Raw genomic sequence first — 56,539 nt, forward strand, 5'->3', positions numbered from 1 at the left:
AGCGGCAAAAAGTATCTGGATATGAGTGAATACCTTCAGTGGCAAGAAGAGCAAAAACAAATTAATGATCAAAGCAATATTGCGTATATCAGATAAGCTTATTGATAACTGAGGAATTTACACACTAATCTGGACTTGATCACCTCCGAAAAAATTGCCGTTTATCTAATCTGGTAACTCAACTATAAATTTTCAGGGTAGTTGATATGTTCCCGCAAACAATAAAAATAAGGGTTTCCTGACATTGCCACATCCGGCAGATCGGCCTCGAGAAAAACTAAATGTCTGGAAACCCTTTATTTACAAGCTTTTCAGTTTTTTATTTTTCAACCTTTGACATCAATACTACGCACTCCACATGCCTGGTCCAGGGGAACATGTCCACCGGCTGCACGGGCCCGAGCCGGTAACCAAGGCCCGCCAGTTGGCTCAAATCCCGGGCCAGGGTGGAGGGGTTGCAGGATACATAGACTAGGCGCGGCACGCCCGCTGCCGAAAGGGCCCTGAGCACCGCCGCATCACAGCCCTTCCTGGGGGGATCCACAATCGCGGCATCGATCGCCGTGTGCTTCTGGATCAGCTTGGGCAGCTCCTCCTCCGCCCTGCCAACGTGGAATTCCGCATTGGCAATGCCGTTGAGCTCCGCGTTGCGGCGGGCATCTTCCACCGCCGCGGACACGCTTTCCACCCCGATCACCTGCCCGGCCTGGGCCGCCACATACAGCCCGATGGTCCCCGCTCCGCAGTAGAGGTCCAAAACAGTTTCTGCACCTGTGAGCCGCAGGTTCTGCCGCACCAGATCATAGAGAACCCTCGTCTGCACGGGGTTCACCTGGAAAAAGGACAAGGGCGAGATGGCGTAGCGCAGATGACCCACCGCATCCAGCAGATGCTCTTCACCCCAGAGCACCTGGGTTTCCCGGCCCAGGATGACATTGGTCACGCGGGGGTTGATGTTGTGGACAACGCTGACCAGTTCCGGGATCTCCCGGGTCAGCCGGGCAATCAGCTCGGCGCTGTGGGGAAGCTCCCTGGTGCGGGTTACCAGGATCAGCATCAGCTTTCCTTGGGCGAAGCTCACCCTGATCACCGCGTGCCGCAGCACCCCGCTGTGGCGCACCTCGTCATAGGGCTCGATGCCCAGCTCCCCCGCGGCCCGTTTCACCGCCAGGGCCAGTTTAGTTATGAGGGGATGCTGAATCTCACAGGTGTGTAGATCCACAATGTCGTGGCTGCCCCGCTGGAAAAAGCCCATGACCAGCTGACCCCCCTGCCTGCCCAGGGGTAGCTGGGCTTTGTTGCGGTAGTGGTACGGGTCCGCCATGCCCAGGGTGGCAAGCACCTCCACCTCCAGACCACCCAAACGCTCCAGGGCATCCACCACCTGCTGGCGCTTCCAGCGCAGCTGAGCGGCGTAATCCATGTGCTGCAGCTGGCAGCCGCCACAGAGGAGAGCATGGGGACAGCTGGGGGCGCGCCGCTGAGGCGACGGCTCCACAACGCGCAAAAGCTCGCCATAGGCCAGGCGCTCCTTCACATGGACCAGGCGCAGCCGCACCTGATCGCCTGGTATAGCTTGGGGAACGAACACCACCCGGTTATCAATGCGGCCTACCCCCATGCCCTCGTGGGTGAGACCGGTGATGGCCACAACATGCTCAACTCCTACCCGCCAGTTACTCATTGCTCCTCCTCCAAAAAGCCCAGAACTGAGCGAACTCGGTCCCGGGCTTTCTGCCTATTCCTTCTTCATCCTCAGCATGGAGTAGGGTTTCACCCGCTCCATAGGTATACGCACTTTAAAGTTAGCATGGGCCGCCTGCAGCTCTTCCTCAGGTTCCACTTGGACAAGGCGGCTGACAACCGTCGTCACCAGCGGCCCCCGGGGCTGAAGTATCTCCACCTCCGCACCCAGGGGCAGGCGGTTGCGCACGCCCACCAGCGCTTCCTTTCTCTCCTCATCGTAGCTCTCCACCACACCCACTACCTCATGGGTTTGGATGTAAGCGCTGCTGGGGCGGTAAATTCCAGCATCGGTGGGTGCGAAAAACCCGGCCCAATAGGGTCTGTGGCTCACCTTATCCAGCTCCTCCAGAAGCTCCGGAGGCAGCTGGTAGTTTTCCGGGTTTTGGGCGTAGAGATCTAGAGCCTGCCTGTAGGCACGCACCACTGTAGCCACGTAGTAGGCGCTCTTCATGCGCCCTTCGATCTTCAGGCTGTCTACGCCCAGCTGCACCAGATCGGGGATGTACTCGATCAAGCGCAGGTCCTTAGAGTTGAAGATGTGGGTTCCCCCTTCATCCTCCTCGATGGGCATGTACTCTCCCGGCCGCTTTTCCTCCACGATGGCATAGCGCCAGCGGCAGCTCTGGGCGCACTCACCCCGGTTGGCATCCCGGCCGGTGAGGACGTTGCTCAACAGACAGCGGCCCGAGTAAGCCACACACATGGCGCCGTGCACAAAGACCTCAAGCTCACAACCGGTTTCCCGGCGGATGCGGGCAATTTCCTCCCTGCTCAGCTCCCTAGCCAAAACGAGGCGGGTTACACCCAGCTCGGCCCAAAACTTGGCGGCCTGGTAGTTCACGGTGTTGGCCTGGGTGCTCAAATGCAGGGGAAGTCCCGGCGCATACTGGCGCGCCAAGGCCAAAACGCCCACATCAGCGATGATCAAGGCATCCACCTGCAGTTCCGCCAGCTCCTCCAAGTAGGCGGGGAGCTGGTCCATTTCCTCGTTGCGGGGGTAGGTGTTCACCGTAACGTAGACCTTTACTCCCCGCTCCCGGGCCAGGGCCAGAACCTCCTTTAGCTCCTCCGGGCTGAAGTTGCCGGCCTTGGCCCTCATCCCAAAGCCCTTGCCTGCCAGATAGATGGCATCCGCTCCGTATTCCATGGCCACTACGGCCTTTTCCATATTCCCCGCCGGAGCAAGTAGTTCCGGAAGTTTCACCGGCGTTCCCTCCTAATAACCGTACATCCTCCTGGCCCGCAGATGCTCATCGTACGTTCTCGTAAACTCATGGGTGCCATCGCGCCTGCTTACGAAGAAATAGTAATCGGTGTCGGCGGGCTGCAGCACCGCCAGCATGGACGCGAGGCCCGGGCTGGCAATGGGCCCCGGCGGCAGGCCAGGATAGCGATAAGTGTTGTAGGGAGAATCGATCTCCAGATCCCGATAGAGCACCACCGGGCGATCCTCTTCGGTCACGTAGCGCACGGTGGGATCCGCCTGGAGCGGCATGTCCACCGCCAAACGGTTCAGGTAGACCGAAGCCACAAGGGGCCGTTCCTCAGCCACCATGATTTCCCGCTCCACAATGGAGGCCAGGGTAACCACTTCATGGAGGGAGAGGTGGCTTTCCTCCAGCAAAGGAAGTACTTCCTCCTCCACCACCTGCAAAAAGCGGGACACCATCTGCCCGATGATCTCCTCTTCCTTCTGCCCTTCCGAGAAGTAATAGGTATCGGGGAAGAGATAGCCCTCCAGGGAAGCTATGGGCAGATCGAATGGCAGCGCCTCCCCGAAGACCAGGTTGGCATTGAAGGCCAGCTCCATAAAGCGCTCCCTGTCCGCCAGGCCTTTCTCAGCCAGGAGCGCGGCAATCTGCTTGATCTCAAAACCTTCCGGGATCACCACCGGCACCAGCCGGACCCGTCCGGAGCGAATCTGTTCGATGATCTCCAAGGGCCGCATGTCCGCTCTGAGCAGGTAAGCTCCGGCTTGCAGCTCGTGCTGGGCACCTTCCAGCCTAACTAACAGCTCAAACAAGCTGGCGCTGGCGATGATCTCCTCCTGGGCTAGACGCTGCGCGATCTGCCTGGTGCCCATCCCCGGTTCAATGCGGACCACCTTGCCGGGGGCGTCCCCCTGGGAGTCTAGGGGCCTGTTGCTCACGACAAAGAAAGCCGCCAGAGCAGCGCAGACCAGAACCATCAAAAAGAACAGAAAACGGACCATGCCGCCTTCGGTCCGTTTTGATGTTGCTTGCACAGAATCGGGCATAGAAGCACCCCCACGACACCACTAATCGGGCTGGGGCCTGAAGCCTATTCCTCCGACTCCAAAAAGGCCACTACCCGTTCGAACTCCTGGTCATCCTCGATTTCCATGAGAACCTCTTCACCGGCGTCATCGATTTCCAGCCTGTAGATGAGTCCGCCCTCTTCGGGATCGTCCAGGGGGAACAAAACCGCGTAGGCCTGCCCTTCAAACTCAAAATCATAGATGGCACACTCGTGCTCGTTGCCGTCCTCGTCTTCCAGCACAACGATATCGCTGAATTCGTGTTCGTGTTCGTGATCATCGTGGCCGTGTTTGTGCGCCATAAGATCAACTCCTTCCTTTGAATGCTAGTTTGACCGCCTGCTATCCAAATATGCCTGTAAAATGACGGCGGCCGCCACCTTGTCGATCACTTTACGGCGCTTTGCTCGGCTCACATCTCCCTCTAAGAGGATCCGCTGGGCGGCCGCGGTAGAGAACCGTTCATCCCAATATTCTACTGGGAGGGCAAATTCCCTCTCCAATTCCGCGGCAAATGCATATATTTTCTCCGCCTCCGGCCCGAAGCTTCCATCGGTTCTGCGGGGCAGGCCCACCACGAATTTTTCCACATCGTACTCCTGCACAAAAGCCCGCAGGGCCGCAAAATCCTCCGCCAGACTCCTGCGCCGCACCACCGCCAGCCCCTGGGCCGTCCAACCCAGGGGATCGCTCACCGCCACCCCGATTGTTTTTTCCCCCACATCCAACCCCAGTACGCGCATGGCCCCACTCCCCTAAATCACTTTGATGGCAAATTCGGGGCAGCTGGCCCCGCAGTACCCGCAGTACACGCACTCCTCAGGCATGGCCACAACAGCCCTGCCGTTGTGCAGCGCCAGGGAGCCGTTGGGACAGGCGGAAACACAGGAGCCGCAGCCTGTACACCAGTACTCGATGTGCAGCCTTCGGGTGGCAGCTGCGGGGGCAGGCAGGTCCCGGCGGCCTTGGAAGAAGGCCACGTTGCTTTCCACCTCCGCCACGCTTTTCATGCCCACGGCGATGGAGTGAATCTCGTCTATCTGCAGCAGATAATCCAGGGAGGCTGCCCACTCGCCCAAAAGGTGTCCGCCGCCCAGGGGTTTCATGGCATAGATACCCTTGCCCTCCCGGGCAGCTTTCGCTATGGCCGCGAGCATATCTTCCCGGCCTCCCCCCTGGATACCGATACCCGTCCGGTTGATCAGGGGCGAGATCACATCGATTTCCGGGATGGCGGTGGCGGCCAGCACCGCCGGGACGTGATGGGTGGAAATGCCCACCGCCTGCACGATCCCGGCCTCCTTCGCCTCCAGCAGTACTTCCAAGGCTGGCCAGTGTCCCCGCAGGGTATGGCTGGATTCCTGCTCGTGCAGGAGAAAGATGGGAACCACTTCCTGCCCCAAGCCCCTTTGGGCCCGCTCCAGACTGGCCAGCATCCCCTCCCGGGTATAGGCATAGCTCTTGGTGGCCACCACCACCTGCCCACGGCCGGGAAAGCGTTCCAGCGCCAGGCGGATGTGGTCGTAGGTGTCGTAAATCTCCGCGGTGTCCACAAAATTGACGCCCAATTCCAAGGCCCTCAGCAGCACGGCACTGCCTTCCTCAGGCGAGAGATTGCGCTGGAGGGGGCCAATGGTCAGGGCGCCAAAGCAAAGCTGGGAAACCCGCAGGCCGGTTCGGCCCAGTTCTCGGTACCTCAATCTCCATCTCCTCAACTTCGACGTCGAAACAGCACACCTAAGGTGTTGGGGCCGCAGTGATTGGTGATGGTGCAGCCCGCTTCGGTTATGATGATCTCTTCAAAGTAGTCCTTTTCCTCCAGAAGAGATTTGACAGCCTGCACCAGTTCATCGCTGCAGCGCACATGGGTGATGAACGCCCGGCAGGGATCCAAATTACCATCCTGCTCCAATCTGTCCTGGACATAGAGCTTGACCGCCTTTTCGAAGTTGCCCCGGTACTTGCGCCCCACAATCATGGCGCCATCCCGCACTTCGATGCTGGGCTTCATGCGCAGGATCCTGGCGCCGTAGGCGGTGATGGAGGAACATCTACCTCCCCTGGCCAGATAATCCAATTGATCTATGATGAAGCTGGCGTCGATTCTGGGTACGAGCCGCTCCAACTCCGCGGCGATCTCTGCGGCGGACTTGCCCTGGGCGGCCAAGAGAGCCGCTTCGTAAACCAGGTGCCCACTGCCGGTGGAAAGATTCTGGGAATCCACCACTTTCACCCCGGGAAAGTCCTGGGAAGCTAATAATGCGTTATTATAACAGGAAGAAAAACCCGAACCTAAGCTGATGTGAACCACTTCATCTCCTTGGGCAGTCAGCTCTTGAAAATGCTTCTGGTACTCATACACGTTCACTGCCCCGGTCTGGCAGTGCCTGCCCGCCTCCACATGGGCAATCAGTTCGGCGGGGGTAAGGTCAACGCCGTCTTTGAAAACCTGATCATCCACGGTAATACTCAAGGGAATGATGACAATGCCGAATTTCTCCACTAGCTCCGGTGAAAGATCACACGTACTGTCCGCACTAATCCGCACCAACACCATACACTCCTTTGCCATGTCAGGAAACAGCTGGCCTGGGGCAACCCCCTCAAGCCTTTTTCAGATAGTGCTTCACCAATTCCTCCAGGATCACATCCCTGTCCACCTGCGCGATGAGAGAACGGGCATTCTTGTGGCTGGTGATGAACGTTGGATCGCCCGACATCAAGTAGCCCACAATCTGACCGAAGGGGTTGTAACCCTTATCCCGCAGCGCTTCATACACCTGCTGCAGGATAGCCCTGACTTCTGAACCATCCTCTTCCCAGGCTCTGTAGCTGAACAGCGCCGTCTTGTCGTGGGCATCATTCATGGTATCCCTCCCCTGCACGGTTTTCTCTAATCCTTATTCGGTACCTAGGAAGCAATTCCCTCCAGAAGCTCCCGCAGGTGCCTGCGGCCCTCTTCCAAGGCCTCAGCCAACTTCTCAGGGAGGCGTCCACCAGCCTGCGCCATATCGGGTCTGCCTCCGCCTCCGCCTCCGCAGATCTGGGCAGCCTTTTTCACCACATCTCCCGCATGTACGCCGGCCTTGGTCAAAGATTTGGACACCATGCTCAAAAACAGCACCTTGCCGCCGCTCTCGGCCCCCAGAAGGATCACCACCGGATCAAGGCGATCCCGGATGCGATCGCCTAACTGCCGCAGTTCCTCGTGATCCTCCGCCTGCACCTGGGCCACCACCAGGGAGGCAGTGCCCACCTGTTCCGCAGAGGCCAGTAGCTCATCGAGGGAGCCCAACAGGCTTTGACGCTTCAGCTCGGCCAGTTCCTTCTCCAGGGCACGGTTGGCTTCCAGCAGGCGCTCCACCTGTTCAGGCAGCTGCTCCACTTTAGCCTGCAGTTTGCCTTGGAGCTCCCGCAGCACCTGCTCTTGACCGTGGATGTGGGCCAAGGCTTCGCTACCCGCCACCGCTTCGATGCGCCGTACTCCCGCAGCAACGCTGCCCTCAGAGAGGATCTTGAACAGGCCGATCTCCCCAGTTGCCCGCACGTGGGTACCTCCGCAGAGTTCCAGGGAATAATCCCCCACCTGCACGACCCGCACCTCATCCCCGTACTTCTCGCCAAACAGCGCCACCGCGCCCCTGGCCTTGGCGCTCTCCAAGTCGGTGATGGTGGGCGCCACCGGCAGGTTGCGCAGAATCTGGCGGTTCACTTCCTCCTCAATTCGCTTGAGCTCTTCGCCGCTGAGGGCCTGGAAGTGGGTGAAGTCGAAGCGCAGCCGCTTCGGTCCCACATAGGAGCCTGCCTGGTTCACGTGATCGCCCAAAACGTCCTTGAGGGCTTTATGCAGCAGGTGGGTGGCGGTATGGTGGCGGGCCGTCTCCAGCCTCTGATCCACGGCCACCACTGCCTTGGCGGGGCTGGCTGCGGCCACATAGCCCTTTTCCACCACCCCCAGGTGGCTGACCAGCCCTTCCACGGGTTTTTGCACATCGGTGATGCGCACCACACCCGTTGCGGTTTCGATGGAACCCTGATCTCCGACCTGTCCGCCGCTTTCGGCGTAGAAGGGCGTGCGGTCCAGGATCAAGGCCACCTGGTCCCCCTCCTTGGCGCTGTCCACGCTGTGGCCATCCACCAAGATCCCCATGATTTTGGCGTCCGCGGCTAGGCAGTCATAGCCCACAAACTCCGTGGTCACGACCCCCGCCAGTTCTTTGTAGGCTTCCAGGCTGCTGTCCAGGTAGCCGTGGGCCGTGCGGGACTTTCTGGCCCGCTCCCGCTGGGCTTCCATGGCCCGGCGGAAGCCCGCCTCGTCCACCTGCAGGCCGTCCTGGGCTAGAATCTCCCGGGTGAGATCAAGGGGAAAGCCGAAGGTATCGTACAGCTGGAAGACATCTTCACCGGCGATCTGATCTTGGCCAGAGGATTTGGCCTTGTCCACCAGTTCCTGCAGGAGCCTGAGGCCCTGCTCCAACGTGGCGCCGAAGCGCTCTTCCTCCAGGCGGATTACGTTCTTCACGTACTCCTGGCGCTCCACAAGCTCGGGGTAGGCCCCCTTCATCTGGTCCACAACCCAGTCCACAACCTGCTCCACAAAGGGACCTTCAATGTGGAGGAGGCGCGCATGCCGCACAGCCCGCCGCAGCAGACGGCGCAGCACATAACCCCTGCCCTCATTGCTGGGCAGCACCCCATCGGCCACCAAGAAGGTCACCGCGCGCAGATGATCTACGATCACCCGCAGGGACATATCACTCTGGGGGCTCGCACCGTAGGCCACGCCAGCCAGTTCACCCACGGCGTCCACGATGGGACGGATGTTGTCCACCTCGAAAATGCTGTTCTTGCCCTGGAGCAGAGCAGCAACCCGCTCCAGGCCCATACCTGTATCAATGCTCTTCGCCTCGAGGGGTATATACTCGTCGCCTTCTTGATGGAATTGAATGAAAACCAGATTCCAAAACTCCAAGAAACGCTCGCAATCACAGCCGGGCCGGCAGTCCGGCTGACCGCAGCCAAACTCGGGCCCCCGATCCAGGTAAATCTCGGAGCACGGCCCGCAGGGGCCTGAACCTGTTTCCCAGAAGTTGTCCTCTTTGCCCAGGCGCACAATGCGCTCCGCGGGCAGGCCCACATCTTTGTGCCAGATCTCAAAGGCCTCGTCATCATCCAAATAGATAGAAACCCAGAGCCGTTCGGGAGGCAGCTGCAGATGCTCCACAACAAACTCCCAGGCCCAGGGAATCACCTCTTTTTTGAAATAGTCGCCGAAGGAGAAGTTCCCCAGCATTTCAAAGAAGGTGGCATGGCGGTCTGTCTTCCCCACACTGTCGATATCGCCTGTGCGGATACACTTCTGGCTGGTGGCAATGCGCGGCGCCACCGGCTTTTCCAAACCAAGGAAATAGCGCTTGAAGGGTACCATCCCCGCCACCGTGAGCAGCAGGGTGGGATCGCCGTGGGGAATCAAGGAAGCACTTGGCAGGATGCGGTGATCTTTACTCCGGAAAAACTCCAGGAACATGGTGCGGATCTGATCTACTGTATAGCTCTTCATAGTGTGCCGCAAGAAGCGGTTCCCCCCATTCTTAAGCAAAAACGGACTGTCTCGCTAACAACAATATTATCCAAGTGAGTTTCCCTTGTCAACTTAGAAGCTGGCCAAGAAGGGCCACCGGCAAAGCCTTTCCCCTGGCTGCTGCCGCCTGCGGAGCAATCCTCAAAGGCCAAGCTGCTTCCCCTCTTCCGCACCCAGCGTCCCAAGACCCAAAAACCAGGGAATCGAGAACGCTTTTCGCTTTTTCCTATGCCAGCTGCCGGCCTTATTTCATAACATGGTCCAAGCTGGAGGGAAGGAGGTGAAATGGATGCCCTTTACTGTTCAACAGCTCAATGATGACAACACCGTAGGTATTGCCCAACTCACCCTGGGAATCAACCCAGCCGCGGCAATCTTTACCGAGACAGATTGGTCCGGGGGTTCCACTGCCACCGGCATCATCAACCTGGAGAACACCAGCGCACTGGATGTGAACTACTTCGTCTCTGCCGACTGGTATGCTGCCGCTGGTGGCACTCCCCAGGATGCCCGCATTCTGGCGGAAAGGCTGGAGATCACGGTGACTGCTGACCCGGGTGGGGCCAATGAAGAGCTGTACAGCGGCTCCCTGGCGGGCTTGATCCAGCAGCCCCCAGCTGGACGCCTTCTGGCGGCGGCGGCCAATGAGGACGTGGAATTTGAACTCAGCCTGCCTGACGCCAATGCCACCGATCTCATTCAGGGTATGGCCATCGAGTTTGACCTGGTGTTTGTGGCGGTTGAGGTTTAGTGCCTGAGAACAGCGGAAGGTGGTCAACATCTTGCGACCACCTTCACTCCCTAGAAAGGATGCTGAGATGTGTTTACGGCCATTGCGACCAATGCTGGTAACGCCGTGCGCATCGGGCAGGTTCAGCCCGCTGAACCAGATGCCCCGTTTCTCCTGGCCGTCGTCCTGATTCTGCTGTTCATCCTGGCCGTCATCCTCCTGCCTCAACTAGTGTTATGAAAGGAGCGGTTCAATGGCTCAAATCCGCTGTCCCCAATGCGGCCAGGTGGAGAACTGGGACCTGGGCGGAAGTTTCCTCGTCACCTGCGACCGCTGCGGCCAGCAGTTTACCGTGGTGATCGCGCGGGGCAGGCCTCCCAGCCAGGAGGAAAATCGCGTAAACAGCCGCTAGGTATTGGCCCTGGCGGCTGTCCTTTCACTACCTACTTCACCTGGGGCCGGCGCAGGAGGAAAAAGTCCAGAAGGACGCGCCCAATGGCCGCCACAGGGACCGCGATGAGCAGGCCCAAAATCCCCATGAGATAGCCCCCCACCAGCACCGCGAAAATCACAACCAGGGGGTGCAGCCCCACCCGATCGCCGATCAGCCAGGGGGAGATCAAGCTGTTTTCAATCTGGTTGGCGGCAATAAAGAGGAGCAGTACCCAAAGGACCGTGAGGGGAGACTGGGAAAGGGCCAGGGCAGCGGCGGGCAGAAAGCCTAGCACCGGGCCGAAATAGGGTATGATGTCAAAAAGTCCGGCCAAAAGGCCGATGAACAGAGCATAGGGGATTTTGAGCAGGGCGAGGCCCCCGTAGATGAACAGACCCACGAACAGGCAAATCCACAGCTGTCCCCGGAAAAAGCCATTGAGAGCCACATTCACTTCCCTGAGCACATACTGGGCATCGCCGCGGTAGCGGGCGGGCACATAGCGCAGGGCCCGTTCCCGCATGGCCTGATGATCCCGGAGCAGGTAGAAGGCCAGAACCGGGGAGATGAGCAGGGAAACGATGTTGGCAAACAGGTCCAAGAGTATCTGCATCACTCTCCCCGCCAGACGTTCCAGAGCCTGCTGCACCCGGGCTAAGAGGTTATCCACCGCTTCCTGAATGGTGGTGGGCAGTTCAACGCGGCGAAAAATGCCCACCGCATCCTGCCCCAGCTCCTCCAGCTGGACAGCCTGGTGGGGCAGCTTGCGGGCCATCTCCTCCAGCTCCCGCAGCAGATTGGGCAAGGTGAGGTAGAACACTATACCCAAGGCCACCCCGCAGAAGGCATAGACCAGGAAGATGGCCGCAACCCGAGATGCCCCCCGGCTCTCCACCGCGACCACCAAGGGGTAGAGGATGTACGCCAGGAGGATCGCGAATAAGAAAGGGGTCAGTACAGTCCTGACCCGGTACAGAAAAAACAATATCCCCGCGAAAACCAGTGCCCACCAGATGCCCCTGGACACAGACCTCAATCCATCCAGTTATCCAGCTGCTGCTCCACTGTGCCCCGGGCCCTGCGGATCAGGCTGCGTCCGGTGGACCGCAGCTGCCTGGTCACATAGCCCTTGTTCATGGTATTGCCCACATAAATGCCTAAAGCCAGGCCCGCCAAGCCAATGAGCAGCATGTTTCGACCATTGGCCACCTCAATCACCTCGTTTAGCGTTCTACCGCTAGCCTGCCCAAATCAGGCGAAAAAAACACCGAGATGCCTCTCGGTGCCGGTGAGCTGTTTAGGCTGTGCTGGCTGTTCGCTTCCTGTAGTCGGCAATGGCCGCGCCCAGGGCCTCAGCTGCCAGATTGGAACAGTGCATTTTGACGGGGGGCAGGCCCTCCAGTGCTTCGGCCACATCGCGGTTGGTGATTTTTTCCGCCTCCTCCACCGTTTTCCCGATGGCCAGCTCCGTGATCATGCTGGAAGTGGCGATGGCGGCTCCACAGCCAAAGGTTTTGAACTTGATGTCGGTGATAATGTTGTTTTCCACCTTGATCCACATCTTCATGATATCCCCGCAGCGGGCGTTGCCCACCTCCCCGATGCCGTCGGCGTCGGGGATCTCCCCCACGTTGCGCGGGTTGGTGAAGTGCTCCATGACTTTATCTGAATACATGATCTTCCTCCTATCCTTGATAGAGCGGAGACATGGCCCGCAGCCGCTCCACTATGCCCGGAATTTCCTGAAGCACGAAATCCACATCTGCCTCGGTGTTTTCACGCCCCAGGGTCAGGCGCAGCGAACCGTGGGCAATCTCATGGGACAAACCCATGGCCAAGAGCACATGGGAGGGGTCTAGAGAACCGGACGTGCAGGCGGACCCGCTGGAAGCGGCAATTCCCCGCAGATCCAGGTTGAGCAGCAGCGACTCACCCTCAATGAACTCAAAACAGACGCTCACATTGTTGGGCAGCCGCCTTTCCAGGCTGCCGTTGACCCGGGTATGGGGAATCTGCAGGAGGCCCTCAATCAGCCGGTCCCTGAGCTTTTGCAGGCGCGCACTTTCCGCCTCGCGCTCTTCTTGGGCCAGCTCAAAGGCTTTGGCCAGGCCCACAATCCCCGCCACGTTTTCGGTCCCGGCCCGGCGCCTTTTTTCCTGTCCTCCGCCGTGAATGAGGGGATGCAGCCGCACTCCCTTGCGCACGTAGAGTGCACCCACCCCCTTGGGGCCGTAAAACTTGTGCGCCGAAATGGACAAAAGGTCGACGTTGAGGGCATCCACATTTAGGTCTAAAGCGCCTGCCGTCTGCACCGCATCGGTATGGAAGCGGACGCCGCGGGCGCGCACCAGCGCGCCTATTTCACTGATGGGCTGGATGGTGCCCACTTCGTTGTTGGCATGCATAATGGAGACTAAAATGGTGTCGGGGCGCAGGGCCGCCTCCACCTGGGCCGGATCCACCAGGCCGTATTCGTCCACCGGAAGGATGGTGACCTCAAAGCCCTGGGTCTCCAGCCAGAGGACGGTATCCAGCACAGCATGGTGCTCAATGGCGCTGGTGATGATGTGCTTCCCCTTGTTCTGGTCCGCCCAGGCCACACCCTTGATGGCCAGGTTGGCCCCTTCCGAACCGCCGGAGGTAAACACGATTTCGCTGGCGGATGCCCCCAAGAGGGCCGCCACCTTGTCCCGGGCGCTGTCTAAGGCCTTGCGGGCACTCCTGCCCCAGCTGTAGACGCTGGAGGGATTGCCAAACTCGGTGCTAAAGTAAGGCAGCATCGCTTCCCACACTTCAGGCCGGACCGGTGTTGTTGCCGCATGATCCATATAGATTCGCTTCATTGTCCTTCAGCCACCCCTAATCTAATGGCGTTTTGCCGCAGGTCTTCCAAAGTCGTACTATCCAAAACCCGTTCCATGCTGTCCTGCAGTTGCTTCCACAGACCCCGCAGTACGCACTGCTCGGGCTGGTCGCAGTAGGGACCTGTACCCGCATCGGTATCCAGGCAGTCCAGGGGAGTAATCGGCCCCTCCAATACCCGGATGATCTGCCCGATGGTGATCTGATCCGGGGGATGGGCCAGCTCATAACCGCCCTGAGCCCCCCGCTTGCTGGCCACCAGACCCGCCTTGCGCAGCGCGCCCATGAGCTGCTCCAGATAGGTTTCCGACACAAGCTGGCGCCTGGCCACCGTCTTAAGGGGAATGGGACCGCTGCCGTAGTTGAGGGCCAGGTCAAACATGGCCCGCACTCCGTATTCGCCCCGCGTGGATACGCGCATGCATCCGCCTCCCCTCATTTCCGACTAATTTTGTCGGAATTGAATCCATCCTGATCATAGCACAGGGCAAAAACGGCTGTCAACGCTGAAAAAGAAAAAAGCCCCTTAGGGCTCTTGGCGCTGGTGTGCTTCCTTGAGCTTGGCAAAATAAGCCAGGCGCTCTTTGATCACCTTTTCCCTGCCCTGCTCCGAAGGCTCGTAGACCCGGAAGCCTTTCATATTCTCCGGCAGGTACTCCTGGACCACGTAGTGATGGGGATAATCATGGGGGTACCTATAACCCCTGCCGTGTCCAAGCTTAGCCGCTCCGGCATAGTGGGTATCCCGCAGGTGCACAGGCACAGGCTCCGCACCAGTTTTCTCCACCGCCGCCAGGGCTGCGTCCACGGCCTTGATCACCGAGTTGCTCTTGGGTGCCGTGGCGATATAGATGATGGCCTGGGCGATGGGAATGCGAGCCTCGGGCATCCCCAGCCATTCCAGGGCAAACCCCGCCGCTTGGGCCATGAGCAGGGCGGTGGGATCGGCCATGCCCACATCTTCCGCGGCATGGACCAAGAGCCGGCGCACAACAAAGCGCGGGTCTTCCCCGGCGTAGACCATGCGGGCATACCAATAGAGGGCGGCATCGGGGTCGCTGCCCCGCAGCGATTTGATAAAGGCGGAGATCACATCATAGTGCTGGTCCCCCGCTTTATCATAGCGAACTCGCTGGGCCTGGGCCGCCTCTTCCGCCACGGCCAGATCCACCAACCGCACCCCCGCTTCGTTGGGCAGGGTGGTGAGCACAGCGAACTCCAGGTTGTTCAGAAGGACGCGGGCATCGCCGTTGGCAATGCGGGCCAGGTGCCTGAGGGCCTCCTGGGAAACCTGGCAGGGCACATCCCCCAGTCCCCGGGGATCTTCCAGAGCCCGCCGGGCCAAGGTGAGCAGGTGCTCCTCCTCCAGGGGCTGGAGCTGGTAGATCTGGGAGCGGCTGAGCAGAGCGGCGTTCACTTCGAAATAGGGGTTTTCCGTGGTGGCGCCGATCAGAATCAGATCGCCCTTCTCCACCGCGGGGAGCAGCACATCCTGCTGGGCCTTGTTCAGGCGCTGGATCTCGTCCACAAAGAGGATCGTCCTCTGCCCATGGAAGGCCCGGCGGTCCCGAGCCTCTTCCGCTAAACGCTTCAGCTCCGCGGCCCCCGTGGTGGTGGCACTGACATTGACAAACACTCCCTTGGTGGTTCGGGAGATCACATAGCCTAAGGTGGTCTTGCCGGAACCGGGGGGCCCGTAAAGGATCAAGGAGCGGAGAATGTCTTCGCTGATGGCCCGCCGCAAAAGCTTTCCGGGCCCTAAAATGTGCTCCTGGCCCACATATTCCTCCAGGGATTCAGGGCGCATGCGCACCGCCAGGGGCGCATGTTCATGCCTCAAGGGGCTCTGTTCAAACAAATCCATGGCTAACCCTCCCCGCAGATCTGCCTCACAATCCAACTGGCCATGACCAAACCCGCAGCTCCCGGCACAAAAGCTGTGCTCCCAGGTGTGGAACCGGCTCTTTTCCCCACTGTCCGTTCATCGGAGAACACCACGGCAACTCCCCGCTCAATTCCCCGCTTACGCAGGGCGCCCCGCACCGCCCTGGCCAAGGGGCAGGTGTGGGTCTGGGAGATATCCGCGACCTTAAGGCGCGTGGGGTCCACCTTGTTGCCTGCGCCCAGGGAAGAGATGAGGGGAATGCCCTGCTTAAGGCAGGCTTCGATCAAATCCACCTTGGACCGCACGCTGTCGATGGCATCGGCCACAAAAGTGAGGTCCTCCGGCAGCAGCTGCTGGTGGTTTTCCCGGCTGTAGTAGGCTTGGTGGGCGATCACGCGGCAGGCGGGGTTGATCTGGGCGATCCTTTCCGCCATCACCTCCACCTTTGGCCGGCCGATGGTGGCTTCCAGGGCCACAATCTGCCTGTTCAGATTGGAGATGGCCACCAGATCGTGGTCAATGAGGATGAGCGTCCCCACCCCCGAGCGGGCCAGGGCTTCTGCGGCATGTCCCCCCACACCGCCTAGGCCCACCACTGCCACCTTGGCCGCCTGCAGGCGCTGCAGGTTCTCGGCACCCAAAACCAGTTCCGTGCGTATGAATCTATGTTCCATGGTTTTCCTCCAAGAAAAAATACCCCGGAAGGGGTATCCAGATCCAACCCCCCGCCGTACCGCTAGTGCTGACCCGAATGAACCTGCCTCGGCAGGTGGGTACCCTCCGCACTAGTTCGAACGTCCCCGCTGGGGGGCATGTTCTAGCTACTGCGAGTCAGGTTCCCTGTGTGTTGGTGTTGGCTCATAACAAGGCCAGATTGATCGCGAGCACAGCAGGGGTGTGTTCTAGCCTGATCATAGCATAGACTCTGCCCGGATTCAAGTCCTCTGCTTGTACCGGTTTTTCCCGGTTCTACGCGGCTTTGGATAGACATACATCTTAGCAGAGGAGGGATTGAGACATGGATCAACTCTTGGGTAAAGTGCTGGCTATCGCCTTTGTGATCGAGGTTTTGACCAACACCGTCAAAACCCTGCTGCCGGATCTGAACCGCCGCTACCTGCCGTTTATCTCAGGCGTCCTCGGCGTCTGCCTGGCCTGGGTCAGCGGTGTGGGCGTACTGAGTACCCTGGAGATCCCAGTACGCCACGCTTTCCTTGATTACCTAGTCACCGGCATCGTCACATCCCGGGGCGCCAATATCGTCCATGACCTTGCCAAGACGCTCAGTTCCGCAAGTTGATCTTGAGCTCCTTGAGCTGGGCCTCGCTGATGGGGGCCGGAGCCTCAATCATCAGATCTGAAGCACTTACCGTTTTGGGGAAAGCGATCACATCGCGGATGGACTGCCGCTTGGCCAGGAGCATAACCAGGCGGTCCAGGCCAAAGGCGATCCCACCATGGGGAGGAGCTCCATACTCGAAGGCCTCCAGGAAATAGCCGAACTGTCTGCGAGCTTCCTCCATGGTGAAACCTAAAGCAGCAAACATCCGCTCCTGCAGGCGCCGGTTGGTGATGCGGATGCTGCCTCCGCCCAGTTCCACCCCGTTGAGCACCATATCGTAGGCCTTGGCCCGGACCCTTCCAGGATCTGTCTCTAAGAGGTGCTCATCTTCATCGAGGGGAGCGGTGAACGGATGGTGGGCGGCCACATAGCGCCCCGCCTCTTCATCGTAGACAAGCAGGGGCCAATCCACAACCCAAAGCAGGTTATAGGCATTCTCATCCATGAGCCCCAGCTCCCGGCCGAGCAGGAGCCTGAGCCTGCCCAAAACATCACAAACCAGATCATAGCCGCCAGCCACGATCAGTACAAGATCGCCAACTTCGGCAGCAAGTTCCTTGGTAATTGCTTCCACTTCTTCCTCTTTGAGGAACTTGGCGATGGGCGAGCGCACCTGCCCCTCCTCCACCGCCAGCCAGATCAAGCCCTTGGCGCCCCAGGCCTGAGCCTGCTCGCTGAGGCGGTCGATCTGCCTGCGGGTGAAGCTGGCCCCGCCCTTGACGTTAATCCCCCTGATTACTCCCTGAGCAGCTGCGGTTTCGGCAAAGACCCGGAACTCGCTGTTCTTGAGGGAAGCGGTCAGATCATGGATCTCCAGGCCAAAACGGGTATCGGGCTTGTCCGTGCCGAACCGGTCCATGGCCTCTCGATAGCTCAGGCGGGGTATGGGCGCTGGCAGGTCAATTCCCTTGACCTCCCGAAATACGTGGAGGATCATGGCCTCCATCATGTTCATCACAGCTTCCCGGTCCACGAAGGACATCTCCACGTCTATCTGGGTGAACTCCGGCTGCCGATCTGCCCGCAGGTCTTCATCCCTAAAGCAGCGGGCGATCTGGTAATAGCGGTCGAATCCCCCGATCATGAGCAGCTGTTTAAACAGCTGCGGCGACTGGGGCAGGGCGTAAAAGGAACCGGGGTGCACGCGGCTGGGTACCACATAGTCCCGGGCCCCTTCGGGAGTAGAGCGGATCAGCATGGGCGTCTCAACTTCCAGAAAGCCCTGGCTGTCTAGGAACGAGCGCACGGCAGCGGTGATGCGGTGGCGCATGGCCAAAGCTTCCTGCAGCTCTCTGCTGCGCAGATGCAGATAGCGGTACTTAAGGCGCAGCGACTCATCCACTTCCTCCGCCCGATCAATGGGGAAGGGCGGGGTTTTCGCCTCCGCCAGCACAACCAAGCTGCTTACCAGCACCTCCACCTCCCCGGTGGCCAAATTGGGGTTGACCTGGCCTTCCGGGCGAGCCACAACCTGGCCCTGCACGGCGATGACATACTCGCTGCGCAGTCCCTCTGCCTGCTGAAACTGCTCGGGACCCAAGGTCTCCGGGTCAAAGACCACCTGCACCAGGCCCGACCGGTCCCGGAGATCCACAAAGATCAGCTGACCCAAATCACGCCTCCGGTTCACCCACCCATTGAGGATTACTGTGCTCCCGGCATCCGACTTCCTCAGCTCACCGCAGTACTTGGTCCTTATCCAGTCCTTCATTTCCCACACTCTCCTAAGATCTTAGCTAGCTGTTTTAAGTCCTCCAGATCTATTTCTTGTTCCTGTCCATCCTGCATGTTGCGGAGCATGAGGCGCCCGCGACTGAGCTCCTCTTCGCCGAAGATCACAGCATAACGGCTGCCCAGGCGGTTGGCCGCCTTCATCTGTGCCCGGATGCTGCGGTCCAGGTAATCCAGCTCCACCCAGAGCCCCTGCCCCCGCAGGAAGTGGGCCACCTGGGCCGCCTTGAGTTTAGTGTCGCCGCCGAAGTGGATGAGATAGGCAGAGGGACCCTTGGGTTCAGGCTGGAGTTTGCCCTGGCCCTGCAGGGCCAGAAGCAGCCTTTCCACCCCCACCGCGAACCCCACAGCGGGAGTGGGTTTGCCCCCCAGCTCCTCCACCAGCCCATCGTAGCGCCCCCCGGCGCCGATGGCGTTCTGGGCACCCAGCTCCTGGCTGGTTACTTCAAAGACGGTCTTGGTGTAGTAGTCGAAGCCCCTGACCAAGCGGGGGTTCAGCCTGTACTCTACGCCTAGGGCATCCAGGTAGGCGAGCACCTGGGCGAAGTGTTCAGAGCACTCCCCGCAGAGATGCTTGGTGATCTCAGGCGCGCCCGCCAGCACCTCCTGGCAGCTTTCCACCTTGCAGTCCAAAAGCCGCAGGGGATTGCGGTGCAGCCTGTTTTGGCAGCTGCTGCAGAGCCTTTCCACGCGGGGCTGGAAATACTCCACCAGCTCCTGCCGGTAGCCGGGGCGGCAGTTGGGGCAGCCGATGGTGTTGATCTCCACCTCAAAACCGCTCAAGCCGCAGGATTTGTAAAGCTCCAGGGGCAGCAAAATGGCTTCCACATCCAGGAGGGGATCCCCGGAACCCAAGGCCTCCAAGCCAAACTGGGTGAACTGCCGGTAGCGCCCGGCTTGGGGGCGCTCATAGCGGAACATGGGTCCGAAGTAGTAGAGCTTCACAGGCAGGGAACCGCTGCCCAGGTTGTGTTCCAAAAAAGCGCGCACCGCGGGGGCGGTCCCCTCCGGGCGGAGGGTCAGGCTCCTCTCCCCCCGATCCTGGAAGGTGTACATCTCCTTCTCCACGATATCGGTGGCCTCGCCGATTCCCCGCTGAAACAGCTCCGTATGCTCAAACATGGGCGTGCGCAGTTCCTGGTACCCGTAGGCAGCACAGACTCTGCGGATCCGTTCCTCCAGCTCGTGCCACAGTTCGATTTGGCCGGGACCCACATCATTGGTACCCCTGGGCCTGGTGGTCAGTGTCATCTCTACTCCCCCCTCAAACGTTGGCAAAAGGCGAGTGATGTTAACCACCACTCGCCTGAGGTTCTATTCTTGCGGAGCAGCTTCGGCTGCCGCTTCCCCTGGTTTTTCTTCCACCAGTTCAGGCAGCTCCTCTGCCTCTCCTTCCGCAGCTTCGGTGGCAGCTTCCCCTTCAGCTTCCGGCTGCAGCAGGGCATTCTGCCGCTCTTGGAACTCCTCGATGAGTTTCTCGATGGCCTTGGCATCCTCCCAGCGCTCCAGGGCGGTCACGCTGTGATACAAGGTGAGCAGGGCGAAAATGTCGTTGGGAACAAGTTCGGCTGCCTTGATGTACTGCTCCACCGCTTGATCAATGTCTTCCGCTTCTTCGTAGAGCTTGCCCAGGCTGTAGAGGAGAGTGTAGTCAGTGGGCTCCTTCTCCGCAGCGACCCGGTACTGCTCTATGGCCCCTTCCAGGTCACCTAGACCGTGGTAGGCATCGCCCAAGAAAGAATGCAGATAGCCGTCTTCTGGATAGTCCTCCAGGGCCAGCTTGTAGTAGTGCACGGCGTCCTCGTAGTTGCCTTCCTGCATCTGCTTGAAGGCATTGAGCCGGTGCTCCATGAGGACGATCTCCGAAGAATCCCGCGCGCTCTGCAGCCAAGCCTCGATATCCTCCTGTCCCTTTGCCAGGCGGAGATCCTTTTCCAGCTCGGCACGGGCTTTTTCAAACTCCTCGCCTTCCGCCTCAACCCGGTCGGTGACAGTGATAATGTGGTATCCGTATGTGGAACGCACCGGTTCACTGATTTCACCCACCCCGAGGGCAAAGACGGCTTCTTCAAACTCGGGGACCGTTTTGCCGCGGTAGATGTAACCGAGCTCACCGCCGCTGGCGCTGCTGGCATCCTCCGATACCTCTTTAGCCAGCTCGGCGAAGTTTTCCGGAGTTACCTGGGAGTAAATCTCCCATGCCCGGGCCTCCGCAGCCTCCCAGTCTTCGTCAGAGGAGCCTGCGGGCTTAATCAGGATGTGGCTGGCCCGCACCCGCTCGTAGGCGGCGCGGATGTCTTCTTCGCTCACGGAAACATGGGCCACCAGCTGTTCCTGAAGTTTATCCACTTTGATCTGGTGTTCCAGCTGCGCTCTTAAGCTGGCTTCGCTCAGGCCCGCCCTTTGCAGCTGCTGCTGAAACTCTTCCTTGCCACCGAAGAGATCTATGAGCTCCTGCAGCTCCGCATCCACCTCTGCTCTGGAGGCGCTGATCTTGCGCTTGTTAATCTCCTGGTGCACCAAGACGCTGTCCACGAGGGCTTCCAGGGCCTCGTAGCGCAGAGCCTCGTAGATGCGCCCGGTGAGGGGCCCCTGCTGCTGTTCCAGCTGCTGGGCAAAGCGGAGCTGAGTCAAATACAGATCGTAGAGGGAAATGGCCTGGCCATTCACTTTGGCCACTGCCACCGCCGCTTCAGTCGGTATAGCCTGGGAACCGCCCAAAAATGAAACGATGGCTGCCCAGAGACCGCCGCCAACCATTGCCGCCAAGATGATGATGATCACAAGTTTTGTTTTGTTCCTGTTTCTGCGGAACATCGCCAACCAACCCTTTCCATTCGAGAGAGACCAACAAGGTAATTGTACTTTAAATGCGGGTTTCTGTCAAACGCACAAGTTCTGCTTAACCAGTCAATTGCTGTTAGGGCCGCTGCCGGAGAAGTGTTCCCGCAGCAGCTTAAGTTTGTCTGCCAAGTGTTCATTGATCTGTGCGCTGTAAGCAGCGGGGCATTTGGGGTTAACCTGCCGGCGGAGAGTGAGATCGGGGGCAACCAGTTTGCTTACACCTCCCCCACCCAGGGCCAGGATGCTCTGGCGTTCTTCCATCATCTGGATGTTGTAGATGGAGTGGGTGCCCGGCAGCGCATAGCCGATATTCTCCAGATCGCCTAAAATGTGCCGCTGGCGGTAGAGGTAATAGGGCTGCATTCCCCAGCTTAGGGCATAGTCCCGGGCTAAGTCCACCATGGCTTCCCCCTGCTCCTGGGCGATGTAGACCTGTTCCAGGTTTTTCCTCAGGGTGGAAGCCCGCTTCAGGGCTAAACTGTGCACCGTGAGGTTATCGGGCCCCAAGGCGGCGATCTCCTCCAGGGTGCCCCGCACTTGGGCGAGCTCCTCCCCGGGCAGGCCCAAAATGATGTCCATGTTGATGAGGGGAATGCCCACCTCCCGGGCCAGGGCAAAGGCCTCCCGCACCTGGGCCACCGTGTGCTTGCGCCCGATGGCCTGCAGCGTCGCATCGTGCATGGTCTGGGGGTTGATGCAGATGCGCTGGGCGCCCCCTTCCTTGAGCAGGCGCAGGGTGTCCCGGGACAGGGTTTCGGGCCGCCCCGCCTCCACCGTAAACTCCCTGGTTTCAGCGGTAAACAGGTTCTCCCTCATCAGGCTGAGCAGCCGCTCCAGCTCCGCCCCCTGCACAGTGGTGGGGGTCCCTCCCCCCAGGTAAACCGATTCCACCTGCAGCTGGAGCTCCTTGATCAGACCCCCCACCGCTTCGATTTCCCGGTGCAGAGCCTGCAAAAAACCCTTGAGGAGATGGCCATGGGTGGCCAGGGGATAGGCGGCAAAGGAACAGTAGCTGCAGCGGGTGGGACAGAACGGTATGCCCACATAGATGCTGATGGGGTTGTTGGGATTGGCGTGGAAATAAGGCCGCTGCTTGGCGGCAACTTCCAGCAGCAGCTGGGCCTTTTTCGGGCTGAGGGCGTAAACCTCAAGCAAAATGCCCCGGAGCTCCTCCGGGGGAAAGCCCCGGTCCAGCATGGCATGGACCATCTTCATGGGCCGCACACCTTCCAAAATCCCCCAGGGGCTTTCCGCGAGGCCGTAGACGCGCTCAAAGAGGCGCCTGATCCCCAGGCGCACCCGCTCTTTGATCCGGCGCTGGCGATCCACTGCGGTGTAACGGGGATCAAGGATCTCCCTATCCCTAAACTCCCACACTTCGCCATCTAGGCGCACCGAGATAAACAGGCCCTCCTCCTCCCAAGCATAATCGGCGGCCAGGACCCGTCCCCCGCCGAAGCTGGCCTGGGGAGCCAGGGATTTCACCGCGACTTCCATGGAGGGCGCTAGAAACTCATCCGCCTGGATAGCATAGCTTTCATGGCCAAAATAAAAAGGAACAGCTATTTTCCTTCACATCCCTAAAGTGAGCTCAAAAAGGGGTTATCCTCCAGCTCCCTGCCGATGGTGGTGCTGAAGCCGTGCCCCGGATAGACCTTGGTTTCCGGCGGGAGCTGGGCCAGGCGCCTTAGGCTCCCAAACAGAGCTTGTTCATCTGACCCGGGGAAATCCCAGCGGCCCACCGACTGCCTAAAGAGGGTGTCGCCGCTCACCAAGATCCCGTGTCCGTAGAGGCAGATCCCTCCAGGGGTATGCCCCGGCGTGTGGAGGACCTGCAGAGTACAGGAGCCAAAGGTGATCTCATCACCCTCCTGGAGCAGGCGGTCTGCTTCAAGGGGAGCTGCTTCCAGCCGCACCTGCTGGCCCAAGTTCAGCAGGGGATCCGTCAAGTACGGGGCGTCCGCGACATGGATGGCCAGGGGAGCCTTGGTTTGTTCCTTGAACCAGGCATTGCCGGCAATGTGGTCGCAGTGGCCGTGGGTGTTGATGATGGCCACGGTGCGCAGCTGTTGGCGCTCTAGAAACTCCAAAACCTTCTCCGACTCTGCCCCCGGATCAACCACCACCGCTTCCCCCCCATCATACAGCACATAGCAGTTGGTGGAAAAGGCGTTGAGCACAAAGCGTTCGATCTGCATCCCTATTCTCCTTCACTGCTGACAATCAACGTCACGGGGCCATCATTGATTAGGCTCACATCCATGTGAGCCTGGAACACTCCGGTGGCCACCGTGATGCCCTCGGCCTGGAGCTCAGCCACAAACTCCTGGTAAAGGGTTTCAGCCACATCGGGGGCAGCGGCCCCGCTAAAAGAAGGCCTGCGCCCGCGGCGGCAGTCGCCGTAGAGGGTAAACTGGGACACGGCCAGGATCTGGCCGCCCACCTCCTGCACATCCAAGTTCATCTTCCCCTGGTCATCGGGGAAGATGCGCAGTTTGGCAATTTTCTTGGCCAGGTAGCGGGCATCGGCACTGGTATCCCCGCTGCCTACGCCCAGGAAGACCAAAAGGCCGTGGGTAATGGCACCCACCACAGTCCCTTCCACCGTGACGCTGGCTTCCTGCACACGCTGTACTACTGCTCGCACGCAGACATCATCCTTTAGCTCTAAGTGGGATTGGCCCGATGCACACCCAGCACGCCGTTGACCTGCCTTAAGGCGCTCATCACATTGTCCAAGTGGTTCACATCATGGATCTCCAGGGTCAGCTGTACGATCACCGAATCGTTCTTGCTGGTCCTGGCGGTCACCGCATCCACATTGGTCTTGCGCTCGGAGAGGGCATGCATGATGTTGGTGAGGAAATTGGGCCGATCGATGCCCTCGATTTCGATTTCCACGGGATAGGCATCGTCTTTGGTCACATTCCAGACCACCTCAATCTGCCGCCCGGACTCTGGGCCCAGGTTGAGCACATTGGGGCAGTCCACCCGGTGCACGGAGATACCCCGCCCCCGGGTGATATAGCCGATAATGTCATCCCCCGGCACGGGGCTGCAGCACTTGGCAAAGCGCACCAGGAGATTATCTGCACCCTTGACTTCCACGCCCCGGGTGGTATGCCGGCGGCGCTTTTTGCCCACTTCCGGCAGCTTTCGCTTTTCTCCGGGCTCTTGACCGGTGAGCTTCTGCACAACCTGGAGGGCGTTAATCCTCCCCGAACCCACACTGGCGATGAGCTCGTCCGCGGTGCTCACCCCGTACTTGCGGGCCAGCTGCTGCAGGTTAGTTTCGCTCAGCACCGTTTTGGTATCGGCTCCCAGCTTCTTGCATTCCCGCTCCAGGAGCTCCCGGCCCCGGGTCAGGTTCTCTTCCCGCTGCTCTTCCCTGAGCCAAGCCCTGATTTTACTGCGGGCCTTGGAGGTCTTCACATAGTTCAACCAGTCCTGGGAGGGGCTGGCCGTTTTGCTGGTGAGGATCTCCACAAAATCTCCGTTCTTGAGCACGTAGTTGAGGGGCACGATGCGGCCGTTGACCTTGGCCCCAAAACAGCGCAGCCCCACATCGGTGTGCACGTCAAAGGCAAAATCAATGGGCGTGGCTCCGCTTGGGAGCGTCTTCACATCTCCCTTGGGTGTAAACACGAAAACCTCATCTTCGAAGAGGTCGATCTTCAAGGTATCCATGAACTCCTGGGGATCCTTCATCTCCCGCAGCCATTCCACCGCCTCCCGCAACCAGCCAATTTTGGCGGCCTCATCGCCGGGCTTGCGGGTTTGCCCTTCTTTATACATCCAGTGGGCGGCCACGCCCTTTTCAGCGATACGGTGCATCTCCCAGGTGCGGATCTGGATCTCATAGGGCTCGCCCCGGGGGCCCACCACCGTGGTATGCAGGGACTGATAGAGGTTGGATTTGGGCACCGCTATATAATCCTTAAAACGGCCGGGGATGGGCTTCCAGAGGGCATGGATCACGCCCAAAACTGCATAGCAGTCCCGCACGGTGTCCACAATGATGCGTATGGCCATGAGGTCGTAGATCTCATCCAGGCTCTTGTTCTGCTTCTGCATCTTCTGCCAGATGCTGTAAAGGTGCTTGGGCCGGCCTTGAATGTCGCAGGCCATGTCCATCTCGGCCAACCGCTCCATGATGATGTTCATGGCTTCCTGCAGATCAGCCTCGCGCTCCTGGCGCTTGCGGTCGATTTCCGCCACCAGCCGGTAGTATTCCTCGGGATGGAGATGGCGGAAGGCCAGGTCCTCCATTTCGAACTTGATCCGCCAGATCCCCATGCGGTGCGCCAGGGGGGCAAAAATGTCCAGGGTCTCCTGGGAGATGAGGATCTGCTTCTCCGGAGGCATGTGCCGCAGCGTCCGCATGTTGTGCAGGCGGTCCGCCAGTTTAATCAGGATCACCCGTACATCTTCCGCCATGGCGAAGATCATCTTGCGCATGTTCTCCGCCTGCTGCTCAAAGCGGCTGTGCACAGGCAGCTTCTCCAGCTTGGTTACGCCCTCCACCAGCATCAAGATGGTGGGGCCAAAAAGCCCTGACAGCTCCTCCCTGGTCACTGGAGTGTCCTCCAGCACGTCGTGGAGAAGACCTGCGGCAATGGTCTCCATATCCAGCTCCAAATCCGCCAGAATCAGGGCCACTTCATAGGGATGCTCGAAGTACGGGGCGCCGGACTCCCGGTACTGCCCTTCATGGGCGCGCTGAGAAAAGTGGTAAGCCTGCTCGATCAGCTCCACATTGGCTTTGGGATAGTAACCTAGAATGCGGTGGATAAGATACTCCAGCTGCACAGCGCGCCCCCTTCCCCCTAAGTGTTACTCATGGTACTGCACAAGCGAGACGATATCGTATTCACTCAGCCTTTCCCTACCGTTCAGATAGGCGAGCTCAATCAGGAAAGCCAAGCCCACTACTTGTCCACTGAGTTTCTTGATGAGCTCGATGGCCGCCGCGATGGTACCGCCGGTGGCCAGCAGATCATCCACAACCAGCACCCGGGTTCCCGGTGGAAAGGCATCGGCATGGATCTCCAAGCTGTCGGTGCCGTACTCCAAATCATACTCCACCGAGAGCACCTGCCCGGGCAGCTTGCCGGGTTTGCGGATCAGGGTGAAACCCAAACCCATCTCATAGGCTAAAGGAGCTCCCAAAATAAAGCCGCGGGATTCCACGCCAACGATCATGTCAACCTCGGTTCCCTTAAAGTGCTCAGCCAAACGCTTGACCGTTTCCCTGAGCGCCTCCCCATCCCTGAGCAGGGTGGTAATGTCTTTGAAACTGATACCAGGCTGCGGAAAATCTGGTATCACCCTAATTTTCTCTTTCAAGTCCATCCTGGAAGAATCCCCTTTCCAAACAACGCTTAAGGTACACTGCAGCCTGATCGCGTATCTTTGTTATCTTATTATACAAAACTGCTTGCTCCAAGTCTAGCTTGCGTTCGGGTTCCGGCAAGTAGAAGATGGCCTCCCCCTCCACCCGCCAGAGCCCCAACTCCGAGAAGATGCCCATGGCCGCGGGCAGCGCACCCAGAAGCCCCACCTTCTCCAACCTGTCCGCGGCATTCTGCCGGGAGATATGACCCTCTGCCGTGCGCAGAAGGCGGTAAACCCTGGCCAGGCCCGTCCGGTCTGGGTACTCCCTCTGCAGGTGCGCCTGGAGGCTGCGCACATCCCGGGGACCGTACACCGCCACGATCTCGCCCCCCTCTGCCACTAAGGCAGACCAAAGCCTGTGGGTTTCCTGGGTGAGCGGCGGCTCCCAAAACCACACCGAGGGCCAGCGCCCACCGGGGAGATCCAGCCCCGTGGAAACCAACCAGCTGAAGGAAGAGCGCTCCAGTTCAGCCCGGTCCGCCGGGGACAGCCACTCATGCTCAAAGCCGATAAACCCCCCGCCCCCGGGAACTCCGATGCGCAGCTGCCGGCAGACCTCCAAAGTGGAGACGGCCCGGTTAAGGAGAATCAAGGTAGGTTCGGCACCGGTGCGCCTCTGCCGCAGGGCCTTTAGCTTATCGTGGGTGCCCCGCAGATCCACCAAGCGGTGGGGGGCGATGGGGCCTGCGGCCCTGCCTGCCGCCTGCAGGGCGGCGCTTTGGTAAAGGGAGGGGCCGAGCCGCCAGGGATAATTCTCCACCAGCCAGCGGCGCACGTAGCTGTCGGCGCTGGGGGCTTCCTGCCAGGCCCGCACCTGCAGCTGCACGCTTCTGGTTCCCTGCCATGCGTTGATGGTGGGTACGAAGGCCAGGGCTATCCCTTCAGCCCGCCTTTCCAGCTCCCCCGCATCCTCCCCAAAGCCAAAGGCGATGGCCGGCACCTCGTTGGCTGTGGCATCATGCACCCACAGCTTCAAATGCTGGTTTTCCGCACCTACCCGCTGGGTGCGCAGCACAGCCACCTCCGTCTGGAGCAGCGGGCCGGGGTTCCCCAGTCCATGGGGCTCCAGCATGCTGAGCTGGTTGACCAGTTCCTCTGTGACTTCGCCCAACTGGGTGCGACCGTCAATGTACAGTTTGGGGAGGTAGTCTTCTGGGCTAAGCCTGGCTGCACAGATCTCTTCAAACAGTCCCTGGAACTCCCTGAGGTTCTCCCGGGGCAGAGTGAGACCCGCCGCCATGGCGTGACCGCCGAACTTGGTGAGCAGGTGGGCACAATCGCTGAGGGCGGCGAAAAGGTGCAGTCCAGCAATGCTGCGGGCCGAGGCCACCCCTTCTCCGTTCACCAGGCTGATGACCACCGTTGGCCTGTAGTACAGCTCCACCAGGCGGGATGCTACGATACCCACCACTCCCTGGTGCCAGTTTTCCCCCCACACCACCACGGCGGGGCGCCGCTGCAAACCGTATTTTTCCACAACCTCCACTGCTTCTTTGAGGATGGTCAGCTCCACCTGCTGCCGCCGGGCATTTTCCTCGCTCAGCTCCGCGGCCAGCCCTTGGGCTTCCTGCTCATCTTCGGTGAGGAGCAGGCGCACACCCCGGGTGGGGTCGCCCAGGCGTCCCCCGGCATTCAAGCGTGGACCCAGGCGAAAGCCCAGATCGTAGGCTGTGGGCTTGCTCACCTGCGCTGCTTCCATCAGCGCCCGTAGTCCCAGGTTGGCTGTGCCCTCCATGCGCTCCAGGCCGCGCTTGACGATGGTGCGGTTTTCGCCCTGCAGGGGCACGAGATCCGCCACGGTGCCCAGGGCGGCCAGATCCAGGTATTCCTCCCAAGCCGCAAGGCCCAGCCCCTGCACCAGCTTCAGGGCCACACCCACCCCGGCCAAGTCCTTGAAGGGATAGGCACAGCCTTCCCTTTTGGGGTTGAGCACAGCCACCGCGGGGGGCAGCCCAGGGCCAGGCTCATGGTGATCGGTGACGATCACATCCAGCCCCCGCCCCTGCGCCTCCTGGACTTCCCGGTGGGAGACGATCCCACAGTCCACGGAGATGAGCAGATCTGCTTCCCGGCTCAGGGCCGCCACCGCCTGGGAGTTGAGTCCATAGCCTTCTTCAAGGCGATCCGGCAGGTAGTAAGTGATGCTCTCTGGAGCGTGAGCCAACCGGCGCAGGGCCCGCACCAAAAGGGCTGTCGCAGTCTGCCCGTCCGCGTCGTAATCGCCGTAGACAACGATGCGTTCACCCTCGGTTAAGGCCCGGCGGATGCGCTCCACCGCCTCGGCCATTCCTGACATTAAAAAAGGATCCGGAAGCTCAGCCAGATCACACTGCAAAAACTGCCGCCCAGCTTCCACCGTGGTGATCCCGCGATTAATCAGGATTTGGGCCACCAGCGGCGAAATATTCAACCCGCCAGCCAGCTCTTGAGCAAGCTGGTGCTTCTGCGTGTGTAAAATCCACTTTCTCTTGTCCATAGGCAGTCCTCCACTGCCAGTAACTTCTACAGGGCCAGGGCAACTCCTGCCCCCGGCCCGGTTCCACCCCCCTTGACCGTCTTTTAGCATAATAGTATCATTAATAGAAAACGAATGGCGGTGGAACGGTGGACATAGTTGATCGGATCATCATCAGCGAAGAAGAAATCCAAAACCGGGTCAGGGAGCTGGGGGCAGCCATATCCAGGGATTACGCGGGCAAAACCATTACTCTTTTGTGCATCCTCAAGGGCGGGCTGATGTTCCTCTGCGATCTGGCCAAACACATCACCCAGCCCGTGACCTACGACTTCATGTCCGTCTCCAGCTACGGAGATGCCACCGAGACCTCGGGTGTGGTGCGGATCACCAAAGACCTGGAGGAGAGCATTGAGGGCAAGCACGTGCTCATTGTGGAGGACATCATTGATACGGGCCTAACCCTGAGCTACCTTCTGAAAAACCTGCACAGCAGGAATCCAGCCTCCCTGCGCATCTGCACTCTGCTCGACAAGCCTGCCAACCGCCGCGTGGAAATACCCATCGATTACGTGGGGTTCGAAGTGCCCAATGAGTTCTTGGTTGGCTATGGACTGGACTTCAAGCAGCTCTACAGAAACATCCCCTTCATCTTCGTCCCCAAAAGGGAACTTATCGCGGACTAATAGCAGAAACTGGCGCCAGCTTGTATGTAGCGGCGCCAGTTTTGCTTTTCTTGGCCACAGCACTGCTAAAGCAGCACTACCTCGTTGATCTTCAGTTTGAACTGGCAGCCCAAATAGGCGGCGGCCCGGCGGCACATGAGCATGCGGTCGAGGAAGATCTCAAAATAGTCCATGATGGGCGTGTATTCCGTTTCGATGGTAATGCACAAAGTAATCAGCCTCTGCTCCGCATCCACCTCCAGGAAGGATCTGTTCACCGCGTAGTTCACCCGGTCATGGAAATCGAAGGTGGAGATCTCGGGATTGCGCACCCTGGTGCGGTGCACATCTGATTTGTCCGCCAAAATCAACGCCGCGGCCACCGCATTCACCGGCTCGCCCACTTCCTCTTCATGGTTGCCCACGGCACTGAGGACCAGGGCAATTTCCTTCGGAGGCATACCCAGCTCCCGCAGGACCGGCTCCACCAAGAGAGCCCCTGCAGCGCCGTGGTTCACCCGCCCCACACAGTTGCCCACATCGTGGACATAGCCTGCAATGGCCGCCAGTTCCGCCTCCCGCTCGCTGCGGCCTAAGCGCAGGAGGATGTTGCGGGCGATGGAAGAGACCAGGGTAATGTGGCGAAAGCCGTGCTCGGTAAAGCCCATGGCGGCTAAATTGGCATCGGCCTGCTCCACATACGCCCTGATGGTTGGATGCCGTTCCAAATCCGCCAGCTTAACTGCCATGTTCCTGTCCCCCCATCCCTAATTCCACCAGATGCCTGTGGACAAAACTCACCAGCTGCTCCGGGGAAAAGCCATCGGTGCGCACAACAAGATCCGCGTGGGCCTTGGCGTGGGCCAACAGCCAGAGCTGCCGCCGGTAGCGGTTCACACCCCAGGTGACCTGTTTCCTGCGCCGCACCGTCTCATAGCTGCATTCTAAGACAATTAAGTAATCTGGATCCAGGCGCTGCCATAGACGCCTGCTCGCTGAGTGTTCCTGGGCAAAGGTGCGGACCTTATAACCCAAAGAACGCAGACCCTGGCCCAGGGTGGTCTTGCCTGAAGCACATACTCCCACGATGAGGATTAGAGGGTCCTGCTGCACCGGCCTCACCTCACAGGGGATAGGTTGCAGAGATGCGCCTGATCCCCAGTTTGTTTTCTGTGCCTGTTACCTTCATCACCGCCACCACCATATCATCCCGGGGTTTTCCCCCATCCAGCTCCAGGGCATAGCGCAGCACCGCCGCGGCCAGTTCCCGGGCGGAGAGGTCTTCGGCCATGAGATGGCACACCCAGTCCAGGGAAAACTGCCTGGGTCCATATCTGCCCGCGTGGGTCACCCCATCGGTAAAGCCCATGAGCACCGTGCCCACAGCCAGCGGTAGGTGGGTGAGGGACGGTTTGAGCAGGCGGCGGACGCCGATGGGCTCCACTGGCGAATCGAGGCTGCGGGCCTGGCCTCCCACTGCAGCCAGCACTGGAGTGTTGGAATTGCGGGAGACCACCAGGCACCCGTGGGCCAGATCCGCGGAGAGCAGCGTGGCTGTGGCGGAAACCTTGCCGTCCCGGAAAGCGTAGAGGTGATCGTTGATCACCCTCATCACCGCCCCATCCCTGGCACCATCTTCAATGAGCCGCGCCGCCTGATTGGCGATCATGTGGCTCATGCGCTTGGCGGCCCGGCCGTGGCCTTGGCCGTCGATGATCACCACAGAGATGCCGCCCCCGGGCCTTTCCACCACCTCCACCGAGTCGCCGCTCACCCCCACAGCGTATTTCCCTACCTTGGCCACATCCACCTGTACTTCCATACCTACCGCCTAATTCCACTCAAAGCCGTTCACGGCCCTGATCCAGTATTCTCGAATATCATCCTTAAACAGCGCGGAGTCCAGGTAATAGGTGAGGTAGACCACATGGCCGCCCCTTTGGAAGATCACGGAGCGGAGCATCACCCGCTTGCCGTTGGCGCCCGTCGCTTCGTAAGCGTAGAAATGGCATCTCAAGTTGTTGGAGGTGGTAATCTCCTGGTTAGCCAGGATAGTGACATCCTTGACCAGGGGCTTAAAGCGGGCCTCCAAGCTGCTGCGGACCGCCTCCACATCCGTCCCCGGTTGGGAGTTTACTTCCATGATGATGGTTCCATCCTGGAAGGTGATCAAAAGGCTGTCCATGCCGAAGATGGAGCGCTCGATGTAGTTCTGGCCTGTGGCGGGCACGATGACGCTGAAGGCGGGACTATCCACCACATACCACCAATAGCTGGGATGATCGTGCAGGTAGAAGGTGCCGGCCTGAACCACCTGCACCGAGAGGAAAAAGATGAGAATGAGTGCACCAAAAGTCAACGTCTTGCGCACGGCGATCCCCTTTCTAGCAGTATTGAGAAGAAAACCACCTCAGGGGTGGTTCTCCTTACTTGAGTACGTGACTTATCCCACTGCGGGAAAGCTTAATCTCCACTTTATCAGCCACTTTTAAAGTTACGTAGTCTTCCTTAAGCGCTGTGAGCTCGCCATGGATCCCACCAATGGTCACAACCTTGTCTCCCTTTTTCAGAGAATCAAGCATGGCCTTGCGCTCTTTTTGCTGCTTCTGCTGGGGGCGCCAGATCATGAAATAAAACATCACGCCCAGCAGCACCAGGGGCAGCAGCAAACCCACCAAGCCTCCTTGCGCTGGAGGAACGTCGGTCTGCAGAAACATGCGGTTCACCTCCCACTAAAGCAAAGTACCTCACTAGATTTCTACTTCCACTGCCAGGTTCCTCTATTTTTCTCCCCCAAAGCCGCTGAGGAATTCCCTGGCAAACTCGGGGAGGCTGTCCTCCGCGATGGCGGCCCGGATCTCCTGCATCAGGCGGGTGAGGAAATGGAGGTTGTGGATGGTGGTGAGCCTGATACCCAAAACCTCATTGGCCTTGATCAGGTGGCGGATATAAGCCCGGGAGAAGTTCCGGCAGGTATAACACTGGCAGCCTTCCTCAATGGGCGTAAAATCCCTGGCGTAGGGCAGATTGCGGATGGGCAGATTACCCCGGCGGGTGATCACCATCCCGTGCCGGGCCAGGCGGGTCGGCCAGACGCAGTCAAACATATCCACGCCCCTGAGCACCCCCTCCACCAGGCAGTCCGGGGAACCGACCCCCATCAGGTAGCGGGGCTTTTCCCGGGGCAGGATGGGAACCAGATCATCCAGGACCTCGTACATAAGCTCCTTGGGCTCGCCAACGCTCAGGCCACCGATACCGTAACCTGGAAAGTCCAGTTCCAGAAGCTCCAGCGCGCTTTCCCTGCGCAGATCCTTGTAGGTGCCGCCCTGGATGATGCCGAAGAGGGCCTGATCCTTTCTGGTGTGGGCCGCTTGACAGCGCTTGGCCCACCTGGTGGTGAGATCCTTGGATTCCCGTACATAGCTGCGATCCGCGGGGTAGGGCGCGCATTCATCAAAGGCCATGATGATATCGGCTCCCAGTTCCATCTGGATTTCCATGGATTTTTCCGGGCTGATGAAATGCTTGGAGCCATCCAGGTGGCTGCGGAACTCCACCCCTTCCTCGGAAATGGTGCGCAGCGGGCTCAAACTGAACACCTGAAAACCACCGCTGTCGGTGAGGATGGGGCGCCGCCAGCCCATGAACTCGTGCAGCCCCCCAGCCTGGGCCACCACATCGCTGCCTGGGCGCAGGTAGAGATGATAGGTATTGCTGAGGATGATCTCCACATCCAGTTCTTCCAGCTCATGGGGGGTCATGGTCTTCACCGTGGCCTGGGTACCCACGGGCATAAAGACCGGCGTTTCCACCACGCCGTGGGGCGTTTCCAGACGCCCAAGGCGCGCCCTGCTCCCCTTACATTCATGCGTTACTGTAAAGCGTACTGCCACAAAATTACTCCCTTCACAAAAGCAGCATGCTGTCCCCAAAACTAAAAAAGCGGTAGCGCTGGGCAATGGCATGGTTATAGGCACGGAAAATAGTTTCCCGGTCTGCGAAGGCGCAGACCAGCATGAGCAGGGTGGATTTGGGCAGATGGAAATTGGTAATCAGGGCATCTACCACCTTAAACCGATATCCGGGGTAGATAAAGATATCAGTCCAACCGGAACCAGCGTGCACCTTGCCCCCTTCATCGGCCAGGGTTTCCAGCACCCGTACGGAAGTTGTGCCCACGGCAATCACCCGGCCGCCCGCCCGCCTGCGGTCGTTGATCACGGCGACGCTCTGCGCGCTCAGTTCAAAGAACTCCTCGTGCATCACGTGCTCCTCAATCTGCGCCGCCTGCACAGGCCGGAAGGTCCCCAGCCCCACATGGAGCGTGAGGGGCACCACCGCCACACCCAGCTGCTCAACTTGCGCCAGCAGCTCAGGGGTGAAATGCAGACCAGCGGTGGGAGCCGCCACCGAACCGGAATGCTTGGCATAGACCGTCTGATACCGCTCGGGGTCGGCCAGTTTCTCGTGGATGTAGGGGGGCAGCGGGGTTTCCCCCAGCTCCTCCAGGATCGAGTCAAAATCCCCTGCATACTTGAACTGGACCAGACGCCCCCCACTGGGGGTGTTCTCCAAAACCTCACAGCTTAAGCTGGGCGAGAACTCGATTTCCGCGCCCACGCGGGCCTTTTTCCCGGGCCTAACCAAAACTTCCCATCTGCCTTCGCCGTAGGGGCGCAAAAGCAGGATTTCCACCGGCCCGGACCGCCGTTTGTTCTTCCCCCAAAGCCTGGCGGGGAGAACCCTGGAGTCGTTGATTACCAGCACATCCCAGGGACGCAGATAGTCCACAAGATCAGCAAACTGCCTATCGACAAGCTCTCCGGTATCTCTGTGCACCACCAAAAGCCGGGAGGCATCCCGTACCTCCAAGGGCTTTTGGGCAATGAGTTCCGGAGGCAGGTTAAAGTCAAAATCCTCTACTCTCATCGGTTAGTCTAGTATTCTCCTTTGACTGCTGCAATGGGAAAGCTCACGTTGTAGATGCTGCTGGGCAGCGTCTCCGCGGCCTGCCTGGTCCACCTGGTGGGGGTCAGGGCCGGCTTGAGGGGCTCCATCACCCGTTGAGCCACGGTGGCCTCCGCGAGCTGGCTTACCGTTTCTTCCACTTCCGGCGGGTCGGTCATGGTCAATCTGGTCTCGATGCGCAGAGGCACAACAGGCGCATTAGGCCTCTGGATGGCCAGATACCTGCCGGGCGCGATGCCCGCCAGTTTGGCTTCGGTCTGGAAGGAACGGGGCACTTCCCAAATGCGCACCTGAGCCAGCTGCGCTCCCCGCAGGGCAGCCAGTACCTCCCGCTCCAGCTCTGTGTACATCCCTTCACCCTTTTCGGTGATGGCTGCGGCGCTGCCCTCCAGGGCGGCCACGGTCACAACCGCTTCCCGGCCGCCGGTCCTGGCGGCAATGGTCTTAAGCGCGGCGGTTAAGTCAGCTCCCACCACATCCAGATCCATCACCAAGTCCCTGCCGCTGCGGTTCAGCCCTTCCACACCCACAACTTTGCGGTCGGCGCTGACCAGCAGCTCAACACTGGAATCCACATCAAGAGTGATGGTGAAGGCGGGCACAGCCGGCTGCGGCGGCACGAGGCGTTCGCTGATCATGGGCCAGCTGCCCACCAAGGCCAGAAACAACACCGCGGCGGCCGCCAGCTGCCAGACGCTGAGACGTTCTCTGCGGGGAGTATAGCGGATTTCCTGCCCCACTTGAACATGCTTGCGCAAAGGGACCTTGAGAAACTCTCCGCTGGGAGTCATGATAATCACTTTATTTTTCGGAGCGATCTCCACAACAATCCCTCTATGTCTCACCTTCGGTCCACCTCCTTTTCACTCCGGTCGATTCAGATATTCCTGCAGATGGTAGAAGTCGCCAATCAGAATCAAGGCCAGGGTAATTATGTACTTCCTCTGCCTCTCCAGGGTTTTGCGGCTCACCTTGACCCGGGCCTCCAGCTCCTTGAGGGGCAGGGATTTCTTCCGGGTCAAATAGGCCAAAAGCTCTGGATCGCTGATCAGCGTCCTGGCCACCTGGAGGGCCCGTTCCCGGGCGTCTTGATGCTTCGGCGATATTTTAACCAATTCCGAAAAGCGAATGCCGTAGTGGCTGAGCAGCTGGTCTAGGCGGAAGATCTCCTCCCGCCGCTGTTCCGTTTCTTCCTGGATCTGCAGTACGGTGTGGGCTTCTTTGGATTCGATCTTCTGCAGGATGCCATCTTCGTTGTCGTCGCTTTCAAAGGCGGAGATGGGGATCTCCTCGGACTTCTTACTCTGCCGCCGGAAGTAATCAACCATGCGCCGTTTGACCACTATCTCTGCAAAGCTGAGAAAGGACGCTCCCCCGGTGCTGTCGAAGGAATCAATGGCCTCGTTAAAGGCGATCATGGCTATGGATGCCTCATCATCGCGGCCCAGCACCAGGTACTTGCGGCAGCAGTTGGAAGCCACCCGGAGGTAAAACGGGCGGTAATCTTGCAGAATCTGCTCGCGGGCGTACATATCGCCTGCCTGGGCCCTGGCGACCAATTCTGTCAGTTGGCTTCGTTCATCTGGTTTGTGGGCGTGCGTCGTGGTCATGGCTGTACCTCCCTTGACAATTTTCGCTAACGGGCAACTAGGTATGAGGGTTCTACTCGTAACCCAACTCCCGCAGGGCCCCCGGCTTGTTGCGCCAGTCTTTTTTCACCTTCACCCAAAGCTCCAGGTGGACCTGGGTGCCCAGGAGGCGTTCCATCTGCAGCCTGGCGCTTGTGCCCACTTCTTTCAGCATTCTGCCGCCGCGACCGATCACGATGCCCTTCTGGCTTTCCCGCTCCACATAGATGGTTGCCCGAATCCTCATCAGGTTTTTCTCCGGATCCTCTTTGATCTCCTCCACATCCACCGCTATGGAGTGGGGAACCTCCTGCTCGGTGCGGAGAAAGAGCTCTTCCCGGATGAATTCCGCCACAATGAAGCGCTCCGGCTGATCCGAGAGCCAGTCATCTGGATAGTATTTAGGCCCTTCCGCCAGCCGTTCGACGATGAGCTCAATCAGCTCACCCAGGTTGGTGCCCTGCAGTGCGGACACCGCTAGGGCCGCGGCAAAGTCCCGCTTCTGCCCCGCCACGCGCAGAAAGGCCTCCTGCTCTCCAGGGGAGACCTGATCAGCTTTGTTGGCAACCAAGATGATGGGTTGTCTCACCGCGGCTAGTTCGCCTAGGATATGGTCGTCCGCTGCCGTCCAGCGCCCCGCTTCCACCAGCCAGAGAACCAAATCCACGTCTTCCAGGGCCTGAAAGGCGCTTTTCACCATGTACTCCCCCAGCTTGTGCAGGGGTTTGTGCAGTCCAGGAGTGTCCAAAAAGACAATCTGGGCATGCTCCAGGGTCAAAACGCCCCTGATGGTGTTGCGGGTGGTCTGCGGTTTGTCCGAGACAATGGCCACCTTCTGCCCCAAAAGCGCGTTCATGAGGGTGGATTTGCCCACGTTCGGGCGGCCCACCACGGCCACGAAGCCAGACTTGAAACGTTCAGTCATGGCTGCCCCCCGACTCCAAATCCTTTGAAGTGAACGAGGCCGGCAGCAGCTCCGCCAGGCTTGTCTTCAGCACATCGCCCCGGAGATTACCCAGATAGATGGGCATCTGAGGGTCAAAGAACTCCGCCATCACCTGCCGGCACACCCCGCAGGGGGTAACGGGTTCCTCCGTATCGGCCACCACCGCCAGGGCCTTGAACTCCCTAACCCCTTCCGAGACAGCCTTAAAGATGGCGGTGCGCTCCGCACAGTTCGTGGGGCTGAAGGCGGCGTTTTCGATATTGCAGCCAAGATAGATGCGCCCCTGGGCATCCAGGAGGGCCGCCCCCACCTTGAACTGCGAATAGGGTACATACGCCCGTTCCCGTGCCTGAACAGCCAGTTCCATCAGTTCCTTGTCCGTCATTGTGCACACCTCTCCTTAGTAGAATAGACGCAAAAAGATCAAGGCCAGGCCGCTCCCTAAAAGGGCACCGGCGGTAACTTCCCAAAGGTTGTGCATCTTGCCTTCGAGCCTGCTCTGGCCCACCAAGAGGGCCAGGGCAAAACCGGCCACAACCGGCAGACCTCTGCTCACTTCCCCGATGATCACCGCCAGGGCGAAAGCCACCGCGGTGTGCAGAGAAGGCCGGCCCCTCCGGCGCGCACTGGCCTGCCAGCCCAAAACGGTGAAGATCACCGCGCCTAGGATCAGGACCACCAGGTACTCCAGGGGAAGCTGACTCCGCCAGAGCAGCTCGTCCAAGCGCAGCAGGTAGTCGATGAACACCAGATAACCCACGGCAGCCGCGGTGCAGGCCGCCACCAGCACGGCTCCGGCGGCGATGTTTTTGATGGTGCCCGCGAGGGGGTGGTAATCCGGGGTAATCAGGTCCACCACTTCTTCCACGACCGTGTTGAACAGCTCGGCCACCAGCACCAGTCCGATGGTGAGCATCAGCCCCACCAGCTCTAGGCGGCCAACTCCCAGGGCCGCAGCGAAGATCACCACCAAAAGGCCCAAGAGCAGGTGGATGCGCATGTTCCGCTCCGAACGCACCACATGGACAATGCCCCGGAGCGCGTCGCTGAAGCTCATGAAGATGCTCCGCCTTTTCACGCCTAATCTCTCCCCAAGCCCAGCTCCCTCAAGACCCTCTCTTCCCAAGCCCGCATTTCCCGCTGCTCCTCGTCGGTTTGGTGGTCGTGGCCCAAAAGGTGAAAAAACCCGTGAATGGCCAAGAAAGCCACTTCGCGGGCCAGAGAATGACCGTACTCTTCCGCCTGGGCCCTGGCCCGTTCCAGGGAGATGACAATATCGCCCAGCATACGGGGGAGGCCCTCCAAGAACACAAAGTCCTCATCCCCCTCCTGGGGAAAGGACAGCACATCGGTGGGGGCAAAAATGCCCCGGTAATGGCCGTTGAGGGAGGCGATGGTGTCGTCGTCCACAAAGGAAACGCTCACTTCCACCGGTTCCGCCAGGCCCTTAAGGCGCGCCGCCAGGGCGAATCCCCCTTTGATCAGTTCTTCAAAGGAAGTGGTATCTTGCTGGGGCAGTTCGTTATTGAAGAGGACTTCCATTTTTGCCCTTCTTCCCCTCTATCTCTTCTTTAGTGATCTTCTCCGGATACTCCACACGGGTATGGAACATGCCCATGATGACCTTCACAAAGGCGTTGGCGATCCTGTCCATGTCCTGGAACGTAAGGTCACTTTCGTCCAGCTGCCCTGAGTTCAAGCGATCCTTAATAATCTTGCGCACCAACCCTTCAATCTTCCCCGGGGTAGGTTTGGTAAGGGAACGCACCGCCGCCTCCACCGCATCGGCTAGAGACACGATGGCCACTTCCTTACCCTGGGGTTTGGGACCGGGATAGCGGAAGTCCTTTTCTTCCACCGAACTGTCCTCGCTGGCCTCGGTGGCCCGGTGATAGAAGAAGCGCACCAGATCCGTACCGTGGTGCTGGGCGATGAACTGGGTGACCACATCGGGCAGCTTGTACTCGCTGGCCAGCTCCAAACCGTCCTTGACGTGGGAGGTGACAATTAGGGTGGACAGTGAAGGCGCCATCTTGTCGTGGGGATTGTCTTTGCCCACCTGGTTTTCCACGAAGAAATAGGGGCGCTTCAGTTTACCGATATCGTGGTAGTGGGAGCCGACCCGGGCCAGCAGACCATCGGCGCCCACCGCCTCCGCCGCCGCCTCGGCCAGATTACCCACGAGGATGCTGTGATGGTAAGTGCCGGGCGCCTCCAGCATCAACCTGCGCAGCAGGGGATGGTTGGGATTGGACAGCTCCAAAAGCCGAATGGGCGAAGTGATCTTAAAGGCGCTCTCCAGGTAGGGCAAGACTCCGATGGCCACAATGGAAGCCAGCACACCGCTGAGCAGGCCCAGGTAGCTGTGGATCAGAAGTCCACTGTCCTTGCCCACCAGCCCCAGGGCCACCATGAGCAAGACGTTCACACCACCCACGATCGAGCCGGCGCGCATCAGATCGCCCCGCTGGCTCACCTTGGACACGCTCAAAACCGCGGTAAGTCCACCCACAAGGGCCAGGATGCCCACTGCCCAGCTGAAGTCACTAATTACACCCAGCAGAACAGCGGTGACCACCGTGGCCATGGTGGCAACTTTGGGATCCAAAAGCAGCGTGAGCAGCAGGCCCACCAAAGCCGAGGGATTGAGGTACACCGCTTCCGGCCAGGCCAGCATGCTGAAGAGGCGGCCCAGGAGCAGTACCGTCACCACCACAGAGCCCACGAGGCCCATGTGGGCCGGGTTTTCCAATACCTGCAGGCGGTTCTGGCGCAGGTACACCCCCATGAGGGCCACCACGGCCAAAACCAGAAGGGTACGGCCTGCCGCGGCGCCGTAGTCGCGCCCCGTCTTCAAAAGCCCCACATCCCGCATGAGGCTGATGTGCTCAGGCCTCACCACATCACCTTTACGGATGATGATTTCGCCCTGGATGATCTGCACGGGCTGCACCGCCTGTTCAGCCTGGGCTACCGCTTCCTGCACCCTTTCCGTATCCAGCACCAGGTTGGGCCGGATGAGCTGCCTGCCCAGAACCACGGCAGCCTGCTCCAGATCATCCCTCAGACCGCTGCGCTTAACGCTCTCCTCAAAGGCATCCCTGGCATCCCTCAGGCCATCTTCGCTGATCCGCTCCTCCATGGCTGCCAGGACCAACTCGGCGGTGATCTGGGCAAAGCGATCAAACTCCGCCAAAGATAAAGAAACGACCGCTTCCAGATTCCGCTGGGGAATCTCGATCTGCCAATCCCGGATCAAGCGGCGGTCAATCTCTGAAATATTCAGTTGTTCAGGCTGTTCAGCATCTCCCGCATCTTCAGGGGCAATGCCCTGCCGCAGGAGGTTGAGCACCCCGGTGACATCCTCCTCAACCCCCAGGACCACCGCGGGGTTGATCTGGTAGAAACTGGGGTCATCGGCCGCTTCCCGCAGCGCCTGCCGCGCCGCTTCTTCCTTCAGCCGTTCCGTTTCGCCGGAGTTGATGGCGGTGATGGGAGCTACAATGTCCCGCTTGGCAACTTCGCCCACTTCGATCTGGACACCGGCAGGTAAGGCACCGATGAGTAGGATGGCCAGGATGGCCGCGGTGATGAGCCCACCTAAAAGCCACTTGCTGACGGCGGTCGCCTGCACAGCCTGCAGCCAGGCTTGCCCCCACCTGCCTTTGTTCTTCCGTTTCACGATAAGCCTCCTAGGATTGCAATTTGCCTACTTCTTGATCATGGGCTTCATAGGCTTGGATGATGCGCTGCACCAGGGGATGGCGAACCACATCCGTTTCATCCAAGAAGCAGAAGCTGATTCCTTCTACGCCCCTCAAGATCCCCTGCACCTCTATGAGGCCGCTGGTTTTCTCCTTGGGCAGATCCACCTGGGTAATATCTCCGGTGATCACCGCTTTGGAACCAAATCCTAGGCGAGTCAGGAACATCTTCATCTGCTCCGGGGTGCAGTTTTGGGCTTCGTCGAGGATGATGAAGCTGGCATCCAAGGTCCGCCCGCGCATGTAGGCCAGGGGAGCGATTTCAATGATCCCCTTCTCCCGGTACTTGGCAAAGGTTTCATGGCCTAAAATATCAAACAGGGCATCATACAGGGGGCGCAGGTAAGGGTCCACCTTGTCCTGCAGATCCCCAGGCAAAAACCCAAGGTGCTCGCCTGCTTCCACCGCGGGACGCGTCAAAACGAGCCGCTCCACTTCTTTCTTCTTCAGGCTGGCCACCGCTTGGGCCATGGCCAGGTACGTTTTGCCCGTACCTGCCGGGCCGATGCTGAACACGATGTCATGGGTGGCCATGGCGGAAATGTAGCGTCTCTGTCCTGCTGTCTTCGGGCGGATCCTGTGGCCCCGATGGGTTACCACCACAATCCCTGCATTGAGCTCCTGCAGGGGGGCAGACTCGCCGTTATCGCTCATCTTGATGGCGTAGTAGACGTCGTGATTGGTCAGGCTAGAGCCAAGCCCAGCCATGTTCTGGAGGGCGTTTTTGGCTTTGGCCACGGCTTCCTCGGGTCCACTGATGATCAGATCAAGCCCCCGGGCCACGATCTTCACACCGAAGGCCTCTTCCAAAAGCCTCAGGTGTTCGTCGCGCTTGCCGCTCAGAGCTTGAGCCTGATCATTATCTTCAAGGCGCAATATCTGACTCAATACATCAACCATCCTTTGTGTGTCTCTGTATGCACTTATTATAAGCAAAATGGCGCAAAAGTGCAAACTATTGCCCCGAAAAATGGCCGATGTCCTCCAGCACTTCTACCTGGAGGGTAACCCTGATCCCCTCCCCGTCCGTGACGTATTCCACCGCCTTGGTCTCCGCGACCACACTCTCCCTGTCTACGCCCTGGCGGATCAGGCTCTCCCAGGCCAGTTCATAGGCTGCTTTTTCCGCTTCCCACCGGGCAACGGGGACCAAAACCCACTCCACCTCCTCATAGTCCAGGCGTGACCAGCTCACAGGCGCCATGGCCCGGCCCAGGTAGAGCTGCCAGTTTCTGGTGGTGATCAGGTGATTTTCCCGGGGGTAGGAACGGCCCAGGGGAATGCTCAAGGGCCCCACGGTGAGGATATACTGCCTATGGCGCACTCCAGTCTTTTCTGGCTGCCAGCGCACCAAACTGGCCTCACCCACCGCCTGGTACCACACCCGGGCTTTCACGATCCCTTGGGCCGCCCCAAACTGCCTGCGCCCCTGTGGATCGTAGTACATACCGGAGATGAGCAGCTCATCCCGGCGGACAGTATCCCCTTCCCGCACCTGGGCGGTGCCCCGCAGGACCAAAAGTTCTGTCACTAAACCGTCTCGCTTGGCGTAGATATGGCCTGCCCCCTGGGCCGCAAGTTCCGGCGCCTCCCGCTCCCGCACATGGATCTCCACCTTGATGCCCTGATTCCTCAGCTGGACCCAGGTGAGCTGGGGCAGATCCTCCAGGAGCTGCTGTTCAATGCGGCGGGCATCCACCGCGCCCCTGGGCACGCCCGCCCGCAGCCCGGTCTTTTCCACCGCGGCTTTGATCACCTCCACCGCCAGGGTCTCATTGCCGAACACCTGGATGAACCAGACAAAACTGGAAAGATAGATCACCGCCAGGGCAGCCAGTCCCAGCCCCAGGGCCAAAAAGGCGCGCCGCCTGAATCTGCGCAGAAGAAAGGGCAAACCGTGGCGATCCAGGATGGACACGCTGACCCGGGGCCCGTTCATCCACTCCCTGATCAGGGGCCGCAGGCGGCGGAAATCCTGGGCTGCCATTCTGGCCAGTACCACATCGGATGTGAGGCGCTCCACCTTGAGCACGGCTACTCCGGCCTGCGCTGCACTGTTCAGCACCCGCTCGATACCGGCACCCCGCAGGCACACGGTTACATACCCCCGCCACCACAACCACAAAAACGGGCTCATCTCAGCACCACCTGGCGGATTCGCCCCCGGATTTTGATTTCCTGGGCTGAAAAGGCAGCAATTTCCAGCTCGGAGCCGCTCACCTCGATGAACCCCTCCACGGAACGGAGTTTGACCATGGCAGTGGTGTACTGCACCAGACCTTTATGGTTGCTGATCTGCACTTCCCCGTCCCCTAGGATGTGGATCTCGGCTTGGTCCAGAACCACATTGGGGGGCACATCCAGTGCCTGGGCGAATCTTCGCTTCAGATTGCGGCTCACAGCTGGCCCCATCATCTTCCTCCTTTCACCTAAAACTATGCAGCAAAAAAAAGGTTAGACCGAAGCGGTCTAACCTCGCTAGTTCTACGATGGAGTCAGCTCTCAGCGGCTGGGCCAGCGGCGCAGGGCCCGGGGCGGCCTGATGATTTCAGACATGATCACGGCCTCAGCCAACCTGGTAAGCCTCCTAGTCTTTCCAAAAGTTTCCACCGGTGCGCCCCAAGGGCTCTCGCTGGCACCCAGCCGTTCCCAGCCGTCCTCCTGTTCATCTTCCCAATAGTCGGCGGCTCCCCCTTCCGCCTCCTCTCCAGGCAGCAGCTGGCTCAAGGCCTCCCGCACTGGTTCCCACGCTTCCACCTCGACCTCAGTCAGCTCAGGCTCCTCCTGGGGCGGTTCATGGGGCAGCTGGGCCGGGCGTACCCTTTCGTGGGCGGTCCGCCTAGCCAGACTGGAGAGGACCAAGGCGATAACCGAGATGAGCAGGCCCAGCAGTTCACGCATGCCGCTCACCTACCGCTCCTTTTTCTCGCCAGAGTCCTCGGGCTCCCGGGGCGGAGCCTGGCCGCTGATGGCCTCCCGCATGCGCGTATCCGCTAAGATGTTCTGCATGGCGTAGTAATCCATCACGCCCAAGTTGCCTGAGCGCAGGGCCTCGGCCAGGGCCTTGGGAACCTCCGCCTCAGCCTCCACGACCTTGGCCCGCATCTCTTGGGTTGCGGCCCGCATCTCCTGCTCCCTGGCTTGAGCAGCGAAGCGGCGCTCAGCGGCCTTGGCCTGGGCGATGTTCTTATCTGCCTCCGCCTGGTCCATCTGCAGGCGGGCACCGATGTTGCGGCCCACATCCACGTCGGCGATGTCGATGGAGAGGATTTCAAAGGCAGTCCCTGCATCAAGGCCCTTGTCCAGCACCAATTTGGAGATGACGTCGGGGTTCTCCAGTACACCGGCATGGCTGGCACTAGAACCGACGGAGGTGACGATGCCCTCGCCCACGCGAGCGATGATGGTGGCCTCGCCCGCACCGCCCACCAGACGGTCGATGTTGGCCCGCACGGTCACCCTGGCCTTCACCTTGAGTTCGATTCCGTCCTTAGCCACGGCAGAGATCAGGGGGGTTTCAATCACCTTGGGATTGACGCTCATCTGCACAGCTTCCAGCACGTTGCGGCCTGCCAGGTCAATGGCGGCGGCCCGCTCGAAACTGATGGGGATGTCGGCCCGCGTCGCGGCGATCAAGGCATCCACCACATTGTCCACGTTGCCGCCGGCCAGGTAGTGGGCCTCCAGTTTATCAATGGTGGTCTCCACCCCACCCTTCTGCGCCTTGATGAAGGGCAGAATAATGCGATGAGGGGGAACGCGGCGCAGACGCATACCCACAAGGCTGATCAGGCTCACCTTTACTCCGGCCGCCACAGCGGAAATCCATAGACCGATGGGCACGAAGCTGAAGAAAAGCGCCAAGAAAATGATGATCAAAAGCGGCAGCAATCCGGCGAGAATCAAACCCATGTCGTTTCCTCCCTTTGCTTGTTAGTCTTCTTTAACTTCCCTAACGACCACCCGGGTTCCTTCCGTCAGCACAACTTCTACCCTGGTATGCGCTTTGACGAAGCCGCCATCGGAAACCACATCATAGCGCTGGCCGTCAATGACGCACGTTCCCGAGGGACGCAGCGGCGTGATGGCCACTCCCTGCTTGCCCACAAGGTGGCTCAGGTCAGCCGGTGCGCGATAGCCCGCCTGGGGCGATTCACTGTGGGAGAGCACCAGCCGCTTCCACAGGCGGGACTGGGACAGCCGCTTCCAAAGCAGGATCACGGCAGCTATAGTAACCACTAGAACGATGCTCAAGTTGATCAGCGCGGTCTGCAGATCACCAAAGGCCAGGATGATGCTGCCGAAAACGCCCAGGATACCCAGGATACCGGCAATACCAAAGCCGGGGATCACGAAGAGCTCCAAAAGGAGGAGCAAAAGGCCCACCAAGAAGAGCAAAATGGCCTCCCAGCCCAGGAGCCCCGCGACGTAGCGGCCGCCGAAGAAGAGGCCCAAACAGATCAGCCCAGCGGTCCCTGGCACTCCCCAACCCGGCGTGGTGATTTCAAAGATCAAACCGAGAAAGCCCAAAGTCAAAAGGAGAGAGCTGATGGTGGAGTTGGTGAGGAAACGGGCGATGTTTTCCGCCCAGTGGGGCTTTAGTTCCACCAACTCGTAAACGTCGTACCCGGAAAGCACCAGGGCCTCATGCACGCTTCCGGCCATGAGGTCCGCCATCCCGTAGTCCAGGGCATCCTGGGCGGACAGGGTTAAGATCTTCCCCGCCTCAGACAGACCCTCCACCACCACACTGGCATCCACCATGGCTGCGGCCAGACGCCGATCCCGACCCCAGCGCTCCGCGGCGGCCTCAAACTCCGCTCGCAGAGCAGAGACTGTTTTCTCCTCCATGGGCCTGGGCTCTGCCGCGCCCATGCTGCTGCCAGGTGCCATGGCGATCTTCGGCGCGGCCAGGGCGATGAGGGCACCGGCCGACCACGCCCGCTCGCTCACGTAAGCGATCACGGGCACCTTAGACCGGAAGATCAGATCCTTGATTTCCGTGGCCGCATCCACCCGGCCGCCAAAGGTGTTGATCTCCAGCAGAACCACACCGTCATTGCGTTCCGCGAGGGCCAAACCTCTGGCCACAAAGACAGCTAGGCCCGGTTCGATCTCCCCCTGGATGGGCAGGGAGTAGACAGTGGGAGCCGCGGCAGCCGCGCAGGTGCAGGCCAAGGCTAAACCTATGACCAAGAACGCCGTGAGAAGCTGCGACTTCTGCTTCATGGGCACTACTCCTTTCTGCAAAAAAAGCTCGATATCTTGGGGACATCGAGCTAGAACTGCGTTAACGGTATCTTCTTTTCCGAGCTGCCTCCGACTTCTTTTTCCGCCTTACGCTGGGCTTCTCGTAGTGTTCCCGCTTGCGATACTCGGATAGAACACCTGACAGCCGGATTTGTTTCTTAAAACGGCGCAACGCACTGTCGAGGGACTCGTTTTTGCCTACCTTAACTTCTGCCACTGGTATCCCTCCTTCCGTGCCGAATGCGTCTGCTCTAAACTACAGGATACGCCGTGGGCATAATATCAAGGTAATTATAATCGATTTGGCTGCCAGGGTCAACAATCAACCTGGAGGCCATTTGAGGGAACGACCGCCTAAAAGGTGGAAGTGGAGGTGGTCCACACTCTGCCCACCATCCCGTCCGATGTTCACCACTACCCTGTAGCCATCCCCCAGATCCTGCTGCTCCGCGAGTTCCTTGATGAGCAGCAGCAGCTCACCCATGAGGGCCTGATCCTCCGGCTGCAGCTGTGCCAAGCTGGGAATGTGCTTTTTGGGAATGACGAGGATGTGGGTTGGGGCCTGCGGGTTGATGTCCCGGAAGGCCACAGCCTGGTCCGTCTCCACCAAGAAGTCTGTGGACAGCTCACCCCTGGCGATTTTGCAAAAGAGGCAATCTGCCATGGAACTTACCTCCCCTCGCTTGTTATCCCCTGCACACCGTCCCGGTCTGCCGCCAGCACCCGCACCGGGACAAGCTCGCCCACCAGATCTTCCTGGGGCGCGGGGAAACTCACCCGCACGTAGTTGTCGGTATGGCCGATGGCTAGGCCTCCTTCCTGTTCCTCAACCAGCACTTCAACTACCCTGCCCAGCAGGGAACGGTGGAACTCCTCAGCTAAGGTGTGCCCTAATTCTATTAGACGTCTGCTGCGGCTTTCCTTTACCGCCGCGGGAATTTGTTCAGGAAAACGCGCCGCCCGGGTTCCGGCCCGCCGGGAATAATGGAAAACATGGATGCGGCTGAAGGCCACCTCCTTGGTGAGCTCCAGCGTCTGCTGGAAATCCTCCTCGGTTTCTCCGGGGAAGCCCACCATGATGTCGGTGGTGATTGCCACTTGGGGAACCTGGGCCCGCAGCTTTTCCACAATGGCACGAAACTCACCGCTGGTGTAACCCCGGCGCATGCGCTGCAGCACCCGGTCACTTCCGCTCTGCAGGGGAATGTGCACATGGCGGCAGACCACCGGATGGGAGCTGAAGAGCTCCAAGAGCTCAGATGTCATCTCGTGGGGATCCACCGAACTGATCCGCAGGCGCAGCAGGCCAGGATAAGAGGCGATCTCCCCGGCGATCTGGGCCAGGGTGAGGGGCGGATCCAAATCCGCGCCGTAGAGCCCCAGATGAATCCCCGTGAGCACGATTTCTCTGTACCCCTGCTCCACCAGCAGCCTCACCTGTTCCAGGACGCTGTCCCGGCTGCGGCTGCGGGAACGGCCCCGGGCCAAGGGCACCCGGCAGTAGGTACAGAACTGGTTGCAGCCGTCCTGGATCTTCAGCGCGGCGCGGGTACGACCATCAAAGGGCAAAGCGGGCAGATCCTCAAACTCGGTTACCTGGAAGATGTCTTCCACCAAGGTCTTCTTGCCACCTGCCGCCAAGCGCTCCAGCTCTTCCACGATGCGGTCGCGCCCGTCGGTGCCCACCACCAAGCTCACCCCTTCCAGTTCCGCCACTTCCTGGGGATCGGTCTGGGCCAAACAGCCCATGACCACCACCTGGGCCTGGGGGTTCAAGCGGTGGGCCCGGCGGATCATCTGGCGCGACTTTTTGTCACCCAGATTGGTCACGGTGCAGGTGTTGATCAAATACACATCGGCCTTTTCTTTGAAGTCAACCAAGGTGTAGCCAGCCTGTAGAAACTGGGTAACCACCGCATCTGTATCATATTGATTCACTTTGCAGCCTAGGGTGGCCACAGCGAGCCTCTTCGCTGCTTCGGTCATCCTAAATCTCCCCATCTATAACCTAAAATGCTCAAAAGGACCAAGCCGGCCGTTTCTGTGCGCAAAATGCGCGGGCCCAGGGTACAGACCACGGCCCCCGCGTCCTGAAGCGCGGCGATTTCCTCGGGGGAAAAGCCCCCTTCCGGCCCCACGATGGCTGATACCGCCTTGGGCTCGGCCTCGATCTGGGCCAGACCTTGCTCCCGTTCGGCCTCGTAGGCGGCCAAAACCAGGTGCCCGCGGCTGGCATTTTGGCGGACCCGCTCCACCACCTGGGCAAAGGTGTGCACCGGCGCCACTTGGGGCAAGCGGATGCGCCCGCACTGTTTGGCCGCCTCCCTGGCAATGCGCTCCCAGCGCCGCAGCCGGTTCTCCGCCTGCTTAGGCTCGAGCTGAACCACGGTATAGCGGGAAGTAAAGGGCACAATCTCCGCTGCACCCAGTTCTACGGCCTTTTGGACCACCAGGTCCATCTTTTCTCCCTTAGCTAGTCCCTGAAACAATACTAGATGAAGGGGTGACTCTTGTGAACCCTTTCTGGTTTCTTCCACCCGCCCCTTCACCTCACGGCCCACAACCTCCAGCCTCACCAGGTGCAGGAAGCCCTCGGGATCCACGCACTCAACGAGCTCCCCCGGACCAAGGCGCAGCACTTTGGTGATGTGGTGGGCATCACTGCCGCGAATGGTTATCTCCAGGCCCTGCCGCTGGTCCTGCTCGATGAAAAACCGCACCACCTCAATCACCCCTCTGGAATAGATAGGCAGTCCATTCGCCCTGCTGTTTGCGGCGGAGCAGGCGCAAACCCGCCTGGTTGGCCTGGGCAAGGATCTCCCCATCCCAGTCCGCAACTACCCCGGAGGCGATGAAAAAGCCCCGGGGTGCCAAGATTTTCTGTACCTGGGGGAGCATGGGGGCGATCACATGGGCCACGATATTGGCCAGGATCACCTGGGGCTGGCCCTGAAGATCCTCCAGCGTGCCCTGTTCGATGGGAAACTCGAGCTTGTTCAGGTCCCTGTTTTCCCGGGCCGCCCGCACGGCCACCGGGTCGATGTCCACTGCCTCCACCTGCGCGCCCAGTTTGGCGGCGATAATGGCCAGGATCCCTGAACCGGTGCCGATATCCCATACCGTGCGCCCCTCAAGACTAAGGTGCTGCAGAAACTCGATGCACATGGCCGTGGAAGGATGGGTGCCCGTTCCAAAGGCCATGCCGGGATCCAGGTAGACGACCACCTGCCCGGGCCCGGGCTCCCTTTCCAGGGGCTCCCAGGCCGGCTGGATCAAAACCTGCCCGATGCGCACCGGGCGGTAATACTGTTTCCAAGCTTGAGCCCAGTCCTCTTCCCGGACCTGCCCTTCCACAATGAGCACCGGTCCGGGGTCAAAACCGTAGTCCCGCAAATTCTGCAGCTCCCGCCGGAGTGCCTCCTGCTCTGCTTGGTCCAGTCTGTTGTCTGAGAAATAACAGAGGATGGCTGCCTGCTCTGAAGCTTTCTGCTCTGGGAAATAGTCTCCCCAGCCGCGCCGCTTGGCCTCGTCCACCAGAGCGCTGTCTTCCACGGCGAAGTGCTCTATGCCCCACCTGCTCAAAACAGCGTAGGCACCTTCCAATGCGGTGCGGTTAAGGATGATGCGCAGTTCCTGCCAGTCGGACATGGACCTACCCCTTTCTTCAGCTAAGACAGGGGCTGCCCCCCAGGGGCAGCCCCGTAGACAGCTCAACGCAGGGCATCTTTCATGCGCTCAAAGAAACCCTTGTTTTCATCGGGCGGGTTCTCTCCCCCCGCTTTGGCGAACTCCCGCAGCAGTTGTTTCTGCTTGGCCGTGAGCTTAGTTGGGGTGACCACCCGGATCTCCACCAGCTGATCGCCCCGGCCGGCACCCCGCAGGTGGGGAATGCCCTTGCCCCGCAGCCGCAGAACCCGTCCAGACTGCGTGCCTTCGGGAATGCGCATCTTCACAGGGCCCTCTAAGGTGGGCACCTCGATCTCGTCACCCAGAGCCGCCTGGACAAAGGAGATGGGAACTTCCAGAATCACATTCTGCCCCTGGCGCTTAAACAGCTCGTGGGGCTTGACCCGGATCACCACGAACAGATCGCCGGGCGGCCCTCCCCGCACGCCCGCTTCGCCTTTGCCCGCTAAGCGCAGGCTTTGGCCGTCGTTGATCCCCGGGGGAACCTTCACCTTGACTCTGCTCATCTTGCGCTGGGTACCGCTGCCGTAGCAAACGCTGCAGGGTGTATCAAAAGTCCGACCTTCACCCAAGCAGCGTCCGCAGGTCCGGGTGCTGGTGAAGTGGCCAAAGGGGGTCGCCTGCGTATAGGTCACCTGGCCTGTCCCGCGGCACTCGGGACACGTCACGATAGGGGTGCCCGGTTCGGCTCGATTACCACCGCAGTGTTCGCAGACCTCGGTGCGGGGAATGGTGATTTCCGTTTCGGTGCCGAAGGCCGCTTCCTCAAAGCTGATGGTGAGCTCGTAGCGGAGATCCGCTCCCCTTTGCGGCCTGTGGGACTGGCGGGGGCCAAAACCGCCGAAGAACTCGCTGAAGATATCGCCCAGATCCTCAAAGCCGAAACCGAATCCACCGAAGCCGCCTTGGCCAGCGTCCTCGAAGGCTGCGTGACCGAAGTTGTCGTATTGCGCCCTCTTTTCCGGATCCCCCAGCACGGAGTAGGCTTCGTTAATCTGCTTGAAGCGCTCCTCCGCGCCGGGCTCCTTGTTCACATCGGGATGATACTTCCTAGCCAGCTTGCGGTAGGCTTTTTTGATCTCCTCGTCGGTCGCGCCCCGGGGAACGCCTAAGATGTCGTAATAGTCCTCTTTAGCCAAGCGCTACACCGCCTTTTTAGCACTGACCTTACGTCTCCTCCGTATAGTCAGCGTCCACTACATCGTCGTCCTGCTTGCTCTGGTCCTGTCCCGGAGCACCGCTTTGGGTCCCTTGGGCCTGGGTCTGCTGATAGAGCCGTTGGGAAATGCGGTGCATAACCTCGTCCATGGCCCGCATCTTGGATTTGATCTCCTCCAGATCATCCTTCTCCATGGCGGCCCTCAACTCGTCCATGGCCTTTTCTGCCTGGGACTTCTCCTCTGGGGTTACCTTGTCGCCAAGTTCCTTGAGGGTCCGCTCGGTGGCCCAGAGCGCGTTGTCCGCATTGTTGCGCAGCTCAATGGCTTCCCGCTTCTTGCGGTCTTCTTCCGCATGTTCTTCCGCCTCTTTCACCAACCGGTCGATATCCTCCTTGGTTAGGCTGGTGGAAGAAGTGACGGTAATGGTCTGCTCCCGTCCGGTCCCCTTGTCTTTCGCCGTGACATTCACGATGCCGTTGCGGTCAATGTCGAAGGTGACTTCGATCTGGGGAACGCCGCGGGGAGCTGGGGGAATGCCCGTGAGCTGGAAGCGGCCCAGAGTCACGTTATCCGCCGCCAGGGGCCGCTCACCCTGGAGAACATGGATATCCACCGCCGGCTGATTGTCGCTGGCCGTGGTGAAGACCTTGGTCTCCCGGCAGGGTATGGGCGTGTTGCGCTTGATCAGCGTGGTCATCACGCCGCCCAGAGTCTCGATACCCAAGGACAGGGGAGTAACGTCCACCAAGACCAGGCCCTGGCCCGCCTCAAACTCGCCGGCCAGAACGCCAGCCTGGATCGCGGCGCCTAAAGCCACGCACTCGTCGGGGTTGATGCCTTTGTAAGCCTCTTTGCCCATGAACTTTTCAATGGCTTCCTGCACCGCGGGGATACGGGTGGAACCGCCCACCAGGATGACCCGGTCGATGTCCTGCGGGGTCAAACCGGCATCAGAGAGGGCCTGGCGCAGGGGCCCCATGGTCTTTTCCACCAGATCCGCGGTGAGCTCGTTGAACTTGGCCCGGGTTAAGGTCATGTCCAGATGCACAGGTCCCGCGGGCGTCGCGCTGATAAAGGGCAGGTTGATGCTGGTCTGAACCAGGCCCGACAGCTCAATCTTGGCCTTTTCCGCGGCCTCCTTCAGCCTCTGCATGGCCATTTTGTCTTGGGTTAAGTCGATACCCGTTTCCTTTTTGAACTCCCGGACCATCCAGTCTATGATTCGCTGATCGAAGTCATCTCCACCCAGGCGGTTGTTGCCGCTGGTGGCTTTGACACCAACATAACCTTCATCCAGTTCCAGGATGGACACGTCAAAGGTTCCGCCGCCCAGGTCGAAGACCAAAACGGTCTGCTCATGCTCCTTATCCAACCCGTAGGCCAGGGCGGCAGCCGTGGGCTCGTTGATGATGCGCAGAACTTCCAAACCGGCGATGGTACCGGCATCCTTCGTGGCCTGCCTCTGGGCGTCGGTGAAATAGGCGGGCACGGTAATGACCGCTTTTTCCACCTTCTCACCTAGATAGGCTTCGGCCTCTTCCTTCAGTTTGCGCAGGATCATGGCGGAAATCTCCTGCGGTGTCATGGACTTGCCATCTATGGTCACCCGGTAGTCGGTACCCATGTGGCGCTTGATGGAGGAGATGGTCCGGTCGGGATTGGTGACAGCCTGCCGCTTGGCCACCTGGCCCACCAGACGCTCACCATCTTTTGTAAACGCCACAACGGAAGGCGTTGTCCTGGAACCTTCTGCGTTGGGAATGATGACAGGTTCTCCGCCCTCCATAACTGCCACAACCGAGTTGGTCGTCCCCAAGTCTATACCGATCACTTTTGACATTGCTTCTCTTCCTCCTCACCCTGGCCTACCAGGACCTTAGTGTGTCTAAGTACTTTATCATGCAGCAGATAACCTGTTTGCACCTGGGCAAGCACCGACAGTTCCTCACCGCCTGTGCCTTCCATGGCCACCGCTTCATGCAGGTTGGGATCAAAGGGCTGCCCCACCGCTTCGATGGGCTGGAGCCCGTGATTGGCCAAGGCTTCCTGCAGGCCCCGGAAGACCATCTCCATGCCTTGGAAAAACGGGTCCTCGGCCTGCTCCTCCCGCTTAGCCTGCATGGCCCGTTCGAAATTATCCAAAACCGGCAGCAGATCTTTGATCAGCTCTTCATTAGCTGCCAAGCGGATGCCCTCCAGTTGTCTCTGCATGCGGCGCCTGTAGTTCTCAAAATCGGCCTTCAAGCGCAGCAGCTGCTGAGCAAGGCGTGCCCTTTCTTCCTCCAGCTGTGCCAGCTGCTCCTGGAATTCTTGGGACACGGCCTCAGCCTGTTCTTCCGCTGCTTCCTGCACCCCCGGCTCCACCTCCACTTGTTCCGGGACGGAATCCTGCTCTGCCTGTTCCAACTCCTTGGCATCTTCCCTCATTTCGTCCTTTTCCGTCACCCAGCTACCTCCTCCCTAAGAAAGTGACCCTTGCTGGCAAAGGTCGCTTTCCGCACTATCTGTGATGCCTGGTCAACAGCAAGCTGACGGTTTGTGCCATCAGGTCAACGGCTGCCACCATCTTGGCGTAGTCCATGCGGGTCGGCCCCAAGACCCCCAAGGTCCCCACCACATCATCGCCCACGTAGTAAGTGCACGTCACAATGCTGCAGGTCTGCATGGGCGCGTAAGTGTTTTCCTGCCCAATGATCACCTGCACGCCGCTGGATTTAGCGGCGCCGCTCAGAATATTCAACAGCATATCTTTCTGCTCCAGGGCCTCAAAGAGGGCTGCCGCCCGCTGCACATCCCGGAACTCCGGCTGCGTCAGGATGTTGGATGCACCTGTGGCATAAACCTGCTCTTCCTTTTCTTCCGCCAACCCCTGCAGCACCAGATCCACCAGTACCCTGCCGATTTCCCCGAAATCGCTGATGATCTCCTTGAGCACGGTCATGCCCAGCTGCCTGTAGGTGATCCCCTTCAGTTTCTTGTTCAGCGCCTCGGAAATTTCCGCCACTTCTTCGGGGGAATACTCCTGGGCGGTGCGGATCAGGCGGTTTTTGACGAGCATGGGGTGCAGAACGAGGGTAGCCAAAATGCTTGTGGGCTCCAGCAAAACCAGCTGGACGTGTTTGAACACCAGCTGTTCGCTGCTGGGGGCCACAACCAGCGACACCGATTCGGTGAGCAGCGCAAGCAGCTTGGCCGCCAGGTGCAGGGCCCGCTCGGGGCTGTGCTGGGCATCCAGGAGCTGTTTTTCGATCCTCTCCACCTCTGATTGGGGAAAAGTGTGCGGTTCCATGAGTGCATCCACGTAGAAGCGATAACCCTTATCAGAAGGGATCCGCCCCGCGGAAACATGGGGCTGCTCCAAATACCCTATTTCTTCCAAATCTGCCATTTCGTTGCGAATGGTTGCCGGAGAGACGCCCAAGTCATGTCTGCGCGCAATTGTCCGTGATCCCACGGGCTCGGCGGTCTCAACATAGCTGTCAATGATCGCCCGGAGCACCAACCGTTTGCGTTCATCCAACATGACCCTTTCACCCTCCCCCTTTAGCACTCATTAAGAGAGAGTGCTAACAGATCTCAACCATAAAATATCACTTCGCACCCTGTTTGTCAAGGGGACCGGCTCAGCGCAGAAACGCCGCAGAAACCCGGTTTTCCAGGAATAAGCCCAGCTCTGTAACCCGCAGGCGGCCGTCCTTCTCCTCCGCCAGCCCCTGCTGGAGCAGCTGCTCAACGGCCTCCCCGTAAACCTCCCGCAAGCTGACCTGAAAGCGCCGGCGGAACTCCGCTTCAGAAACACCCTCCAAAAGGCGCATACCCACCATCATGGTTTCATCCATCTCCTGATCCCTGCCAACCTCTTCCCAGGTCAGGTAAGGGGGCTTTCCTTCTGCCCAGGAGCGGATGTATCCTTCCACATCGGGGGCGTTCTGGTAGCGGCAGCCGCCAAGATACCCGGTGGCACCGCTGCCCAGGCCGATGAAGGGCAGGTTATGCCAGTAGAGCAGATTGTGCCGGCACCTGTGGCCGGGCAGGCAGAAGTTTGAGATCTCGTAGTGTTCATAGCCCGCTCCCTGCAGCACCTCCCGGGCCAACTGGTACATATCCGCCTGTTCGTCCTCCCCCGGCAGCTCCACCAGGCCCTGCTCATGCCAGGAAGCCAGCGGCGTCCCCGGTTCCAGGATCAGGGCGTAGCAGGAAAGATGGGTAGGCTCCAGGGCCAGGGCTGCTTCCAGGGTGGCCCGCCAGTGGGCCAGGTCCTGGCCGGGCAGGCCAAACATCAGGTCTAGATTGATCTCCCGGATGCCAGCTGAGCGCAGGCTGCGTACACTGGCCCCGATGTCTTCCGCCCGGTGCAGCCTGCCGATTGCCGTCAGGAGCTCATTTTGAAAGGCCTGGGCCCCCAGACTTACCCGGTTTACCCCGGCCCCGGCCAGGAGCTCAGCTCCCTGGGGAGTAACTGACTGGGGATTGGCCTCAATGGTGACCTCGGGATCGGATGTAAAGGGAAGCTCCGCCAGGAGAAAGGCGATCAGCTGGGCCAGCTTTTCCGGGGGAATCAGGGTGGGCGTGCCCCCGCCAAAGAACAGACTGTCCAGGGGCCCGTTGGCCCAAAGCTTCCTGTAGTAGAGGGCTTCACGGCGCAGAGAAACAAGATAGCTGTCGACAAGGCCGGGAAAATCCGCCTCACCGACAACTATCGAATGGAAGTCGCAGTAATGGCATTTGCGTGCACAAAACGGGATGTGGACATAGACACCCATATAACCACCTAATCTACCTTGAGGATGGCCATGAACGCTTCCTGGGGCACTTCCACATTCCCCAGGCTTTTCATGCGCTTCTTGCCCTCCTTTTGCTTTTCCAGGAGCTTGCGCTTGCGGCTCACATCACCGCCGTAGCACTTGGCCAAAACGTCCTTACGTAGAGCCCGCACCGTCTCCCGGGCGATGATCTTGCTGCCGATGGCCGCTTGAATGGGCACCTCAAACTGCTGGCGGGGGATAACCTCTTTGAGCTTCTCCGCCAGCGCCCGGCCCCTGGCCATGGCCTTATCCCGGTGAACGATGATGGACAGGGCATCCACGGGATTCCCGTTGAGCAGGATGTCCAGTTTGACCACATCGGACTGTCGGTAGCCGATGAACTCGTAATCCAGGGACGCATAGCCCTTGGTGCGGGACTTCA

At 59.7% G+C, this 56,539-nt stretch carries 61 protein-coding genes and 1 other RNA gene (1 of these 62 cut by a window edge); 5 read left to right on the plus strand and 57 right to left on the minus strand.

The annotated features are described in order from the left end of the window. Positions 1–319: 319 nt before the first annotated feature. The 9 genes from rlmD to alaS are packed head-to-tail and all read right to left on the minus strand — an operon-like array spanning position 320 to position 9,584. Entirely contained in the window at positions 320–1,684 is a 1,365-nt protein-coding gene (gene rlmD, locus ACE4YL_RS04525; RefSeq protein ID WP_461357692.1) for a 23S rRNA (uracil(1939)-C(5))-methyltransferase RlmD, read from the minus strand. A 54-nt stretch (positions 1,685–1,738) separates the two neighbouring features. Continuing rightward, positions 1,739–2,950, minus strand: coding sequence for a peptidase U32 family protein (locus tag ACE4YL_RS04530; RefSeq protein ID WP_461357691.1), 1,212 nt, complete (start codon positions 2,948–2,950; stop codon positions 1,739–1,741). A gap of 12 nt (positions 2,951–2,962) precedes the next feature. Then, on the minus strand, positions 2,963–4,003 hold the full coding sequence (mltG, locus tag ACE4YL_RS04535) for an endolytic transglycosylase MltG (protein ID WP_461357690.1): 1,041 nt from the start codon (positions 4,001–4,003) through the stop codon (positions 2,963–2,965). Positions 4,004–4,047: 44 nt separating this feature from the next. Next, the gene (locus ACE4YL_RS04540) at positions 4,048–4,326 is read right to left on the minus strand and encodes a DUF1292 domain-containing protein (protein ID WP_461357689.1); all 279 of its coding nucleotides are present in this window, start codon (positions 4,324–4,326) and stop codon (positions 4,048–4,050) included. Between the two features lie 24 nt (positions 4,327–4,350). Continuing rightward, on the minus strand, positions 4,351–4,767 hold the full coding sequence (ruvX, locus tag ACE4YL_RS04545) for a Holliday junction resolvase RuvX (RefSeq protein ID WP_461357688.1): 417 nt from the start codon (positions 4,765–4,767) through the stop codon (positions 4,351–4,353). A 12-nt stretch (positions 4,768–4,779) separates the two neighbouring features. Continuing rightward, positions 4,780–5,724 (minus strand): aldo/keto reductase, encoded by a 945-nt coding sequence (locus ACE4YL_RS04550; RefSeq protein ID WP_461360459.1) that lies wholly within the window; start codon positions 5,722–5,724, stop codon positions 4,780–4,782. An 11-nt stretch (positions 5,725–5,735) separates the two neighbouring features. Further along, a complete protein-coding gene (locus ACE4YL_RS04555; protein WP_461360466.1) occupies positions 5,736–6,581 on the minus strand; it encodes a DegV family protein in 846 nt (281 codons plus the stop codon). A 46-nt stretch (positions 6,582–6,627) separates the two neighbouring features. Then, on the minus strand, positions 6,628–6,891 hold the full coding sequence (locus ACE4YL_RS04560; protein ID WP_461358420.1) for an IreB family regulatory phosphoprotein: 264 nt from the start codon (positions 6,889–6,891) through the stop codon (positions 6,628–6,630). Between the two features lie 44 nt (positions 6,892–6,935). Beyond that, positions 6,936–9,584: an alanine--tRNA ligase gene (alaS, locus tag ACE4YL_RS04565; protein ID WP_461358422.1), complete on the minus strand. Its 2,649-nt coding sequence runs from the start codon at positions 9,582–9,584 to the stop codon at positions 6,936–6,938. Positions 9,585–9,894: 310 nt separating this feature from the next. Between alaS and ACE4YL_RS04570 the strand changes: the two genes are divergently transcribed. The 3 genes from ACE4YL_RS04570 to ACE4YL_RS04580 all read left to right on the plus strand — a co-directional run bounded on the left by ACE4YL_RS04570 (position 9,895) and on the right by ACE4YL_RS04580 (position 10,747). Then, complete coding sequence (locus ACE4YL_RS04570) at positions 9,895–10,356, plus strand: hypothetical protein (protein WP_461358419.1); 462 nt, start codon at positions 9,895–9,897, stop codon at positions 10,354–10,356. A 69-nt stretch (positions 10,357–10,425) separates the two neighbouring features. Then, positions 10,426–10,575 carry a hypothetical protein gene (locus tag ACE4YL_RS04575; protein ID WP_461358418.1) on the plus strand — a complete coding sequence of 50 codons (150 nt, stop codon included), beginning with the start codon at positions 10,426–10,428 and terminating at the stop codon, positions 10,573–10,575. 13 nt (positions 10,576–10,588) lie between these two features. After that, positions 10,589–10,747, plus strand: a complete 159-nt coding sequence (locus ACE4YL_RS04580) for a hypothetical protein (RefSeq protein ID WP_461358417.1) — start codon at positions 10,589–10,591, stop codon at positions 10,745–10,747. 31 nt (positions 10,748–10,778) lie between these two features. Here the strand turns inward: ACE4YL_RS04580 and ACE4YL_RS04585 are convergent, their stop codons facing one another. The 8 genes from ACE4YL_RS04585 to ssrS form a co-directional block, all read right to left on the minus strand. Next, complete coding sequence (locus ACE4YL_RS04585; protein ID WP_461358416.1) at positions 10,779–11,795, minus strand: AI-2E family transporter; 1,017 nt, start codon at positions 11,793–11,795, stop codon at positions 10,779–10,781. Between the two features lie 5 nt (positions 11,796–11,800). After that, the gene (locus ACE4YL_RS04590) at positions 11,801–11,977 is read right to left on the minus strand and encodes a hypothetical protein (RefSeq protein WP_461358415.1); all 177 of its coding nucleotides are present in this window, start codon (positions 11,975–11,977) and stop codon (positions 11,801–11,803) included. 88 nt (positions 11,978–12,065) lie between these two features. Further along, entirely contained in the window at positions 12,066–12,443 is a 378-nt protein-coding gene (gene nifU / locus ACE4YL_RS04595; protein ID WP_461358414.1) for a Fe-S cluster assembly scaffold protein NifU, read from the minus strand. 10 nt (positions 12,444–12,453) lie between these two features. Then, positions 12,454–13,611 carry a cysteine desulfurase NifS gene (gene nifS, locus ACE4YL_RS04600; protein WP_461360461.1) on the minus strand — a complete coding sequence of 386 codons (1,158 nt, stop codon included), beginning with the start codon at positions 13,609–13,611 and terminating at the stop codon, positions 12,454–12,456. Further along, positions 13,608–14,051 (minus strand): RrF2 family transcriptional regulator, encoded by a 444-nt coding sequence (locus tag ACE4YL_RS04605; protein ID WP_461358412.1) that lies wholly within the window; start codon positions 14,049–14,051, stop codon positions 13,608–13,610. Before ACE4YL_RS04605 ends, nifS begins: the two co-directional genes overlap by 4 nt. Positions 14,052–14,156: 105 nt before the next feature. After that, a complete protein-coding gene (locus tag ACE4YL_RS04610) occupies positions 14,157–15,494 on the minus strand; it encodes a replication-associated recombination protein A (RefSeq protein WP_461358411.1) in 1,338 nt (445 codons plus the stop codon). A gap of 2 nt (positions 15,495–15,496) precedes the next feature. Continuing rightward, entirely contained in the window at positions 15,497–16,189 is a 693-nt protein-coding gene (locus tag ACE4YL_RS04615) for a tRNA threonylcarbamoyladenosine dehydratase (protein WP_461358410.1), read from the minus strand. Positions 16,190–16,233: 44 nt separating this feature from the next. After that, a non-coding RNA gene (gene ssrS / locus ACE4YL_RS04620) (6S RNA) lies at positions 16,234–16,414 on the minus strand. A gap of 119 nt (positions 16,415–16,533) precedes the next feature. On the opposite strand from ssrS, the gene ACE4YL_RS04625 reads away from it, so the two are divergent. Further along, positions 16,534–16,815 carry a hypothetical protein gene (locus ACE4YL_RS04625; RefSeq protein WP_461358409.1) on the plus strand — a complete coding sequence of 94 codons (282 nt, stop codon included), beginning with the start codon at positions 16,534–16,536 and terminating at the stop codon, positions 16,813–16,815. Here the strand turns inward: ACE4YL_RS04625 and aspS are convergent. From aspS to recJ, 9 genes are all read right to left on the minus strand, one after another. Further along, positions 16,799–18,568 carry an aspartate--tRNA ligase gene (gene aspS, locus ACE4YL_RS04630; protein WP_461360462.1) on the minus strand — a complete coding sequence of 590 codons (1,770 nt, stop codon included), beginning with the start codon at positions 18,566–18,568 and terminating at the stop codon, positions 16,799–16,801. The two genes, ACE4YL_RS04625 and aspS, sit on opposite strands and share 17 nt — an antisense overlap. Beyond that, positions 18,565–19,839, minus strand: coding sequence for a histidine--tRNA ligase (gene hisS, locus ACE4YL_RS04635; RefSeq protein WP_461358407.1), 1,275 nt, complete (start codon positions 19,837–19,839; stop codon positions 18,565–18,567). Before hisS ends, aspS begins: the two co-directional genes overlap by 4 nt. 63 nt (positions 19,840–19,902) lie before the next feature. Then, positions 19,903–21,405, minus strand: coding sequence for a peptidylprolyl isomerase (locus ACE4YL_RS04640; protein WP_461358406.1), 1,503 nt, complete (start codon positions 21,403–21,405; stop codon positions 19,903–19,905). Positions 21,406–21,498: 93 nt separating this feature from the next. Next, positions 21,499–22,929 (minus strand): coproporphyrinogen dehydrogenase HemZ, encoded by a 1,431-nt coding sequence (gene hemZ, locus ACE4YL_RS04645; RefSeq protein ID WP_461358405.1) that lies wholly within the window; start codon positions 22,927–22,929, stop codon positions 21,499–21,501. Between the two features lie 83 nt (positions 22,930–23,012). Continuing rightward, a complete protein-coding gene (locus tag ACE4YL_RS04650; protein ID WP_461358404.1) occupies positions 23,013–23,630 on the minus strand; it encodes an MBL fold metallo-hydrolase in 618 nt (205 codons plus the stop codon). A gap of 2 nt (positions 23,631–23,632) precedes the next feature. Further along, positions 23,633–24,079 (minus strand): D-aminoacyl-tRNA deacylase, encoded by a 447-nt coding sequence (gene dtd, locus ACE4YL_RS04655; protein WP_461358403.1) that lies wholly within the window; start codon positions 24,077–24,079, stop codon positions 23,633–23,635. A gap of 20 nt (positions 24,080–24,099) precedes the next feature. Then, positions 24,100–26,241 carry a RelA/SpoT family protein gene (locus ACE4YL_RS04660; protein WP_461358402.1) on the minus strand — a complete coding sequence of 714 codons (2,142 nt, stop codon included), beginning with the start codon at positions 26,239–26,241 and terminating at the stop codon, positions 24,100–24,102. Positions 26,242–26,265: 24 nt separating this feature from the next. Next, positions 26,266–26,784, minus strand: coding sequence for an adenine phosphoribosyltransferase (locus ACE4YL_RS04665; RefSeq protein ID WP_461358401.1), 519 nt, complete (start codon positions 26,782–26,784; stop codon positions 26,266–26,268). After that, positions 26,762–29,302 carry a single-stranded-DNA-specific exonuclease RecJ gene (recJ, locus tag ACE4YL_RS04670; protein WP_461358400.1) on the minus strand — a complete coding sequence of 847 codons (2,541 nt, stop codon included), beginning with the start codon at positions 29,300–29,302 and terminating at the stop codon, positions 26,762–26,764. The genes ACE4YL_RS04665 and recJ overlap by 23 nt, the downstream gene beginning before the upstream one ends. A 128-nt stretch (positions 29,303–29,430) precedes the next feature. Between recJ and hpt the strand changes: the two genes are divergently transcribed. After that, positions 29,431–29,967 carry a hypoxanthine phosphoribosyltransferase gene (gene hpt, locus ACE4YL_RS04675; protein WP_461358399.1) on the plus strand — a complete coding sequence of 179 codons (537 nt, stop codon included), beginning with the start codon at positions 29,431–29,433 and terminating at the stop codon, positions 29,965–29,967. Positions 29,968–30,032: 65 nt separating this feature from the next. Here the strand turns inward: hpt and ACE4YL_RS04680 are convergent, their stop codons facing one another. The 31 genes from ACE4YL_RS04680 to lepA all read right to left on the minus strand — a co-directional run. Further along, a complete protein-coding gene (locus tag ACE4YL_RS04680; RefSeq protein ID WP_461358398.1) occupies positions 30,033–30,695 on the minus strand; it encodes an HD domain-containing protein in 663 nt (220 codons plus the stop codon). Next, a complete protein-coding gene (locus ACE4YL_RS04685; protein ID WP_461358397.1) occupies positions 30,685–31,059 on the minus strand; it encodes a hypothetical protein in 375 nt (124 codons plus the stop codon). The genes ACE4YL_RS04680 and ACE4YL_RS04685 overlap by 11 nt, the downstream gene beginning before the upstream one ends. 10 nt (positions 31,060–31,069) lie before the next feature. Then, on the minus strand, positions 31,070–31,768 hold the full coding sequence (locus ACE4YL_RS04690; RefSeq protein ID WP_461358396.1) for a PP2C family protein-serine/threonine phosphatase: 699 nt from the start codon (positions 31,766–31,768) through the stop codon (positions 31,070–31,072). 9 nt (positions 31,769–31,777) lie between these two features. Next, complete coding sequence (locus ACE4YL_RS04695) at positions 31,778–32,317, minus strand: hypothetical protein (RefSeq protein WP_461358395.1); 540 nt, start codon at positions 32,315–32,317, stop codon at positions 31,778–31,780. Between the two features lie 55 nt (positions 32,318–32,372). Beyond that, positions 32,373–32,663 (minus strand): preprotein translocase subunit YajC, encoded by a 291-nt coding sequence (gene yajC, locus ACE4YL_RS04700; protein WP_461358394.1) that lies wholly within the window; start codon positions 32,661–32,663, stop codon positions 32,373–32,375. 63 nt (positions 32,664–32,726) lie between these two features. Then, on the minus strand, positions 32,727–33,842 hold the full coding sequence (gene tgt, locus ACE4YL_RS04705) for a tRNA guanosine(34) transglycosylase Tgt (protein WP_461358393.1): 1,116 nt from the start codon (positions 33,840–33,842) through the stop codon (positions 32,727–32,729). Between the two features lie 13 nt (positions 33,843–33,855). Continuing rightward, positions 33,856–34,878, minus strand: a complete 1,023-nt coding sequence (queA, locus tag ACE4YL_RS04710; protein ID WP_461358392.1) for a tRNA preQ1(34) S-adenosylmethionine ribosyltransferase-isomerase QueA — start codon at positions 34,876–34,878, stop codon at positions 33,856–33,858. Positions 34,879–34,886: 8 nt separating this feature from the next. After that, a complete protein-coding gene (locus tag ACE4YL_RS04715) occupies positions 34,887–35,762 on the minus strand; it encodes an anti-sigma factor domain-containing protein (RefSeq protein WP_461358391.1) in 876 nt (291 codons plus the stop codon). 18 nt (positions 35,763–35,780) lie between these two features. Further along, positions 35,781–36,527 (minus strand): RNA polymerase sigma factor SigI, encoded by a 747-nt coding sequence (gene sigI / locus ACE4YL_RS04720; RefSeq protein ID WP_461358390.1) that lies wholly within the window; start codon positions 36,525–36,527, stop codon positions 35,781–35,783. 52 nt (positions 36,528–36,579) lie between these two features. After that, a complete protein-coding gene (era, locus tag ACE4YL_RS04725; protein ID WP_461358389.1) occupies positions 36,580–37,470 on the minus strand; it encodes a GTPase Era in 891 nt (296 codons plus the stop codon). Further along, positions 37,463–37,876 (minus strand): cytidine deaminase, encoded by a 414-nt coding sequence (locus ACE4YL_RS04730; RefSeq protein ID WP_461358388.1) that lies wholly within the window; start codon positions 37,874–37,876, stop codon positions 37,463–37,465. The genes era and ACE4YL_RS04730 overlap by 8 nt, the downstream gene beginning before the upstream one ends. 15 nt (positions 37,877–37,891) lie before the next feature. Then, positions 37,892–38,569, minus strand: a complete 678-nt coding sequence (locus ACE4YL_RS04735; RefSeq protein ID WP_461360464.1) for a diacylglycerol kinase — start codon at positions 38,567–38,569, stop codon at positions 37,892–37,894. Positions 38,570–38,571: 2 nt separating this feature from the next. Beyond that, positions 38,572–39,033 carry an rRNA maturation RNase YbeY gene (ybeY, locus tag ACE4YL_RS04740; RefSeq protein ID WP_461358386.1) on the minus strand — a complete coding sequence of 154 codons (462 nt, stop codon included), beginning with the start codon at positions 39,031–39,033 and terminating at the stop codon, positions 38,572–38,574. Continuing rightward, entirely contained in the window at positions 39,014–41,173 is a 2,160-nt protein-coding gene (locus ACE4YL_RS04745) for an HD family phosphohydrolase (protein ID WP_461369308.1), read from the minus strand. Before ACE4YL_RS04745 ends, ybeY begins: the two co-directional genes overlap by 20 nt. Positions 41,174–41,183: 10 nt before the next feature. Beyond that, a complete protein-coding gene (locus tag ACE4YL_RS04750) occupies positions 41,184–42,155 on the minus strand; it encodes a PhoH family protein (RefSeq protein ID WP_461359676.1) in 972 nt (323 codons plus the stop codon). A 55-nt stretch (positions 42,156–42,210) separates the two neighbouring features. After that, complete coding sequence (gene yqfD, locus ACE4YL_RS04755) at positions 42,211–43,392, minus strand: sporulation protein YqfD (protein WP_461359675.1); 1,182 nt, start codon at positions 43,390–43,392, stop codon at positions 42,211–42,213. Then, entirely contained in the window at positions 43,389–43,667 is a 279-nt protein-coding gene (locus ACE4YL_RS04760) for a YabP/YqfC family sporulation protein (RefSeq protein ID WP_461359674.1), read from the minus strand. Before ACE4YL_RS04760 ends, yqfD begins: the two co-directional genes overlap by 4 nt. 90 nt (positions 43,668–43,757) lie before the next feature. Continuing rightward, positions 43,758–44,156: a hypothetical protein gene (locus tag ACE4YL_RS04765; RefSeq protein WP_461359673.1), complete on the minus strand. Its 399-nt coding sequence runs from the start codon at positions 44,154–44,156 to the stop codon at positions 43,758–43,760. A 9-nt stretch (positions 44,157–44,165) separates the two neighbouring features. Then, positions 44,166–45,167 (minus strand): flotillin-like protein FloA, encoded by a 1,002-nt coding sequence (floA, locus tag ACE4YL_RS04770; protein ID WP_461359672.1) that lies wholly within the window; start codon positions 45,165–45,167, stop codon positions 44,166–44,168. Positions 45,168–45,188: 21 nt separating this feature from the next. Next, on the minus strand, positions 45,189–46,484 hold the full coding sequence (locus ACE4YL_RS04775) for an NfeD family protein (RefSeq protein WP_461359671.1): 1,296 nt from the start codon (positions 46,482–46,484) through the stop codon (positions 45,189–45,191). Positions 46,485–46,545: 61 nt separating this feature from the next. Then, positions 46,546–46,722 carry a 30S ribosomal protein S21 gene (rpsU, locus tag ACE4YL_RS04780; protein ID WP_461359670.1) on the minus strand — a complete coding sequence of 59 codons (177 nt, stop codon included), beginning with the start codon at positions 46,720–46,722 and terminating at the stop codon, positions 46,546–46,548. A gap of 105 nt (positions 46,723–46,827) precedes the next feature. Next, complete coding sequence (locus ACE4YL_RS04785; RefSeq protein ID WP_461359669.1) at positions 46,828–47,169, minus strand: histidine triad nucleotide-binding protein; 342 nt, start codon at positions 47,167–47,169, stop codon at positions 46,828–46,830. A gap of 5 nt (positions 47,170–47,174) precedes the next feature. Beyond that, positions 47,175–48,491: a tRNA (N(6)-L-threonylcarbamoyladenosine(37)-C(2))-methylthiotransferase MtaB gene (mtaB, locus tag ACE4YL_RS04790; RefSeq protein ID WP_461359668.1), complete on the minus strand. Its 1,317-nt coding sequence runs from the start codon at positions 48,489–48,491 to the stop codon at positions 47,175–47,177. Then, positions 48,488–49,228, minus strand: a complete 741-nt coding sequence (locus ACE4YL_RS04795; protein ID WP_461359667.1) for a 16S rRNA (uracil(1498)-N(3))-methyltransferase — start codon at positions 49,226–49,228, stop codon at positions 48,488–48,490. The genes mtaB and ACE4YL_RS04795 overlap by 4 nt, the downstream gene beginning before the upstream one ends. A 1-nt stretch (position 49,229) precedes the next feature. Beyond that, entirely contained in the window at positions 49,230–50,153 is a 924-nt protein-coding gene (gene prmA / locus ACE4YL_RS04800; RefSeq protein ID WP_461359666.1) for a 50S ribosomal protein L11 methyltransferase, read from the minus strand. 62 nt (positions 50,154–50,215) lie between these two features. Further along, entirely contained in the window at positions 50,216–51,331 is a 1,116-nt protein-coding gene (gene dnaJ / locus ACE4YL_RS04805) for a molecular chaperone DnaJ (RefSeq protein WP_461359665.1), read from the minus strand. Between the two features lie 28 nt (positions 51,332–51,359). Beyond that, on the minus strand, positions 51,360–53,192 hold the full coding sequence (gene dnaK / locus ACE4YL_RS04810) for a molecular chaperone DnaK (protein ID WP_461359664.1): 1,833 nt from the start codon (positions 53,190–53,192) through the stop codon (positions 51,360–51,362). Then, positions 53,180–53,797: a nucleotide exchange factor GrpE gene (grpE, locus tag ACE4YL_RS04815; protein ID WP_461359663.1), complete on the minus strand. Its 618-nt coding sequence runs from the start codon at positions 53,795–53,797 to the stop codon at positions 53,180–53,182. Before grpE ends, dnaK begins: the two co-directional genes overlap by 13 nt. A 55-nt stretch (positions 53,798–53,852) precedes the next feature. Then, positions 53,853–54,875 carry a heat-inducible transcriptional repressor HrcA gene (gene hrcA / locus ACE4YL_RS04820; protein WP_461365318.1) on the minus strand — a complete coding sequence of 341 codons (1,023 nt, stop codon included), beginning with the start codon at positions 54,873–54,875 and terminating at the stop codon, positions 53,853–53,855. Positions 54,876–54,975: 100 nt separating this feature from the next. Further along, positions 54,976–56,115, minus strand: coding sequence for a radical SAM family heme chaperone HemW (hemW, locus tag ACE4YL_RS04825; protein WP_461359661.1), 1,140 nt, complete (start codon positions 56,113–56,115; stop codon positions 54,976–54,978). A gap of 8 nt (positions 56,116–56,123) precedes the next feature. Continuing rightward, on the minus strand, positions 56,124–56,539 hold the final stretch of the coding sequence (lepA, locus tag ACE4YL_RS04830; RefSeq protein WP_461360031.1) for a translation elongation factor 4. Its footprint extends 1,378 nt past the window's final position; the window shows 416 of its 1,794 coding nt (coding positions 1,379–1,794); the start codon falls outside the window, past its right edge; it ends in the stop codon at positions 56,124–56,126.

The sequence above is a fragment of the Candidatus Darwinibacter acetoxidans genome (assembly GCF_041936445.1).
Classification (GTDB): Bacteria; Bacillota; Limnochordia; order Darwinibacteriales; family Darwinibacteriaceae; genus DTU010.

Bases quoted from the DNA above. Each gene is read 5' to 3' on its own strand.
- rlmD (WP_461357692.1), bottom strand. From the start codon at position 1,684: ATGAGTAACTGGCGGGTAGGAGTTGAGCATGTTGTGGCCATCACCGGT.
- mltG (WP_461357690.1), bottom strand. From the start codon at position 4,003: ATGCCCGATTCTGTGCAAGCAACATCAAAACGGACCGAAGGCGGCATG.
- ACE4YL_RS04540 (WP_461357689.1), bottom strand. From the start codon at position 4,326: ATGGCGCACAAACACGGCCACGATGATCACGAACACGAACACGAATTC.
- ruvX (WP_461357688.1), bottom strand. From the start codon at position 4,767: ATGCGCGTACTGGGGTTGGATGTGGGGGAAAAAACAATCGGGGTGGCG.
- ACE4YL_RS04555 (WP_461360466.1), bottom strand. From the start codon at position 6,581: ATGGTGTTGGTGCGGATTAGTGCGGACAGTACGTGTGATCTTTCACCG.
- ACE4YL_RS04560 (WP_461358420.1), bottom strand. From the start codon at position 6,891: ATGAATGATGCCCACGACAAGACGGCGCTGTTCAGCTACAGAGCCTGG.
- alaS (WP_461358422.1), bottom strand. From the start codon at position 9,584: ATGAAGAGCTATACAGTAGATCAGATCCGCACCATGTTCCTGGAGTTT.
- ACE4YL_RS04570 (WP_461358419.1), top strand. From the start codon at position 9,895: ATGCCCTTTACTGTTCAACAGCTCAATGATGACAACACCGTAGGTATT.
- ACE4YL_RS04580 (WP_461358417.1), top strand. From the start codon at position 10,589: ATGGCTCAAATCCGCTGTCCCCAATGCGGCCAGGTGGAGAACTGGGAC.
- nifU (WP_461358414.1), bottom strand. From the start codon at position 12,443: ATGTATTCAGATAAAGTCATGGAGCACTTCACCAACCCGCGCAACGTG.
- nifS (WP_461360461.1), bottom strand. From the start codon at position 13,611: ATGAAGCGAATCTATATGGATCATGCGGCAACAACACCGGTCCGGCCT.
- ACE4YL_RS04605 (WP_461358412.1), bottom strand. From the start codon at position 14,051: ATGCGCGTATCCACGCGGGGCGAATACGGAGTGCGGGCCATGTTTGAC.
- ACE4YL_RS04610 (WP_461358411.1), bottom strand. From the start codon at position 15,494: ATGGATTTGTTTGAACAGAGCCCCTTGAGGCATGAACATGCGCCCCTG.
- ACE4YL_RS04615 (WP_461358410.1), bottom strand. From the start codon at position 16,189: ATGGAACATAGATTCATACGCACGGAACTGGTTTTGGGTGCCGAGAAC.
- ACE4YL_RS04625 (WP_461358409.1), top strand. From the start codon at position 16,534: ATGGATCAACTCTTGGGTAAAGTGCTGGCTATCGCCTTTGTGATCGAG.
- aspS (WP_461360462.1), bottom strand. From the start codon at position 18,568: ATGAAGGACTGGATAAGGACCAAGTACTGCGGTGAGCTGAGGAAGTCG.
- hisS (WP_461358407.1), bottom strand. From the start codon at position 19,839: ATGACACTGACCACCAGGCCCAGGGGTACCAATGATGTGGGTCCCGGC.
- ACE4YL_RS04640 (WP_461358406.1), bottom strand. From the start codon at position 21,405: ATGTTCCGCAGAAACAGGAACAAAACAAAACTTGTGATCATCATCATC.
- hemZ (WP_461358405.1), bottom strand. From the start codon at position 22,929: ATGGAAGTCGCGGTGAAATCCCTGGCTCCCCAGGCCAGCTTCGGCGGG.
- ACE4YL_RS04650 (WP_461358404.1), bottom strand. From the start codon at position 23,630: ATGCAGATCGAACGCTTTGTGCTCAACGCCTTTTCCACCAACTGCTAT.
- ACE4YL_RS04665 (WP_461358401.1), bottom strand. From the start codon at position 26,784: ATGGACTTGAAAGAGAAAATTAGGGTGATACCAGATTTTCCGCAGCCT.
- recJ (WP_461358400.1), bottom strand. From the start codon at position 29,302: ATGGACAAGAGAAAGTGGATTTTACACACGCAGAAGCACCAGCTTGCT.
- ACE4YL_RS04680 (WP_461358398.1), bottom strand. From the start codon at position 30,695: ATGGCAGTTAAGCTGGCGGATTTGGAACGGCATCCAACCATCAGGGCG.
- ACE4YL_RS04690 (WP_461358396.1), bottom strand. From the start codon at position 31,768: ATGGAAGTACAGGTGGATGTGGCCAAGGTAGGGAAATACGCTGTGGGG.
- yajC (WP_461358394.1), bottom strand. From the start codon at position 32,663: ATGTTTCTGCAGACCGACGTTCCTCCAGCGCAAGGAGGCTTGGTGGGT.
- queA (WP_461358392.1), bottom strand. From the start codon at position 34,878: ATGAGAGTAGAGGATTTTGACTTTAACCTGCCTCCGGAACTCATTGCC.
- sigI (WP_461358390.1), bottom strand. From the start codon at position 36,527: ATGACCACGACGCACGCCCACAAACCAGATGAACGAAGCCAACTGACA.
- era (WP_461358389.1), bottom strand. From the start codon at position 37,470: ATGACTGAACGTTTCAAGTCTGGCTTCGTGGCCGTGGTGGGCCGCCCG.
- ACE4YL_RS04730 (WP_461358388.1), bottom strand. From the start codon at position 37,876: ATGACGGACAAGGAACTGATGGAACTGGCTGTTCAGGCACGGGAACGG.
- ybeY (WP_461358386.1), bottom strand. From the start codon at position 39,033: ATGGAAGTCCTCTTCAATAACGAACTGCCCCAGCAAGATACCACTTCC.
- ACE4YL_RS04750 (WP_461359676.1), bottom strand. From the start codon at position 42,155: ATGGTTGATGTATTGAGTCAGATATTGCGCCTTGAAGATAATGATCAG.
- yqfD (WP_461359675.1), bottom strand. From the start codon at position 43,392: ATGAGCCCGTTTTTGTGGTTGTGGTGGCGGGGGTATGTAACCGTGTGC.
- ACE4YL_RS04760 (WP_461359674.1), bottom strand. From the start codon at position 43,667: ATGGGGCCAGCTGTGAGCCGCAATCTGAAGCGAAGATTCGCCCAGGCA.
- ACE4YL_RS04765 (WP_461359673.1), bottom strand. From the start codon at position 44,156: ATGCGTGAACTGCTGGGCCTGCTCATCTCGGTTATCGCCTTGGTCCTC.
- floA (WP_461359672.1), bottom strand. From the start codon at position 45,167: ATGGGTTTGATTCTCGCCGGATTGCTGCCGCTTTTGATCATCATTTTC.
- ACE4YL_RS04775 (WP_461359671.1), bottom strand. From the start codon at position 46,484: ATGAAGCAGAAGTCGCAGCTTCTCACGGCGTTCTTGGTCATAGGTTTA.
- ACE4YL_RS04785 (WP_461359669.1), bottom strand. From the start codon at position 47,169: ATGGCAGATTGCCTCTTTTGCAAAATCGCCAGGGGTGAGCTGTCCACA.
- mtaB (WP_461359668.1), bottom strand. From the start codon at position 48,491: ATGACCGAAGCAGCGAAGAGGCTCGCTGTGGCCACCCTAGGCTGCAAA.
- prmA (WP_461359666.1), bottom strand. From the start codon at position 50,153: ATGTCCGACTGGCAGGAACTGCGCATCATCCTTAACCGCACCGCATTG.
- dnaK (WP_461359664.1), bottom strand. From the start codon at position 53,192: ATGTCAAAAGTGATCGGTATAGACTTGGGGACGACCAACTCGGTTGTG.
- hrcA (WP_461365318.1), bottom strand. From the start codon at position 54,875: ATGTTGGATGAACGCAAACGGTTGGTGCTCCGGGCGATCATTGACAGC.
- hemW (WP_461359661.1), bottom strand. From the start codon at position 56,115: ATGGGTGTCTATGTCCACATCCCGTTTTGTGCACGCAAATGCCATTAC.